Genomic DNA, 45,447 nt, shown 5'->3' with positions numbered 1-45,447 from the left:
ACAACCGCGGGCCCGTGGATCCCCGTCAACCCGGCACGACAGCCGGGCCACAACACTGACCCGATCACGCAATCAACGCTCAGCCGGACCATTCAACCGACCACGGGAAGATCACGAAAGATCCAGGTTAACGTCGCTGCTTTAGGCGATGTCCGATCTGGGGCTTCTCGTCGCAACAAATGAGGAAATGTCGGTGAACTTCGGTTCACCGTTCAGGCTTCTGGTCGGTCAGCCGACCAGAATGCAAAGCGTGTCGGTTCCCTCACCGCTTTCAGCGCCGGTCGCGACCGAACCGCCCATCGCGGAACATTCGCCCTCCGGGCCGTTCACCGTCTCGGGGTACGTCCCGGCCTGGTCCGCCCCACCGGCGGCCACCGGGGCGCCCGACAGCACGCTGCCCGCGACCCCGGACGGCCCCGCCGCCGCCTTCACCCCTGTCGTGGACCTGGACTCCGGCGGCGTGATCGCGGTCCACGTCACCGCCGACGGACGGCTGGGCGCGGGCGCGGCCGACGTGTCCGCCACCGTCAACGCCATCCGCGCGGCCACCGAGCAGGAGGCCCGGCTGCCGCTGGTGCTGTCCATCCCGCTGGGCGCCGTGGTCGCGGGCACGGCCGGTCTGGCCCCGGTGCACGAGGCCCTGCGGGTGGGCGGGCGGCGCCCCCGCGAGGTCATCCTGGTGCTGGAGGGCAACCTGGCCGCCGAGGAGCGCGGCGCGCTGCTGGCCGGTCTGGACGGCCTGCGCGCGGCCGGCTACCTGATCGCCTACGGCGGGCTCGGCGCCCGCCACCTGCCGCTCGACCTGCTCGCCGACGCCCCGCCGTACGTGATCGTGATCGCCGGCGAGCTGATGGACCGCATCCCGCGCGACCCCCGCCGCGCCGCCCTGGCCGAGGCCCTGGTCGGCATGGCCAAGGGCGTGGGCGCGCACGTGCTGGCCCCGGCCGTCCGCGACGAGGCCCAGCTGGCCGCCATCCGCGGCTGGGGCATCCGCCTGGCCCAGGGCCCGCTGCTGGCCCCGCCGGACTGGACGCCCGCGCACGGCCGCGTGCACGTCCCGGTCCCCATCCCCGAGGCCACCCCGATGGCCGCCCTGCTCGGTCCCCGGGTCTCGGAGTTCCTGCTCCCCGCCCTGACCCTCCCGATGACCGCCCAGGCCGAGGACGTGGTCGCCGCCTTCGGCACCGAGGCCTCGGTCTCCAGCGTCATCCTGGTCGACGACTACCAGCGCCCGCAGAGCATGATCGACCGCAGCCGTTTCCTGCTCTTCATGGCCGGCGCCTACGGCCACGCCCTGCACGCCAAGAAGCCCGCCCACCGCCTCGCCGACACCGCCCGTCTGGTCCCCAAGACCACCCCGGCCATCGCCGCCATGCAACTGGCCGGGCAGGACGCCGACCGCGTCTACGACGACCTGGTGGTCGTCGACGAGGTCGGCCGCTGCCTCGGCATCGTCCACGTCAGCGACCTCATCCGCCACGTCGCCAACACCCCGGCCACCAGGGCCTAGACCAGCCTGGTGACCCGGCCGGACTCCAGGGAGTAGTACGCGCCGACCACCTGCAACCCGCCCGAGCGGGCCCGGGGCGCCAGCAGCGGGTCGTGGCACAGGGCGTCGGCCACCGTCGTGGTGTGATCGTGGATCATGCTCTCGATCAGCAGGGGTCCGGTGAGGCCGCCGGTGCTTGATCGCTGGTAGGCGGGGCGGAGCGCGGTCTCGATGGGCCGCAGGCCGTGCGGGAGGGGTCTGTGGCTGGCGAGCGCCTCGGCCGCCGCCGTCACCGCGCCGCAGTACTGGTGGCCCAGGACCACGACCAGGGAGGCCCGCAGGTCCGCCGGGCCGTACTCGATGGCGGCGGTGACCAGGGGGTCCACGGTGTGGGCGGCGGTCCGGACGGCCAGGACGTCGCCGATCCCGGTGTCGAAGATCATCTCGGGTGGGACCCGGGAGTCGATGCACGAGACCACCACCGCGTACGGCGACTGGCCGGCCGACACCTCGACGCGGCGGGCCAGGTCCTGGTGGGGGTGGCGGGAGCGGCCGGAGGCCCAGCGGTCGTTCCCGGCCATGAGCAGCCGCCAGGCCTCGTCAGGGGTGGTCGGGAGGAGGTCGGGCCGGTGGCCCGCCTCGACCGCCGCCTCGCCCACCAGGGCGGCGCCGGCCAGGAAGCCGCCGGTCAGCATCGCGACGGCGGACAGGATGCGACGGCGGGTCAGCCCAGTATCGTCACGCACAGTGACGATACTGGGCTCTTCCCGTGATGTTGTCTACCCGGGTCGCCTACTTCAGAGGCGGCAGGCGTAGATGTCGGTGACCAGGATGGCCTTGGCGCCGAGCTCCCAGAGCTGGTCCATCACCGACTGGTGGCCGCGCCGGGGCACCATGGCGCGGACCGCGACCCAGCCCTCGCGGTGCAGCGGGGAGACGGTGGGACCCTCCATGCCGGGCGTGAGGGCGATCGCCTCCTCGATGCGCTCGGCGCGGATGTCGTAGTCCATCATCACGTAGTCGCGGGCCACCAGGACGCCCTGGAGGCGGCGGACGAACTGCTGGAAACCGCTGTTCTCGGCGGCGCCGGCCTGCTTGATGAGGATGGCCTCGGAGCGGGCGATGGGCTCGCCGAAGACCTCCAGGCCGACGTTGCGCAGGGTGGTGCCGGTCTCCACCACGTCGGCCACGGCGTCGGCCACGCCCAGCCGGATGGCGGTCTCCACCGCGCCGTCCAGCTTGATCACCCGCGCGTCCACGCCCTCCTCGGCCAGGTACTTGCCGAGGAGCCCGGCGTAGGAGGTGGCGATGCGCTTGCCGGTCAGGTCCTGCACGCTGCTGAAGGCGCCGGGGAGCGCGGCGAACCGGAACGTGGAGCGCCCGAAGCCGAGCGGCACCACCTCCTCGGCCGGGGCCCCGGAGTCGAAGAGCATGTCCCGGCCGGTGATACCGGCGTCCAGGGTGCCCTCCCCCACGTACACGGCGATGTCCCGGGGACGCAGGAAGAACAGCTCACAGGAGTTCTCGGGGTCGACGACCACCAACTCCTTGGTGTCCTTGCGCTGGCGGTACCCGGCTTCTTTCAGGATCGTCTGGGCGGCCTCGGTGAGGGCGCCCTTGTTCGGTACGGCTAGGCGAAACATTGATCACTCCACCACAGGTTCGGATCTGGTCAAGGGCTACAAGTCGGGGCTCGGTCGGCGAGCCCCTACAGATGCTTGTAGACCTGGTCCAGGTCGATCCCCCGCGCCAGCATCAGCACCTGGAGGTGGTAGAGCAGCTGCGAGATCTCCTCCGCGGCCCGGTCCGCCGACTCGTACTCGGCGGCCATCCAGACCTCGGCGGCCTCCTCCACGATCTTCTTCCCGATGGCGTGCACTCCCGCGTCCAACGCGGCCACCGTTCCCGACCCTTCCGGCCGGACCCGGGCACGCTCCGCCAACAGCGAATACAGCTCATCGAAGGTCGTCATTGATCACTCTCGCGCTCGAAGACACTGCTCCCAACACTAGCGGCCACCTCCCCCTTCTCCGGTGCAGGTCCACGTCCCGAGACGCGCGTCCTGGACCCCGGACCGGTGCCCGCAAGGCGAACGCCTCCCCATCGAACCGATGGGGAGGCGTGTCTACCGGTGTGTCACACCGCCGTGCAGGTCACGGGGGACGGGACGTTGTTGGTGCCGCTCCAGCTTCCGTTGAAGCCGAAGGTGGTGGTGGCGTTGGTGCCGAGGGTTCCGTTGTAGGACACGTTGCCGACGGTGACCGCGGAGCCGGAGGTCGACAGGGTGCCGCTCCAGAGCTGGGTGACGGCCTGGCCGTTGGCGAAGGTCCACTTGACGGTCCAGCCCGTGATGCCGACGGTGCCGGAGTTCTTGACGGTCACCGTGACGCCGAAGCCGCCGGGCCACTGGTTGGTGATGGCGTAGGTGGCCGTACAGGCCTTGCCGGTGGAGGGCGAAGGGCTGGGAGATGGCGACGGGGAAGGGGACGGGGACGGACTGGGTGAGGGGCTGGGCGACGGGGACGGTGACGGGCTGGGCGAGGGGGACGGCGAGGGGTTGGTGCCGTTCTTGGCGGCCATCGCCGTGGAGTGGGCGCGGAAGATGGCCAGGGCGGGGTCGCCGAACTTGACCGCGTGCTGGTCGCCGCCCGCGGAGCGGTGCGGGTACCACCAGAAGGCGGAGCCGTCGCCGTCCTGGGCCGCGAAGTAGTTGTAGATCTCGGTCCACCACTGGTTGCGTGTGCCGGAGATGTCGGTGTTCCACTCGCCCATGAAGAACGGCTTGCCCACCAGGTTGTGGGAGTCGGAGATCCAGCGCCCGATGAGCGTCTTGGTCTGCTCCAGGGTCAGGTTCGCCCACCCCGCCTGCGGGTAGGGGTGCGCCGAGGTGTAGTCGATGTACGGCGACTGGTGGATGTACACGAACGGGTTGCCCTCGTCGCCGCCGAAGCCGTACCGGGACTCGTGGCCCTCCAGGCCGGTGCCGAGCATGTGGTTGGGGTCGATGCTCTTGACGTGCGCGCCCATCTCGTCCACCCAGGCGCGCAGGGTGGCTCCGCTGGTGTTCTCGGCGGCGCTGACGTCCTGGTATCGCGGCTCGTTCATCAGCTCCCAGGCGAAGATGGCCGGTTCGTCCTTGTACTTGATCCCGCTGTAGTGGTTGGTGCGGTTCAGCACGTACGAGACGTAGTTCTTGTACTGGGTGAAGCACCCGGGGCACTGGGTCTTGTTGAAGAACTTGGCGCGCCCGGGATGGCCACCGCTCAGCCCCTCCCACTGGAGGCGGGTGTCGATGCCGCCGTACGCCTCCCAGTAGTTCTCGAACACCGGGATCAGCTTGATGCCGTGCGACTTGGCCGACTGGATGACGTAGTCGAAGAGGGCGAACTGCTGGTCGTTGTAGACGCCCTTGGTCTTCTCGAAGCCGTGCCAGTCCTCGTGGCTGAACATCCACAGGCGGAGCACGCTGACCTTGTCGGCCTGCAGGTCGGCGAAGTGCTGGTCGATCTTGGCCTTGTCCATGTACTGCGTCTCGGTGTCGCCGTAGCTGCCGCCGAAGGTGAACACGTCGTAGGTGTTGGCGCCGGCGAAGTAGAAGTTCTTGCCGTCCAGGCAGAAGTGGATGCCGCAACGGTAGGCGAACCCCGCGGGGACGGCCTGCGCCGGGGCGCCGCGGACAACGAGCACCCCGGCGGCGACCAGCACCAGGGCCAGGACGCGGCGGAGTAGGAGATGGGCGTGCATGCGCTCCTCCGTGGGAGATCTGATCGGGGACTCCGCCTGACCCGGGGTCGCCTCAAGTGAAGATATGGACCGGTTAAGCCGCAAGCCCCCGATCAAACCGGCCAACAGCCAACTGGGACAACGCACGAAAACCACACGCTCAGCAATGAAACGTTCATTGCCGTGGACCGGTGCACATAAATAGAAGCCGCTCTACAGCCCAGATAACGCGGATAACCCGCTCTTGCCGCTGATCCGGTTCAGTGCTAAATCTCGGTCAATCCCCGAAATTTCTGCGCAGTCCGGTCCGAAGTCCGCGCACACCTCCCGCATGATCTGCTCCATACGTTCCAGGTGGGCACCGGTGAATACCGGATGCCGAAACAAGACCAAATGGGCATGTACGACAAGGCAACGCCGTGGTGTTACAGCAGGCGCTCGCTGATCTGAACACCGCCTACCGCAACTTCTTCGCCTCCCTGTCCGGGAAGCGGAAAGGGCCGAAGATCGCCCCACCGACGTTCCGGTCCAAGAGGGACAACCGGCAGACGATCCGCTTCACCCGCAATGCCCGCTTCGCCATCACCGCGGGCGGGAAGCTGCGCCTGCCGAAGATCGGTGACGTCCCCGTGCGGTGGTCGCGGAACCTGCCCGCCGAACCGTCCAGCGTGACCGTGGTCAAGGACGCGGCAGGCAGATTCTCGCCAGCACGCCAGGATCGCTGACGCGCGCCGCGAGTTCCACCACCAGCTCTCCACAACGATCATCCGTGAGAACCAAACGGTGGCGGTGGAGGACCTGGCGGTCAAGGGACTGGCGCACACCCGGCTGGCCAAGAGCGTGCACGACGCGGGCTGGACGGCGTTTACCGCTCAACGTCGGCGGCTGGGTATGCGCCTGCGGCGCCGTCCACGACCGCGACGTCAACGCCGCGCTCAACATCTTGGCCGCCGGGAGGCGGCAGGTCACCGCTGGACGGAAACCCGCGCCTGAAACGGGCGGGAAGCAGAGACCTAAAACGCCTGTGGAGACCGGTAAGACCCCAACCCCCGCGCCCCGGCGCGGGAAGAAGGGCACGGTCGGTGAAGCAGGAAGCCACCGAAGCGCCGCCGCGTGAGCATGTGCGGCGCAGGCGGAGTCCCCGGGCTTAAGCCCGGGGAGCGCGTCAATTCACCCGTGGCATTGTGCTGAGCGGGGTGAAAGGCTGATCAGGAGCCGTGGCGGCTGCCCCGGTGCCCGCCGCCGGGGCGGTCGTTCTGCCGGTAGCCCCCGCCGGTGCGCGAGGAGCGGTAACCGCCACCGCGCTGGTCGGAGGAGCGCCCGCCACCGTTCCACGAGCCGCGCGACTCCGAACGGCCCTCACCGTTCCACGAGCCCCGGGACTCGGTACGGGGACGGTCGCCCTGGTAGGAGCCGCGGTTGTCCCGGTCACCCCGGTAGCCGCCCCGGTCCTCGAACCGCCGCCCGCCGTCGCGGTCCCCGAAAGAACGCTCCCGGTTGTACGGCCGGTCGCCGCCGTAGGGGCGGTCGCCCCGCGCGGGCCGGTCACCGTACGGACGGTCGGCGTACGGGCGGTCGCCGCGCGAGCGCTCGTTGTACGGCCGGTCGTGGGCGGGCCGGTCGTTGTTAGGCCTGTCGCTGTACGGCCGGTCGCTGTTAGGCCGGTCGTTGTCGTAGCGGCGGCGGTCGTCGCGGCCGTAGGAGCGCTCACGCGGCCGGTCGTCGCCGAACGTGCGCGGCCCCCGGTCGTCGCGGTAGCGCCCGCGGATCTCCCGGACGCTGCCGCCCTGCTCCCGCCGCCGGAAGTCCCCGTGCTCGAACGAGCGGCGCTCGTCCCTGGCGAACTCGGCGCCCTCCTCGCCGGAGGCGCGGAAGTCGTCACGCTGGTCGCGGTCGCCCCGGAAGCGGCGGGGACGGCGGTCGCCGTCGCGCGGGCCGCGGTCGTCGCGCTTGGGGCGCAGCGGCTTGCGGATGTCCGGCTCCCAGACCGGGATGGCCTCGCCGGAGGGCTGCCGCGCCCCGGCGATCTCGGCCAGCACCGGGTCCCCGGGGGTCACCTTGTGCCGGGACGGGTTGACGCCCGCCCGCCTGGCCATCGAGTCGGTGGAGCGCCGCTCGTTCGGCATCACCAGGGTCAGCACCGAGCCCCGCTCCCCGGCCCTGGCCGTACGGCCGCCGCGGTGCAGGTAGCTCTTGTGGTCGGCCGGGGGATCCACGTGCAGCACCAGGCTCACGTCGTCCACGTGGATGCCGCGGGCGGCGACGTCCGTGCAGACCAGGACCATCACGTTGCCCTCGCGGAACTCGCCGAGGATGCGGGTGCGCTGGTTCTGGCGCTTGCCGCCGTGCAGGCCGCCGGCCTTCACGCCGACCCTGGCCAGCTGCTTGACCACCCGGTCCACCCCGTGCTGGGTGCGGACGAAGATGATGGTGCGGCCCTCGCGGGCGGCGATCTCGGCGGTCACCGTGGGCTTGTCGTGGAAGCTCACCTGGACCAGGTGGTGCTCCATCAGCTCCACCGGCGAGGTGGCCGGGGCGAGCGAGTGGGTGATCGGGTCGGTCAGGAACCGCTTCACCAGCTGGTCCACGTCGCGGTCCAGGGTGGCCGAGAAGAGCAGCCGCTGGCCGTCGGCCGGGGTCTGCTCCAGGATGGCGCTGACCACCGGGAAGAAGCCCAGGTCACACATATGGTCGGCCTCGTCGAGCACGCTCACCTGGACGTCCTCCAGGGAGCACTCCTCCTGCTCCATGAGGTCGGTGAGCCGCCCGGGGGTGGCCACCACGACCTCCACGCCGCGCCGGAGCGCCTCGATCTGCTTGCCCATCGACATGCCGCCGACGACGGTCTTCATGCGGATGTTGAGGCCGCGCCCGAGCGGCTCCAGCGCGTCCGCGACCTGGAGGGCCAGCTCACGGGTGGGCACCAGGATGATCGCCCGGGGGCGGTGCGGCCTGGCCTTCTCCCCCGCGATCCGGGTCATCATCGGCAGGCCGAAGGCGAGGGTCTTGCCGGAGCCGGTCTGGCCCCGGCCGAGCACGTCCTTACCGGCCAGGATGTCGGGGATGGCGGCGCTCTGGATGGGGAACGGGGTGGTGATGCCGGCCCGCGCGAGCGCGGCGACCAGCGGCCGGGGCAGCCCGAGTTGGGCGAACTCCGAAACGGTCTCAGCGGCGCTGTCGGCGGCGGGCATGGCGGGGTCGAGCATGGTCACGAGGTCGTGCCTTTCGTGGAAATGACGTGCCGGAGCACAGGCGTGGGGGCGCGTCACTTCTGCGTAAGGACGAGCCGAGGCAGGTCCGGGCGGCGCTCTGCCGTGCCGGATCGGGCACCCCTTCCAGGTGCCGGTACGAGGCCGGTGCTGCGCACCGCCCCTGAGCCCGGGGATCACAGTCCCCCGGCGGCGTCACGGCCACCTCAACGTGGCGCTGACGCGTTCAGCAGTGTGCAGGTGCCGCGGTTCACAGTCGCGGCGTGTGGTCACCCGATGTCACTGAACCCGATGGTCACTGAACCGAGGGGGACCGGCTCCAGCGCCTTGCGGGCGAGCCGGAGCCACTTCTCGGGTATCTTACCCTGACTTTCCCCGTGATACGAAAACGGGAGGCGTCGCCAGAGGTTGGCTAGACGTTGAAGCCCAGCATGCGCAGCTGGTCCCGCCCCTCGTCGGTGATCTTGTCAGGGCCCCACGGCGGCAGCCAGACCCAGTTGATGACCACGTTGGAGACCATGTCCGCCAGGGCTGAGTTGGCCTGCTCCTCGATCACGTCGGTGAGCGGGCAGGCGGCGCTGGTCAGCGTCATGTCGATGGTGGCGATCGGCCGTTCCCCCTCCCCCGCCGGGTCGAGGTTGAGGCCGTAGATGAGGCCGAGGTCGACGACGTTGATCCCGAGCTCGGGGTCGACCACGTCCTTCAGCGCCTCCATCACGTCGTCGGTGGAGATGTCGCCATCGTAGGACCCGACCGTCGGGGTCTCGGTGGGCTTGCTCATCGGGTACTCCTCACCACAGCGTCCTTGTATGCCATCCAGGCCAGCAGCGCGCACTTCACCCGGGCCGGGAACTTGGCCACCCCGGCGAAGGCCACGGCGTCGCCCAGCACGTCCTCGTCCGGCTCGACCTGACCCCGGCCCTGGAGCAGCCGGGTGAACTCGTCCACCACCGCCAGCGACTCCTCGACGGTCGTCCCGGCGGCCAGCTCGTGCAGCACCGAGGCGGCGGCCTGGCTGATCGAGCAGCCCTGCCCGTCGTAGGAGACGTCGGCCACCTTGCCGTCGTCCACCTTGACCCGCATCGTGATCTCATCCCCGCAGGTCGGGTTCACGTGGTGGACCTCGGCGTCGTACGGCTCCCGCAGCCCCCGGCCCTGCGGGTGCTTGTAATGCTCCAGGATCAGCTCCTGGTACATCGATTCCGCGATCATCCGAACACTTTCTGCACGTGGTGAAGCCCGCGAACCAGGGCGTCGAGCTCGTCGGTGGTGTTGTAAAGGTACAGCGAGGCCCTGGTCGTGGCGGGGATGCCGAACCGCAGGTGCAGCGGCCGGGCGCAGTGGTGCCCGACCCGGACCGCCACGCCGAACACGTCGTCCAGGATCTGGCCCACGTCGTGCGGGTGGATCGGGTCGCCCGCCCGGTTGCGGAGGGTGAAGGAGATCGTGCCGCCGCGCGAGTCGAGGTCGCGCGGGCCGATCAGCCGCAGCTCGGGGATCTCGCTCAGCGCCGCCAGCGCGTACCCGGTGAGGTGGTGTTCCCAGTCCTGGATGGCCGGCATGCCGACCTCGGTCAGGTAGTCCACGGCCGCGGCGAGCCCGACCGCCTCCACAATGGGTGGGGTGCCGGCCTCGAACTTGTGCGGGATCGGGGCGAAGGTCGAGTGGTCCATCCAGACCGCCTCGATCATCTCGCCGCCGCCGAGGAACGGCGGCATCGCGTCCAGCAGCTCGGCGCGCCCCCAGAGCACCCCGATGCCGGACGGGCCGACCATCTTGTGCCCGGTGAAGGCGACGAAGTCCGCGCCCAGCTCGGCCACGTTCACCGGCTTGTGCGGCACCGACTGGGAGGCGTCCACCAGCACCAGCGCGCCCACCTGGCGGGCCCTGGCCACGATGGCGGCGATCGGGTTGACCGTGCCGAGCACGTTGGACTGGTGCGCCACGGCGACGATCTTCGTCCGCTCGTTGATCAGCTCGTCCAGGTCGTCCAGGTTCAGCCGGCCCTCGTCGGTGACCCCGAACCAGCGCAGGGTGGCGCCGGTCCGCTGGGTGGCGAACTGCCAGGGCACGATGTTGGAGTGGTGCTCCATCTCGGTGACGACGATCTCGTCGCCGGGCCCCACCCGGAACCGCGGGTCGGTGTTCAGCGGGTTGCCGAAGGCGTACGCGACGAGGTTGATCGCCTCGGAGGCGTTCTTGGTGAAGATGATCTCCTCGCGGGCCGGGGCGCCGACGAAGGCGGCCACCTTGTCCCTGGCCGCCTCGTACGCCTCGGTGGACTCCGCCCCCAGCGCGTGGTGCGCCCGCCCGACGTTGCTGTAGTGCAGCGACAGGTGGTCCCGCATCGCGTCGATGACCTGGACCGGCTTCTGCGAGGAGTTGCCGGAGTCCAGGTAGACCAGCGGACGGCCGCCGGGCAGCTCGCGGGAGAGAACCGGGAAGTCCTTCCTGATCCTCTCCACGTCGAACGATTCCTGGACCATTACAGCGCGGCCTTCGTGTAAGCCTCGTACCCCTCGGCCTCCAGGCGCTCGGCCAGCTCGGGGCCGCCCTCCTCGACGATCCGGCCGCCCGCGAAGACGTGCACGAAGTCGGGGGTCACGTACCGCAGGATGCGGGTGTAGTGGGTGATCAGCAGCACGCCGGTGTCGCCGGAGGCGCGGAAGCGGTTGATGCCCTCGGAGACCACCCGCAGCGCGTCCACGTCCAGGCCGGAGTCGGTCTCGTCGAGCACCGCGATCTTCGGCTTGAGCAGCTCCAGCTGGAGGATCTCGTGCCGCTTCTTCTCACCGCCGGAGAAGCCCTCGTTGGTGTTGCGGGTGGCGAAGGCGGGGTCGATGTGCAGCGCGTCCATGCCGTTCTTCAGGTCCTTGGCGAACTCCCGCAGCTTGGGCGCCTCGCCGCGGACGGCGGTGACCGCGCTGCGCAGGAAGTTGGAGACCGACACCCCGGGCACCTCGACCGGGTACTGCATGGCCAGGAAGAGCCCGGCCCGCGCCCGCTCGTCCACCGACATGTCCAGCAGGTCCTCACCGTCCAGCAGCACCCGGCCGGAGGTGATCGTGTACTTCGGGTGGCCCGCGATCGCGTACGCGAGGGTGGACTTGCCGGAGCCGTTGGGGCCCATGATGGCGTGCGTCTGGCCGGAGCTGACGGTCAGGTCGACCCCCTTGAGGATCTCCTTGTCGCCGACGGAGACGTGCAGGTCGTGAATCTCAAGCGTGGACACGGTCATGACTCCTTCGAGAGCGAGACGTACACGTCATCGCCGTCGATCTTGACTTGGTAGGTGGGGACGGGTTTGGTGGCGGGCGGGCCGGTGGGCTTGCCGGTGGCCACGTCGAAGCAGGAGCCGTGCAGCCAGCACTCCAGGGTGCCGTCGTACACCTCGCCCTCGCTGAGCCGGACCTCGGCGTGCGAGCACACGTCGTGCAGCGCGTACACCTGCTCCCCGGCGCGGACCACCGCGACCGGGACGCCGTCCACCTCGACCGGGATGACACCCTCGTCGGGGATGTCACTGAGCCGGCAGACCTTCTCGTACGTCATCGGGAGAGCTCCGCCTCCACCGCCGCGAGCACCTTCTCCTGGACCTCGGGGACCTCGATGCGCTGGATCAGCTCGTTGAAGAAGCCGTGCACCACCAGCCGCCTGGCCTCGATCTCCGGGATGCCCCTGGCCTGCAGGTAGAACAGGTGCTCGTCGTCCAGCCGGCCGGACGCGGAGGCGTGCCCCGCGCCGACGATCTCGCCGGTGAGGATCTCCAGGTTGGGCACCGAGTCGGCGCGGGCGCCGTCGGTGAGCAGCAGGTTCCGGTTGAGCTCGTAGGTGTCGGTGCCCACGGCCTCGGGCCGGATGATCACGTCGCCGATCCAGACCGCGTGCGCGTCGTCGCCCTGCAGGCCGCCCTTGTAGATCACGTCGCTGCGGCAGTTGGGCACGCTGTGGTCCACCAGGAGCCGGTGCTCCAGGTGCTGCCCGGCGTCGGCGAAGTAGAGGCCGACCAGCTCGGCGTCGCCGCCGGGGCCGGTGTAGCCGACCCGGGGCGAGATGCGCACCAGGTCGCCGCCGAGGGTGACCAGCACCGACTTGAAGGCGGCGTCCCGGCCGAGCAGCGCGGTGTGCTGGGCCACGTGCACCGCGTCCCGCTCACCCTCCTGCACGGACACGACGGTGACCTTCGCGCCGTCGCCGACCAGGAACTCCACGTTCCCCGCCCGGACCCCGGTGCCGGTGTTGGTGATCACGACGACCGCCTCGGCCAGCGGGCCGACCTCCACCACCAGGTGGGTGTAGAGCGTGCCGCCCTGGCCGTGCACGTCGACGCGGATCGGCTCGGCGAGCACCGCCTCGCGGGGCACCGTGATCACGGTCGCCTTCTCGAAGGAGGCGTACGCCTGGGCGGCCACCCGGTCGGCGGGCTTGCCGGCCTTGCCCACCCGGGGGTCGTCCCGCCCGACCAGCTCGGACCCGACGCCCTCGGGCAGGGACAGCTCCACCTTGTCCACGCCGTCGGCGGCGGCCGAGCCGTCGTGCAGGCCCTTCAGCCGGGAGAGCGGGGTGAACCGCCACACTTCCTCGCGACCGGTGGGGACCGGGAAGTCCGCCAGGTCGAACGAGGCGTTTTCGTGCAGCGTGACGAGAGGCTTGGTCTCCAGACCCATCGTTAGCCCACCGCTCCTTCCATCTGCAGCTCGATGAGCCGGTTGAGCTCCAGCGCGTACTCCATGGGAAGCTCGCGGGCGATCGGCTCGACGAAGCCGCGGACGATCATGGCCATCGCCTCGTCCTCGTTGAGGCCCCGGCTCATCAGGTAGAAGAGCTGGTCCTCGGAGACCTTGGAGACGGTGGCCTCGTGGCCCATGGAGACGTCGTCCTCGCGGACGTCCACGTACGGATAGGTGTCGGAGCGGCTGATCTGGTCGACCAGCAGGGCGTCGCACTTGACCGTGGAGGCCGACCCGGCCGCGCCCTCCTCGATCTGCACCAGACCCCGGTACGAGGTGCGCCCGCCGCCGCGCGCGACGGACTTGGACACGATGGTGGAGGAGGTGTTGGGAGCCAGGTGCACCATCTTGGCCCCGGCGTCCTGGTGCTGGCCCTCGCCGGCGAAGGCCACCGAGAGGGTCTCACCCTTGGCGTGCTCGCCCATCAGGTAGACGGCCGGGTACTTCATGGTGACCTTGGAGCCGATGTTGCCGTCGATCCACTCCATGGTCGCGCCCTCGTACGCCACGGCGCGCTTGGTGACCAGGTTGTAGACGTTGTTGGACCAGTTCTGGATGGTCGTGTACCGGCAGCGGGCGCCCTTCTTCACGATGATCTCCACGACCGCCGAGTGCAGCGAGTCGGAGGAGTAGATCGGGGCGGTGCAGCCCTCCACGTAGTGCACGTAGGAGTTCTCGTCCACGATGATCAGGGTGCGCTCGAACTGGCCCATGTTCTCGGTGTTGATCCGGAAGTAGGCCTGGAGCGGGATCTCCACGTTGACGTTCGGCGGCACGTAGATGAAGGAGCCGCCGGACCAGGTCGCGGTGTTGAGCGCGGCGAACTTGTTGTCGCCGACCGGGATGACCGTGCCGAAGTACTCCTTGAAGAGCTCCTCGTGCTCGCGCAGGCCGGTGTCGGTGTCGACGAAGATGACGCCCTTCTCCTCAAGGTCCTCACGGATCTTGTGGTAGACGACCTCCGACTCGTACTGCGCGGCGACGCCGGCGATGAGGCGCTGCTTCTCCGCCTCGGGGATGCCGAGCTTGTCGTAGGTGTTCTTGATGTCCGGCGGCAGCTCGTCCCAGGAAGCGGCCTGCTTCTCGGTGGAGCGCACGAAGTACTTGATGTTGTCGAAGTCGATGCCGGTCAGGTCGGAACCCCAGGTGGGCAGTGGCTTCCTGGAGAACAGCCGCAGGCCCTTGAGCCGGAGGTCGAGCATCCATTCCGGCTCGTTCTTGAGCGCGGAGATGTCGCGGACGACCTCCTCGGAGAGGCCACGGCGGGCCGAGGCTCCGGCGACGTCCGTGTCGGACCAGCCGAACTTGTAGTTCCCGAGGCCTTCCAGCTCCGGGCGGTCGGTGACAGTCACCTTCCGAACTCCTTGCTCTCTGTATCTGGGGTCCCTGTGTCTGGGCTGTTTTCGTTTCGTGGCAGGCGGGCCGGCGGATGCGGGCTCACGTGCGTGGTGCAGATGCCGTCGCCGTGCGCGATGGTGGCCAGGCGCTGCACCGGCACGCCGAGCAGCTGCCCGAACGCCTCGGTCTCGGCCTCGCACAGCTGCGGGAACTCGGCGGCCACGTGGGCCACCGGGCAGTGGTGCTGGCAGAGCTGCTCGCCACCCTGGCCGGTCCGGCTGGCCGAGGCGGCGTATCCTTCGGCGGACAGCGCCTCGGCCAGCACCCGGACCCGCTGTTCGACGGGCGCCTCACGGACCACCCGGGCCAGCCGGGTGACCAGTGCGGCGACCTGGGCGCGGGCGAACTCGCCGACGGCCACGTCGCCGAGGTGCTCGCGCAGGAAGCGGAGCGCGCTGCCTGCCAGGTCATCGTAGGCGTGCTCGAACGCGCTGCGCCCGGCATCGGTGATGCCGAACAGCTTCGCCGGACGGCCGCGACCGCGCTGCCCCCGCTGTCGCGCGGTCCGCGGCTCGATCATGCCCTCGGCCAGGAGCGCGTCCAGATGACGGCGGACGGCGGCGGGGGTGAGCCCGAGCCGCTCGCCGAGGGCGGCGGCGGTGACCGGGCCGTGCTCCAGGATGAGCCGCGCCACCCGGGCGCGGGTGCCGCGCTCGGCCGGCGCCAGGGCGGGCAGGCCGGCGAGCCGCGTCGCCGCGGTCTCGTCGGTGCTCACCCTCCCGGTCACGTTTTTCACAACATCAGTGTGCCGTAATTCCTTCCCGCTCCACAAACGGAAGCCCGATACGCGAAGAATGTAATTTGTCACGCAGGCAAGCCTTACCTAACCTGGGCAAACGCCGGACAGCGGGCAGCCAGGACGGTCGCCCCGTCCCGGCCGCACTCACCCGTTCACCGGGTGTCCGACTTCGCCTCCCAGAGCGCGAAAAGCGCGCCGTGCGGATCGGTGAGGACCGCGAACCGGCCCAAGTCGTCGATCGCGCGCGGGCCGTACCTGACCATCGCGCCGAGCCCCTCGGCCTGGGCGAGGGTCATGTCCAGGTTGGCGGTGCCGAAGTAGACCAGCCAGTGGGCCGGCATCTCGGGCGGGAACTGCTCGCTCATCGGCATCATGCCACCCACCTGCCGCCCGCCCGAGAGCCAGGTCGAGTACGACCCGCCCGCCAGCAGCTGGCTGTCGACGGCCCAGCCGAAGACCCGGCCGTAGAAGACCTTGGCGGCCTCCGGGTCCCGGGTGGCCAGCTCGCACCAGGTGAAGGTGCCCGGCTCGTTGGCCAGCTGGGCGCCGATGTGCCGTTCCGGCTGCCAGACACCGAAGTAGCCGCCGGTGGGATCCTGGAACGCCGCCATGATGCCCTCGCCCATGATCTCCATGGGCTCGGCGACCACCGTGCCGTCGGCCTCACGGACCGACTCGGTCACCTTCCCCGCGTCGTCGGTGGCGAAATAGGTGTTCCAGGTCGTCGGCCTGCCCGCGCCCTGGGTCGGCCCGATGCCCGCCACCGACTTGCCGTTCCGGTAGAACTGGCCGTACCCGCCGGTCTCCGGGCGGTCGTCGAACTCGGCCTGCCAGCCGAACAGGCGGCTGTAGAAGTCGACCGATGAAGCGACATCGGTGCTGGACAGATCCACCCAGCAGGGCGACCCCGCCGGGTGACTCGTGAACTCAGCCATCCCGAAAACCTCCTTTTCGGTGACACAGCACACATTCAGCGTTACACGCCCCAAGTACCGAAAAATCATGGCTTTGCGGGATTCCTTGCAAGGGTTTACCGGGGACGCCAGCGGCGGAGGCGGGCGTGTGACTCCCTAGACTCATAGGCATGATTTCCCCAGCCGTCGAGATCAGCGGCCTGGTCAAGCGGTACGGGCGGACCACGGCCGTGGACGGGCTGAGTCTGCGGTGCGCGCGTGGCGAGGTGACCGCCATCCTGGGCCCCAACGGCGCGGGGAAGACCTCCACCATCGAGGTCTGCGAGGGGTTCCGGCGCGCGGACGGGGGCCGGGTGCAGGTGCTCGGCCTGGATCCGGGTGATCCGGCGCTGCGGCCGCGGATCGGCGTGATGCCGCAGTCCGGCGGGGTGCCGCAGGCGATCAGGGCCGGCGAGTGGCTGCGGCTGGTGGGCCGGTTCCACGCCCATCCGCTGCCGGCGGCCGCGCTGCTGGCCCGGCTGGGGTTGGCCGAGCACGCGCGCACGCCGTACCGGCGGCTGTCCGGGGGGCAGCAGCAGCGGCTGTCGCTGGCGGCGGCGGTGATCGGGCGGCCGGAGCTGGTCTTCCTGGACGAGCCGACCGCCGGTCTGGACCCGCAGGCCAGGCACGCCTGCTGGGACCTGGTGGGCGAGCTGCGGGGGGCGGGGGTCTCGGTGGTGCTGACCACCCACTACATGGACGAGGCCGAGCGGCTGGCCGACCACGTGGTGATCATCGACCACGGCCGGGTGGTGGCCGAGGGCGCCCCGGCCACGCTCACCGGCGCGGAACGCCAGCTGCGCTTCCGGGCCCGGCCCCAGCTGAACCTGGACGAACTGCTGGCCGCCCTGCCGCCGGGCAGCGCCGCCAAGGAGTCACCGGCGGGCCACTACATCATCGAGGGCCTGGTGGATCCGTCCCTGCTGGCCACGGTGACCGCCTGGTGCGCGGCCGAGGGCGTGACCACCGAGGACCTGAGCATCGAGCGGCGCACCCTGGAAGACGTCTTCCTCGAACTGACCGGGCGGGAACTGCGATGACGGCACTGGACTTCCGGCCCGCCCCCGGGGCCGCGCCGCTGCCCCGGATGGTGGCCGCCCAGGCGGGCGCCGAGATCCGGGCCATCCTGCGCAACGGCGAACAGCTGCTGCTCACCATGATCATCCCAGTGCTGCTGCTGGTCGGGTTCGCCAAGGCGCCGCTGCTCAACGTGCCCGGCGCGCGGGTGGACTTCGTGGCCCCCGGGGTGCTGGCCCTGGCCGTGATGTCCACCGCGTTCACCGGCCAGGCCATCGCCACCGGCTTCGAACGCCGGTACGGCGTGCTGAAACGGCTCGGCGCCACCCCGCTCTCCCGTCCCGGGCTGCTGCTGGCCAAGACCGTGGCGGTGCTGGCGGTGGAGGCCCTCCAGGTGGCGGTGCTGAGCGTGGTGGCGCTGGTGCTGGGCTGGGTCCCGCACGGCAACCCGGTCTGGGCGTTGCTGCTGCTCCTGCTGGGCACGGCGGCCTTCAGCGGCCTGGGCCTGCTGATGGCGGGCACGCTACGGGCGGAGGCCACCCTGGCGGGGGCCAACCTGGTCTACCTGGTGCTGCTGGGGCTGGGCGGGGTGGTGTTCCCGCTGTCGGTCTACCCGGAGGCCTTCCGTCCCGTGCTGGAGGCGCTGCCGATCGGGGCGCTGACCACCGGGCTGCGTGCGGTGCTGGCGGAGGGGTCGGGCTTCCCCCTGGGACCGGCCTGCGTCCTGGCGATCTGGGCGGCGGTGGCACTGGGCCTGGCATCGCGGACATTCCGCTGGGAGTGACTGTGACATTGGCCGATCCTCCGGATCGGCGGGCTTGGCCCCCTTTCGCCCGTTTTGAGAGGTACCTCTACGCTTGACGCTTGCCGCCCCCGTGCAAGTAGTAGAGGAGTTCCCCCGTGGCCGCCCATGCCGTTTCCGGGTCCGCTCGGCCGTACCGGTTCCGGATCGGGGCGGCGATGCGGGCCGCCGCGGGTGCGGTGCCGCCGCCCGGGCTGGTGCTGCTGGCGATCCTGTCGGTGCAGGTGGGGGCCGGGCTGGCCAAGAACCTGTTCGCGGTGCTGCCGCCCAGCGCCGTGGTGCTGCTGCGCATCGCCACCGGCACGCTGGTGCTGGTGGCCATCGCGCGGCCCCGGCTGCGCGGGCTGAACCGGCGGGACGTGCTGGCCGGGACCGCCTTCGGGGTGAGCCTCGGCCTGATGAACCTGTCCTTCTACGAGGCGCTGGCCCGGCTGCCCATCGGCGTCGCGGTGGCCATCGAGTTCCTCGGCCCGCTGACCGTGGCCGTGGTGGCCTCGCGGCGGAGGCTGGACCTGCTCTGGGTGGCGCTGGCCGCCACCGGCATCGCGCTGCTGGCGCCCTGGGGTGAGGCGGCGGGGGCCAACTGGGCGGGCATCGGGTTCGCGCTGCTGGCCGGGGCGCTCTGGGCCGCCTACATCGTGCTGTCGGCGGCGGTGGGCGGGCGGTTCCCCGGCACCACCGGGCTGTCCTTCGCGATGGTGGTGGCCACCGTGATCACCGCCCCGGTGGGGGTCGCCACCGGCGGAACCGGGCTGCTCCAGCCCGAGATCCTGCTGCTCGGGCTGGGCGTCGGCCTGCTCTCGTCGGTGATCCCGTACACGCTGGAGCTGGAGGCGCTGCGGCGCATGCCGAAGCGGGTGTTCGGCATCCTGATGAGCCTGGAGCCGGCCGCCGCCGCCCTGGCCGGGCTCTTCATCCTCGGCGAGATCCTGGACCTGCGGGAGTGGATGGCGATCGGCTGCGTGGTCATCGCCTCCATCGGCGCGACCCGCACGTGATCACTCCGGGTGGTTGGCCCAGATGCCCCTGACGTGCTGGATGTGGTGGCGCAGCAGATGCTCGACCGCCGAGGAGTCCCCCTGGACCAGGGCGTCCAGCAGGTCGAGGTGTTCCCGGGCCGAGTGCGCCAGCAGGCCCTTGTCGGCCAGCCCGCGCAGCCCGTAGAGGCGGGCGCGGGCGCGCAGGTCGCGGACCACCTCCACCAGGCGGGCGTTGCCGGACAGGCCCAGCAGCTCCAGGTGGAAGCGCAGGTCGGCGTTGACGTAGGTGAGCAGGTCGCCGCGCTCGGCGGCGCTGACGATCTCCCGGGCCAGCGGGCGCAGCGACTCCAGCTCCGGGACCGGGACCTGCCCGGCCAGCCGGGACACGGTGGGCACCTCGATGAGCTGCCGGAGCTCCATGATCTCGTCCAGATCCCGCTCGGACATCTCGGTCACCCGGAAGCCCTTGTTCCGCACCGCCTCGACCAGGCCCTCCTTGGCCAGGTCGAGCATGGCCTCACGGACCGGGGTCGCCGACACGCCGAACTGGGCGGCCAGCACAGGGGCGGAATAGACCACCCCCGGCCGCATCTCACCCGCGACCAGGGCGCCCCGCAGTGCCTGGGCGACCTGCTCGCGCAGGCTCAGCCGCTCCCCCACAGCCGGCAGGCCGAGCCCTTCAGCTCCCCGTGCCATCCCACTCCTCACCCACGTGCTCCCAGTCAGCATGACATCTGAAAGGGCTTCCGGACCGATGACCAAAGGGGGATCGTACCGTTTCTACAACGGTTGCCTGGCACCAGGTCGTCACAGCAGAAACCCGGATTGGAACGGGTCACGGGGATCCACGAAATACTGCGCGGTACCGGTGATCCACGCCCGGCCCGTGATCGCGGGGAGCACCGCGGGCCGACCCGCCACCTCGGTCGCGCCGAGCAGGCGGCCGGTGAAGCGGGTGCCGATGAACGACTCGTTGACGAAGTCCGTGCCGAGGGGGAGTTCGCCGCGGGCGTGCAGCTGCGCCATCCGGGCGCTGGTGCCGGTGCCGCACGGGGAGCGGTCGAACCAGCCGGGGTGGATGGCCATGGCGTGCCGGGACAGCCGGGCGTCCGAACCGGGGGCCAGGAACTGCACGTGGTGGCAGCCCCGGATGCCCGGGTCGAGCGGGTGCACCGGGTCGGGGATGGCGTCCATGATGGCCAGCCCGGCGTCCAGGATCTGCTGCTTGTACGCCCGGTCGAAGGGCAGCCCGACCGCCTCCATGGGCAGGATGGCGTAGAAGTTGCCGCCGTACGCCAGGTCGTAGGTGACCTCCCCGAACCCGGCCACCTTGACCGTCTGGTCCAGGGCCACGCTGAAGGAGGGCACGTTCTGGATGGTGACCGAGACGGCGGCGCCGTCCTCGACGGCCACCTCGGCGGTGACCAGGCCGGCGGGGGTGTCCAGCCGGATGACGGTGACCGGCTCGGTCACCTCCACCATGCCGGTCTCCACCAGCACAGTGGCCACCCCGATGGTGCCGTGGCCGCACATCGGCAGGCAGCCGGAGACCTCGATGTAGAGCACCCCCCAGTCGGCGTCCGGCCGGGTGGGCGGTTGCAGGATGGCGCCGCTCATCGCGGCGTGGCCGCGCGGCTCGTACATGAGCAGGGTGCGGACATGGTCCAGGTTGGCCATGAAATGTTCACGGCGCTCGGCCATCGTGGCCCCCGGGATCACCCCCACCCCGCCGGTGATCACCCGGGTCGGCATGCCCTCGGTGTGCGAGTCCACGGCGTGGAACACCCGTCTGGTCCGCATGTCAGCGTAGTCCTCCCGCGAGCGCCTGCTCGGTCGCGGCGCGCACCGCGGCCTCCTGGGTCGGCAGCAGCGGCTGCCGTGGCGGGCGGCAGCCGCCGCCCTGGCGTCCGGCCAGGTCCATGGAGAGCTTGATGGCCTGGACGAACTCGGTCTTGGAGTCCCAGCGCAGCAGTGGGTGCAGGGCGCGGTAGAGGGGCAGCGCGGTGGCCGGGTCCCCGGCCGTCGCGGCCCGGTAGAGGGCCACCGAGGCGGCGGGCAGCGCGTTGGCGTACCCGGCCACCCAGCCGACCGCCCCGGCGGCGGCCAGCTCCAGCAGCACGTCGTCGGACCCGGCCAGCAGGTCCAGGCCGGCGGCCAGCTCGGCCAGCTCGTAGGCGCGCCGCACGTCCCCGGTGAACTCCTTCACGGCCACGATCAGGCCCTCGGCGTACAGCCTGGCCAGTAGTGGCGGGATGAGGTCGATCTTGGTGTCGATCGGGTTGTTGTAGGCCACGATGGGCAGGCCCGCCTGGGCGGCGATGCGGTAGTGCTCGAGCGCCGCCCGCTCGTCGCCGCGGTAGGCGTTGGGCGGCAGCAGCATGACCGACGCGCAGCCGGCGTTCCCGGCCTGCTCGGCCCAGCGGCGGGCCTCCAGGGCGCCGTAGGCGGCGATGCCGGGCATGACGCGGTCCCCGCCGATCGCGGCCACCGCCGTCTCCACCACCCGGGTGCGTTCCTCGATGGTGAGAGTCTGGTACTCCCCCAGGGAGCCGTTGGGCACCACGCCGTCGCAGCCGTTGGCCACCAGCCAGCGGCAGTGCTCGGCGTAGGCGTCGTGGTCGACGCTCAGGTCGGGGCGGAGCGGCAGGGCGGTGGCCACCATCACGCCACGCCAGGGCTTTTCACTCATCCTTTGTCCTCTGCGGTAGTAGCCGGGCCAGGTCGGCCATACGTAGGGGGTGCGCGAAGGGACGTCCGGGGTGGCGCGGGTCTTCCCCGCACAGGCGGGCGACCGGGTAGCCGCAGATCCTGCCCTGGCACCAGCCCATGCCGGGGCGGGCCAGCAGTTTGACCGTGCGGGCGTCGGCGGCGCCGAGGTCTCCGGCTTCCAGGATCGCCTGGTACGGGACCTCTTCGCAGCGGCAGATCAGCGTGCGCGGGGTCAGCCACTCCCGCCAGCCGTCGCGGACGGGGTAGACCTCATGCAGCCGGCGCGCAAACGCCTCCGCCCGCTGCCGTTTCACCCGGTCCCTTTTCGCCTGATCCTGATTTGGCCGGTCCTGATTTGGCCGGTCCTGATTTGGCCGGTCCCGACTTGGCCGGTCCTGACTTGGCCGGTCCTGACTTGGCCAGCCCAGATTTGGCCGGTCCTGACTTGGCCGGTCCCGATTTGCCCAGCCCAGATTTGGCCGGTCCTGACTTGGCCGGTCCCGATTTGCCCAGTCCTGTGCGGTCGGTTCGGGGGCCGGTTGGTCGGCCGCGTCCGCGATGATCGTGTGGGCCGCCTGGACGCCGTCCAGCTCGGCCAGGGCGGCGCCGCCGACGCCGATGGTCTCCCCGGCGGCGTACACGCCGGGGACGGAGGTGCGCAGCCCGGCGTCCACCGCCACGATTGGGCTGCCGTCGGCGTCATGGGTGGTGGCGCAGCCGAGCTGCACGGCCAGGTCGATCTGCGGCGTGAAACCGTAGCCGGTGGCGAGAGTGTCGCATTCGATGTCGCGGGTGGTGAGCGCTTTCCAGTCGGCGTCGAGCCGGGCGACGGTGACGTGGGTGAGCTCGTCCCCGCCGTGGGCCGCCACGACGGCCTGACCACCGTGGTACGGCACCCGGTGCCGGGCCAGGCGCAGCGCGTACCCGGCGGCTTCGCCGAGTTTGGCGGGGTTTCTCAACAGCGCCGGAAGCAGTCCGGTACGGCTGTTCGCCTCGAAGACACCCACGATCCGGGCCCCGGCGGCGGCCAGACCGGTGGCCACGGGCAGCAGGAAGGGTCCGGTCCCCGCCACGACGATCCGGCGCCCCGCCACCACACCGTTGCCCTTGAGCAGGGCCTGAGCACCGCCCGCGGTGAGCACGCCGGGAAGGTCCCAGCCGGGGAAGGGCAACACCCGGTCGTACGCGCCAGTCGCAATTAGCAGGGCCCGAGCCCGCAGGGGACCGCGCGCCTCCGCGTTAGCCGCCTCCGCGTTAGCCGCCTCCGCATGGGCCGCCTCCGCATGGGCCGCCTCCGCATGGGCCGCCTCCGCATGGGCCGACTCCGCATGGGCCGACTCCGCGCCGGTCACCCCTGCGTGGGCCGACTCCTCGTAAGTCACCCCCGCGTGGGTCGCTCCCGTATCGGTCGCATCCGCACGGGCGGCCTCTGCGCTGGCGGCTTCCGCATGGACCGCATCCGCGCGAGCGGCTTGCGTGTAGATGGTGAAGTGGGCCGTGGCGGATCCTTCGACGGCCCAAACCTGGTGACCGAGCAGAACGTCCACCCCGGCCAGCCCCTCCACCAAACGCCGAAATTTCCGGCTATTCCGGGGCTTGTGACCGGGTGGGGGTTGCCGGTGGAACTGGCCGCCCAGCCGGATCGCACCGTCGAGCAACGCCACGCGGAGGCCCGCTCGGGCCGCAGTACCCGCCGCCGCCATCCCAGCCGGGCCACCGCCGATCACCGCGAGGTCGTAGCTCGGAAGCGGGCTCGGAAGCGGGCTCGGAAGCGGGCTCGGAAGCGGGCTCGATGGGGAACTCATGCCGGATCTCATATCGGATCTCATCCGGGCGTCACCTCGTCGCCCGGACGGGCCTCGGTGAGGCAGGCGCGCAGGTTCTCCGTGCCGTTGACGATGACCAGGCAGTCGAAGCAGACCCCGATCCCGCAGAACAGTCCCCGCGGCCTGCCTTCGAACCTGGTGGTGCGCCAGGAGCGCACGCCGGCGGCGTACAGGGCGGCGGCGATGGTCTGGCCGGGTGCGGCGGGGATCGTCCGGCCGCCGAAGCTGATCTCGAAGCGCGTCTCGGCGCCGGTGTCGAAGGTCATCGCGCGAACCTCTCCGGCCGGAACGGGAACGGATCGACCTCGGGCCGCTCCCCCGCGAGCAGCCGCGTGATCAGCAGCCCCGTCGCGGGAGCCAGCCCGATGCCCGCCCCTTCGTGACCACAGGCGTGGTAGAGCCCGGGAGCCCGCAGATCGTGCCCGATCACCGGCAAATGATCCGGACAGTACGGCCGAAACCCACCATAGGCCCTGATGACCTGTTTCCCCGCCAGCACCGGGAAGAGCGCCACAGCCTGCGCGGCCAGCCGCGCCAGCACGGGATAGGACATGGTCCGGTCGAAGCCCGCACGCTCCCGGCTGGCCCCGATCAGCACGGTCCCGGCGGGCGTGTCCTCCACCACCGCCGAGGTCTCCAGGCCCGCATCGGAGCTGGCCACGTTCTCCACGTACGCGGCCGTGTAGACCTTGTGCCGGATCAACGGCTCCGGCAGCGGCTCGGTGACCAGGATGAAGCCCCGGCGCGGCAGCACCGGCAACTCGACCCCGGCCAGCGCGGCCACCTCCCCCGCCCAGGTCCCGGCCGCGTTGACCACGGCATCAGCGGACAGATCCCCCTGCTCGGTGCGAACCCCGCTTACCCGGCTCCCCTTCTTGGTGAAACCGGTCACCCGCACCCCCGTACGGACCTGGGCGCCGCAGGCCCGGAGCAGCCGAGCGGCGGCGCGCATGGGCTGGACCTGGGCGTCCTGCGGGTAGTGCACGCCCCCGGCCAGGCCGCGGGCGATGTGCGGCTCGTACTCCTCCGGAACCACCACGGCCGACCGGACACCCTCGGCCCGCTGCCGGTCGGCGAGCGTGGTCAGCGCCGTCAGCGTCTCGGGGGTCTCGGCGACGACAAGGCCACCCTTCCGCTCGTACTCGAACCCGCCCACCTCATCCGCCAGAGATGACCACAAACCCGCGGAGAGCAGGGCGAGATCCAGTTCGGGGCCGGGTTCCTTGTCGGATACAAGGATGTTGCCTTCACCGGCGCCGGTGGTGCCACCCGCGATCGGCCCGCGGTCGAGCACGGTGACCGCATATCCGGCACGGGACAAGTAATAGGCACAGGCCGCACCGACCACTCCAGCCCCGATGACCACGATGTCCGGCAAGTCTCACCTCCCCTGAAAGTAAAATGTCACATGCCACGAGGTGCGGCAAGAGGTCAAGGACGGGACCGCCCACCCGTCCGCCTACGATGTGAGCCGTGAACCGCCTCCAGACCCGGCTCTACGCCTTCCACCATTCGTACTGGTCCGCCACCTCCCGCACCATGCGGGCATGGGCCCTTGCCGGAGTGCTGGTCAACGCGGGGATCACGGTCACCGGCGCGGCGGTCCGGGTGACCCGCTCCGGCCTCGGCTGCCCCACCTGGCCGAAGTGCACGCCCGACAGCTTCATCCCCGTCGCCCACCCCGAGATCTCGCCGATCAACACGGCCATCGAGTTCGGCAACCGCATGCTCACCTTCCTGGTGCTCGCGGTCGGCGTGGCCTGCTTCCTGGCCGCCTTCCGGCTCACCCCGCGCCGCCTCTCGCTGCTCCGGCTGGCCGCGCTGCAACCCGCCGGCGTGCTCTTCCAGGCGCTCTGGGGCGGCCTGGTGGTGCGCAGCGCGCTCAACCCGGTCACGGTGAGCGTGCACTTCCTGGTCTCCATCGGCATGATCGCGGCGGCCTTCGCGCTCTACGCCCGCTCAGGCGAGGGCGACGCGCCCGCCCGGCGGCTCGTCCACCGGGACATCCGCACCCTCGGCTTCGTGCTGGTCGGCGCGGTGCTGGTGCTGCTGGTGGCCGGCGTGGTGGTGACCGGCACCGGCCCGCACTCCGGCGACGAGGCGGCCACCCGCTTCGACTTCGACCTGGAGGCGGTGACCCGGCTGCACGTGGACGCGGTCTGGATCGTGGTCGGCCTGACCTTCGCGCTGATGTTCGCCCTGCACGTCACCAACGCCCCCGGGCTGGCCCGGCGGGCCGCGCTGATCCTGTTCGGGGTGGAACTGGCCCAGGGCGTGGTGGGCTACGTCCAGTACTTCCTGGCCGTCCCGGCCGCCTTGGTCGCGCTGCACGTGCTCGGCTCGACCCTGGTCTGGATCTCCACGCTCCGGGTGGTGTTCCTGATGCGCGACCGCGGCCCGCTGAACGAACCGGACTCGCCGATCCAGCAGACACCCTCCGTCCAGACCGCCTGAATCCTCAGCGCGGCAGTCACGTGGAGTCGACGTCGCTGCCCTAGACGAAGGCGGTGACGCCCTCGTATTCGCCCAGGGGCGCCCGGCCTGTCGTCTCGTATTCGAGGAGCAGCAGGCCGTTCGGCGTCGCCTCGTGGTGGGTCAGACGGAGACCGGAGGTGGCGCCTGGGCCGGCCAGAAGGCGCCGGCCGGTCCGGAGCACTGTGGGCGCGACCACGAGGCGGAGCGTGTCGATCAGGCCCGCTGACAGTAGCGCGTCGCCCAGGCGGGCGCTGCCGTGGATCTGGAGTTCCCGTCCCGGTCGTGCCCTGAGCTCGGCGACCGTCTGGACCGGATCGCCCTTGAGCACGGTCGTGGGGTGCCAGGTCCCCTGGGTGAGGGTGTTCGACACGACGTACTTCGGCAGCGTGTTCATCCGCTCGGCGAACGGATCGGCCGGGTCGGTGATCTTCGGCCAGTCGCGCGCGAACGCCTCGTAGGTGCGTCGGCCGAGCAGCAGGCCGTCGGCGAGGTCGAGCCAGTCGGAGGCGCGCTGGACGAACGTCCCGTCGATGTGGGGCACGAGCCAGCCGCCGTGGGTGAAGCCGTCGCTGGTGTCCTCGTCCGGCGAGCCGGGTCCCTGGCTGACCCCGTCGAGGGTGACGAACTCGGTGAGAGTGATCTTCATCGCGGGACCATGCTCTCGGCGAAAGCAGCCAACTGGCCGGCGACCGAACCCCAGCCCTCGGCAAAGCCGAGTTTCTCGTGCTGGGCACGGGCCTCCGGGTCGCCGTGCCGGATGACGATCCGGTAGTCCGTGCCGTCCGGATGATCGTTCAGCGTGATCGTGGCGGTCATCGCGACCGGGGCGGGATTCGTGGGACGCCATGTGCTGTCGATCGCGTTGGTGAACACGATCCGCTCGAGTTCATCGACGGCGAGGAAGCACGCGTCCATGTGCGGGACGAACTCGGCCCCGTCGTCACTCAGTCGCGTCACGAACGCCCCTCCGGGCCGCAGTTCCAGGCGCTCCACCCGGCAGCGGGACGGAGCCGGGACCCACCACTGCTCAAGCCGGGACGGGTCGGTCCAGGCGCTCCACACGGTCACGCGCGGGGCGCGGATGATCCGCTCCAGGCCGAGGTCGAGGTCGGGATTCACTGGCGGTTCTCCTTCGGGTCGGTGACGAACTGTTCGAGGCGGTCGGTGCGCTCCTCCCAGATCCGGCGCTGCTCCGCGAGCCAATCGTCGACGAGGGCGAGCCGCTCGCGGTTGAGCACGCAGGTACGCACCCGGCCGGACTTGACCGTGCGGATGAGCCCGTTCGATTCGAGCGTCCGCACGTGCTTCATGAACGACGGGAGGGTCATCGGGAACTCGCGGGCGAGGTCGCCGACGCTCGTGGGCCCGTGGCCGAGGCGCCGGACGACGGCGCGCCGGGTCGGGTCGGCGAGGGCGACGAACACGCCGTCCAGTTGCACCTCATACTGTGCCATGAGGCTAAGTATTTCGGGACGCAATGGTTAGCGCAAGGGCTAAGTGTCGAGTCGGTTGACTGGCTCTCGCCGCCACCAGCACGGGACGAGCAGGACGACATCGAGCCGATCCAGCCTCCCCGGGACGGTCAGGGTGAGGCGATCCGGCCCAGGCCGGGGGGATCTGGGCGGCTGCTGCGCGGTCCAGGAGAAAGAGGGTGCGCTGGCGGCCTCTGGCGCCCGCCCCTGGGGCCTGCAAGCGGCCCCCGGTGAGGGCCAGGTGGACGGCGCGGGCAGGTTTCGGTGGAACTGGTGTCCGGATACCTGACGATCACGCAGCCGAAGGAAGTGGCCATGTATGCCCGCGAGTTCGCCGCACTCGCCTCGGCGGCTGTTTACGGCCGGGCTGCGAGGGCGTTGATAGGCGCTGCGCTGGAGGCCCTGGGAGGAGGCGGACCAATCGACGACCAGGATCAACCCGCGCACCATCGGGGAAGCGGATCTGGGTGCGCGTCTGCTGTGCGCTGTGGTGGCTCCCCGCGTCGGCTGGTACGACATGATCGACGAGGCCGGCTATTCGGTCTTGCTGTACGAGCTGGACGACCACGCCGCCGAGGGTTCCTGGGCGGCGTGTGACCACAAACCGGGAGCGGTCGAGTCCCAGGTGACGCAGTACGGTGAACGGCGCCTCTGGAGCGAGGTGTCCGACGCGTATCTTCAATGGGTCGCGCTGGGCAGCCCCAAGTACGAGCGATTCGGCCTGAGCATCGACCCAACGGGGACGCGACTCTGGCTGGATCACGCTAACGGGCCAACCTGGAAAGTGCGGTGTTGACGGCCCAAGCTCGTGACATGAATTGAGCACCGATCCGGGGCCCGACGGGTGGCAGCTCCGCGGGCTTCGACCGGGGATCGATCAGCGCGGCGGGGGCGGGAACGGGCGGCCCGGGACGATGTTCGGTGGTGCGCCGGGCGCGTACCCCGGTGGCGGGACACCTCGGGAGGCGGCCTCCTGGTGGCGCTCAGGGATCGGGAAGTGCACCCGTGCGTAGGCCATCAGTTCGGCCAGCGCCCGCTGCTTGGTCCGGAAGGCCGCCTCGTCCACCCCGCCCCGCACGGCCCGCTCGTGCAGCAGCCCCAGCTCGGTGGCGGCCAGCTGGTAGTCGCTCATCGCCTGCGCCCCCGACTTGCCGCCGTGCGCCTTGGCCCAGCTCCGCGCCTGCCGCCGCTTCTGCAACGAGGACAGCATGAAGATGTCGGAGGCGTTGATCAGCCCGTTCGCCTCGTACGGCGGCAGGTAGTACTGGATCAGCCCGACGATCCGCTTCCGGTCCTGGACGATCACCCACAGCTCGATGAACAGCAGCCCCATCAGGATCAGGTACGCCACCGCCAGCCCCCCGAACCCCCCGAAGGACGCGAACCCGTTCCAGAGCCCGTGCAGCAGCATCGCGCCGATCCAGCCCGCCACGATCATCCACGCCCCCGTCGCGCCCCGCCGATTCGCCGCGTACGCCACCGCGATGCCGATCAACGAGGTGAACAGCGGATGGGCGAACGGCGAGAGCACTCCCCGGAGCACCACCGTGGCGGCCAGCCCTTCCGGGCCGTTCTCGGCCAGTGCCGCCACGTAGTAGCTGACGTTCTCCGACATCGCGAAGCCCAGCCCCACCATGCTGGCGTAGATGATGCCGTCGGTGGGCCCGTCCAGCTCCTGCCGCCGGAACCGGAGCAGCCCGACCAGCACCAGGCCCTTCATGGTCTCCTCGACCAGCGGCGCCCCGAAGGTGGCCACGTAGTCCTTGGCGGTGTCTCCGTCGCCGATCTGATTGGTCAGGTACACCAGGTTGAGGCTGTTCAGAATGCCCGCGATCAGCACCGCGATCCCAGCCCCCCAGGCGAAGGCGAAGATCAGATTGCTCCGCGGCTCGGGTTCCATGCGGTCCAGCGCGAGCACGCCCGCCAGCAGCAGCGGCACCGGGGCGATGGCCAGCACCAGAGCGATGAAGAACTGGACCGGGTCTCCGTTGAGGATGTCGAAGGAGAAGGAGACCAGGGCGCAGATGCCCGCCAAGACCAGACCGAGGATGAGGCCGACCGACGGGCGTTCCCTCAGCACCGCGCGCGGATCAAGGCTCGCCATTACGCGAGCGTAACCGACGGCACACGCCTTGTCCGCCGTAGGTACGCCAGAAGATTCACACCAGCAGCGAGTCCACCGCGACCGCCAGGAAAAGCAGCGCCAGGTAGACGTTGGACCAGTGGAAGAACCGCATCGGCCGCAGGTCCACCCCGGTCTTGCCGGCGGTCAGGCGGCGGCGCAGCGCGTACACCTCCCAGAGGCAGATGCCGCCGAGCGCGGCGGCGACGGCCGGGTAGAGCGGCGTGGTGTCGGCGATCGGCCACAGCAGCAGCGAGCAGAGCACGGTGGCCCAGGTGTAGGCGATGATCTGGCGGACCACCTCCCGGTCGGTGGCCACCACCGGCAGCATCGGCACCTCGGCGGCGGCGTAGTCGTCCCGGTACCGCATGGCCAGCGTCCAGGTGTGCGGCGGGGTCCAGAAGAAGACCACCCCGAACAGCGCCACCGGGGCCCAGGAGAGTTCGCCGGTGATCCCGGCCCAGCCGATCAGCACCGGCATGCACCCGGCGATGCCGCCCCAGACGATGTTCTGCGGGGTGCGCCGCTTCAGCACCAGCGAGTAGACCAGCACGTAGAAGAGGATGGCGCTCAAGGCGAGCACGGCCGCCAGCCAGTTGACCGTCAACCCGAGGCCGAGGGTGGAAAGCACCCCCAAAATCACGCCAAAGACCAGCGCTCCGCGCGGCGATACCGTGTGGCGGGCCAGGGGCCGCCGCCGGGTGCGCCGCATCACCTCGTCGATGTCCCGGTCGATGTAACAGTTGAGCGCGTTGGCGCTGCCCGCCGAGAGGGTGCCGAAGACCATGGTGGCCACGGCGGTCCACAAGTCGGGCAGGCCGCGGGCGGCCAGGAACATCACCGGCAGCGTGGTGATCAGCAGCAGCTCGATGATCCGCGGCTTGGTCAGCGCCACATAGGCCCGGACGACCTCGCCGACGGTGCGGCGAGCCACGACGGGGGCCATCGTTGGGTTGTTCGTCAGCACCGTCAAGGCGCTTCCAGCACGTGCGGGGTCAACGCGTAACCTCTGGATAGAGCGGGATCTCCGGACAGCCTCCGGCACCATTGCGGACTCACTGTAGCCCCGGGCGTGGTCGGTCCCTGAATCGGGTCAGCATCGGGGCTGCTCAGGGTGGGGGGCAATGGATTGCGGGCAGCCTACCGGACGGTACGGCAGCCGACCCGTTAGGGTCCCGTGTGGGCGGGAATTGCCAGAACCGGCATGAAAACCAGAGGGGATCAAAGCAGTTGAGCAGCGCAAGCCTTGAGTGGACCGACCTCGACCGGCAGGCCGTGGACGTGGTGCGGGCCCTGGCGATGGACGCGGTGGAGAAGGCGGGTTCCGGCCATCCCGGTACCGCGATGAGCCTTGCTCCCGCCGCCTACCTTCTCTTCCAGAAAACTATGCGGCACGACCCGTCCGACCCGACCTGGGTGGGCCGGGATAGATTCGTCCTTTCCTGCGGGCATTCAAGCCTGACGCTCTACATTCAGCTTTATCTGTCCGGGTACGGACTGAGCCTGCACGACCTCGAAATGCTCCGGCAGTGGGACAGCATCACCCCGGGCCACCCCGAGCACGGCCACACCGCCGGCGTGGAGACCACCACGGGACCGCTCGGCCAGGGCATCGGCAACGCGGTCGGCATGGCGATGGCGGCCCGCAGGGAGCGCGGCCTGTTCGACCCGGACGCCGAGCCCGGCACCTCCCCCTTCGACCACCACATCTGGTGCATCGCCTCCGAAGGCGACATCGAGGAGGGCATCAGCCACGAGGTCAGCGCGCTCGCCGGCCACCAGCGCCTGGGCAACCTCACCGTCGTCTTCGACGCCAACCACATCTCCATCGAGGACGACACCCAGATCGCCCTCTCCGAGGACGTGATCAAGCGTTACGAGGCGTACGGCTGGCATACCCAGACCGTTGACTGGGTGCGGAACGGCGACTATGTGGAGGACGTCGAGGCGCTCGACCGGGCGCTGGAGGCGGCCCGCGCCGAGACCGACCGCCCCTCGTTCATCCGGCTGCGCACCATCATCGGCTGGCCGGCCCCGCACAAGCAGAACACCGGCAAGATCCACGGCTCCGCGCTCGGCCCCGACGAGGTGGCCGCCACCAAGGTGGTGCTGGGCATGGACCCGGCCGTGTCCTTCTTCGTCCCCGATGACGTGCTGGCCCACTCCCGCGAGGTGGTCGAGCGGGGCAGGGCCGCGCACGCCGAGTGGGACAAGGGCTTCACCGACTGGCGCGCGGCCAACCCCGAGCGGGCCGCGCTCCTGGACCGGCTGCTCACCCGCTCGCTGCCCAACGGCTGGGCCAAGGCGCTGCCCAGCTTCGAGCCCGGCGCCTCGATGGCCACCCGGAAGGCCAGCGGCGAGGTGCTCTCCGCGCTCGCCCCGGTGCTGCCCGAGCTCTGGGGCGGCTCCGCCGACCTGGCCGAGTCCAACAACACCACGATGAAGGGGGAGCCCTCCTTCATCCCCGAGGAGTTCCAGACCCGCGAGTTCCCCGGCAACCCGTACGGCCGGACGCTGCACTTCGGCATCCGCGAGCACGGCATGGGCGCCATCCTCAACGGCATCGCGCTGCACGGCGGCACCCGGCCGTACGGTGGCACCTTCCTGGTCTTCAGCGACTACATGCGCCCGGCGGTCCGGCTGGCCGCGCTGATGAAGCTGCCGGTCATCTACGTCTGGACGCACGACTCGATCGGCCTGGGCGAGGACGGCCCGACCCACCAGCCGGTGGAGCACCTGTGGGCGCTGCGGGCCATTCCCGGCCTGGACGTGGTCCGTCCGGCCGACGCCAACGAGACCGCCGCCTGCTGGCGCGTCGTGCTCGAGCACACCGACCGCCCGGCCGCGCTGGCGCTGACCCGCCAGAACCTGCCCGTGTACGAGGGCACCGCCGACGTCGCCAAGGTGGCCAAGGGGGGGTACGTGCTGGCCGAGGCGTCCACCGGGCAGCCGGTGGTGATCCTGATCGGCACCGGCAGCGAGGTGGAGCTGGCGCTGGGCGCCCGGGACCTGCTGGAGGCCCAGGGCTTCCCGACCCGGGTGGTCTCGATGCCCTGCGTGGAGTGGTTCCAGGCCCAGGACGCGGCCTACAAGCAGCAGGTGCTGCCCCCGGCGGTGCGGGCCAGGGTCGCGGTCGAGGCGGGAATCGCTCTGGGCTGGCGGGAGTTCGTGGGTGACGATGGAGTGGTCGTGAGCCTTGAGCACTTCGGTGCCTCGGCTCCGTACCGGACCCTCTACGAGCAGTTCGGCCTCACCGCCGAGCGCGTGGCCGCCGCGGCGAAGGGCAGTCTCGCGAAGACCGGCGCGGACAAGGGCGAGACCACAGGGAACTAGGGGACTGATCTGAGATGAGTGAGATTCTCAACAGACTGACCGGCTTCGGGGTGTCCATCTGGCTGGACGACATCAGCCGGGACCGCCTCCGCACGGGGAACCTGGCCGCGCTGATCCGCGACCGGCGGGTCTCCGGCGTCACCTCCAACCCGACCATCTTCGCGTCCGCCCTCAGCAAGGGCGACGCCTACACCACCCAGCTGCACGACCTGGCCGTCCGGAAGGTCTCGGTGGACGAGGCCGTACGGGCCATCACCACCTTCGACATCCGGTGGGCGGCCGACGTGCTGCGCCCGGTCTACGACGCCACCGGCGGCGTGGACGGCCGGGTCTCCATCGAGGTGGACCCGCGGCTGGCCCGGGAGACCGAGGCCACCATCGCCGAGGCGCGCGCGCTCTGGTGGCTGGTGGACCGGCCCAACCTGTTCATCAAGATTCCGGCGACGGTGGAGGGCCTGCCCGCCATCACCGCCGCCATCGCCGAGGGCATCAGCGTGAACGTGACGCTGATCTTCTCCCTGGAGCGGTACCGGGCGGTCATGGACGCCTGGCTGGCCGGCCTGGAGCAGGCCCAGGCCAAGGGCCTCAACCTGGCCGGGATCGAGTCGGTGGCCTCGTTCTTCGTGAGCCGGGTGGACTCCGAGGTGGACGCGCGGCTCGACAAGCTCGGGACGCCGGAGGCGTTGGCGCAGAAGGGCAAGGCCGCGGTGGCCAACGCCCGCCTGGCGTACGCGGCCTTCGAGGAGGTCATGAACACCCCGCGCTGGCAGGCGCTGCGCGCGGCCGGGGCCCGGCCGCAGCGGCCGCTGTGGGCCTCCACCGGCACCAAGAACCCGGCCTACCCGGACACCCTGTACGTGGACGAGCTGGTCACCGCCGGCACGGTGAACACGATGCCGGAGAAGACGCTGAACGCGGCGGCCGACCACGGCCGTATCTCCGGTGACACCGTGCGCCCCTTCTACGAGCAGGCCTGGAACGTCATGGCCGCGCTCAAGGAGATCGGCATCGACTACGACGACGTGGTGAAGGTGCTGGAGGACGAGGGCGTCGACAAGTTCGCGGTGTCCTGGAACGAACTGCTCGAGACGGTCCAGACGGAGCTGGGGAAGGCCTGATCATGAGCATTGAGGTGCACCTGGGCGAAGCCGCCGCGGCGACGGCGGCCGTCCGGGAGAAGCTGGTCGCCGAGGGGGTGCCCGCGGCCCTCGCCGCGGGTGACCCCACCCTCTGGGGGCCGGACGCCCAGCCCGAGGCGGAGATCCGGCTGGGCTGGCTGACGCTGCCGCTGACCAGCCGGGAGCTGCTCCCAGAGATCACCAAGCTGGTGGAACGGGTGCGGGCCGAGGGCCTGGAGCACGTGGTGCTGGCCGGGATGGGCGGCTCCTCGCTGGCCCCCGAGGTCATCTGCGCCACCGAGGACGTCCCGCTGACCGTGCTGGACACCACCGACCCCGACCAGGTCAGGCGGGCGCTGGGCGACCGCCTGGACCGCACGGTGGTGGTGGTGGCCAGCAAGAGCGGCGGCACCATCGAGACCGACAGCCACCGGCGGATCTACGAGGAGGCGTTCCGGGCGGCGGGCATCGACCCGGCCGACCGGATCGTGGTGGTCACCGACCCCGGCTCACCGCTGGAGAAGACCGCGACCGAGGCCGGGTACCAGGTGTTCCTGGCCGACCCGAACGTGGGCGGGCGCTACAGCGCGCTGAGCGCCTTCGGCCTGGTGCCGAGCGCGCTGGCCGGGGCGGACGTGGTACGGCTGCTGGACGACGCCGCCGCGTTGCAGCCGCTGCTGGCGCAGGACGAGGGCAACCCGGGTCTCGACCTGGGGGCGCTGCTCGGCGCGATGGCGCTGGCCGGGCGGGACAAGCTGATCCTGCGCGACAGCCTCTCCGACATCAACGGGCTGCCGGACTGGATCGAGCAGCTGATCGCCGAGTCCACCGGCAAGCAGGGCAAGGGCATCCTGCCGGTGGTGGGGGCCGAGGCGGCCGAGGCCGGCGACCAGTTCGCGGTGAACATCGGCGGCGAGGGCGACATCCGGGTGGAGGGCCCGCTGGGCGCCCAGTTCCTGGTCTGGGAGTACGCCACGGCCGTCGCCGGGCGGGTGCTCGGCATCGACCCGTTCGACCAGCCGAACGTGGCCGAGTCCAAGGAGAACACCGCCAAGATCCTCCAGGAGTCCCCGGACCTCGGCCCGCCGCTGCTGGTGGACGGCCCGGTGGAGGTGTACGGCACGGTGCCCGGACACCCGAAGAACCTGGCCGACGTGCTGACCGCGCTGCTGCACGCCGTCCCCGAGCGCGGCTACCTGGCGATCATGGCGTACCTGGACCGGGAGGCGGCCTTCGACGCCGCCAGCCTCGGCTCCGGGGACTTCGAGCAGACGGCCGAGGCGTGGGCCGCCGCCGACGTGGCGACCCTGCGCTCGCTGCTGGACTACCGCACGCCGCACGCGGTCACCTTCGGCTGGGGGCCCCGGTTCCTGCACTCGACCGGGCAGTACCACAAGGGCGGGCCGCAGGTCGGGGTCTTCCTCCAGATCACCGGGGCGGTCGCGGAGGACGTGCCGGTGCCGGGCAAGCCGTACACGCTGGGCCGGCTCCAGCTGGCGCAGGCACTGGGCGACATCGGGGCGCTATGGTCCCGTAACCGGCCCGCCGTACGGTTGCACCTGACCGATCGCGTGGCCGGAGTCGCGCATCTGCTCTCGGTGGCGGAGGAGCTCTGAACCCGGAATGAGTGAGCGGAAGCGACCGCAGGCCAAGGTGATCCCGGTCGAGACCGTCGAGTTGCCCGCCGCGGCGGAGGAACCGGAGGCGGAGACGCTGCTGGACGCCTTGGCCGAGGCGATGGCGGGCAACCCGCTGCGCGACCCGCGCGACAAGCGGCTGCCCCGGGTGGCCGGGCCGTGTGTGCTGGTGCTCTTCGGGGTGACCGGCGACCTGGCCCGCCGCAAGCTGCTCCCGGCCATCTACGACCTGGGCAACCGGGGGCTGCTGCCGCCCGGCTTCTCGCTGGTCGGCTTCGCCCGCCGGGACTGGGCGCACGAGGACTTCGCCCAGGTGACGTACGAGGCGGTGAAGGAGAACGCGCGCACCCCGTTCCGCGAGGAGGTCTGGAAGCAGATCAGGGAGGGCATCCAGTTCTGCCCTGGCGAGTTCACCGACGACGTCGCCTTCGACCGGCTGGCGTCGATGCTCAGGGAGATCGACCGGACCCGGGGCACCGGCGGCAACTACGCGTTCTACCTGTCGGTGCCGCCGAAGTTCTTCCCGACCGTGGTGGAGCAACTGAAGCGCACCGGCCTGGCCCAGGGCCCGCAGGGTTCCTGGCGCCGGGTGGTGATCGAGAAGCCGTTCGGCCACGACCTGCGGAGCGCCCGCGAACTCAACGAGATCACCAGCGCGGTCTTCCCGGAGAGCTCGGTCTTCCGCATCGACCACTACCTGGGCAAGGAGACGGTCCAGAACATCCTGGCGCTGCGCTTCGCCAACACCCTGTACGAGCCGATCTGGAACCGCGGCTACGTCGACCACGTCCAGATCACGATGGCCGAGGACATCGGCATCGGCAGCCGGGCCGGGTACTACGACGGCATCGGCGCGGCCAGGGACGTGATCCAGAACCACCTGCTCCAGCTGCTGGCGCTGGTGGCCATGGAGGACCCGACCTCCTTCGACGCCGAGTCGCTGCGCCGGGAGAAGGAGAAGGTGCTCAAGGCCGTCCGGCTGCCGGACGATCTGGAGACGGGCACCTCCCGGGGCCAGTACACGGGGGGCTGGCAGGGCGGCGAGAAGGTGATCGGCTACCTGGAGGAGGACGGCATCCCCGCCGACTCCAAGACCGACACCTACGCGGCGATCAAGCTGGAGGTGGCCAACCGGCGCTGGGCCGGAGTGCCCTTCTACCTGCGCGCGGGCAAGCGCCTGGGCCGCCGGGTGACCGAGGTGGCGGTGATCTTCCAGCGGGCGCCGCACCTGCCGTTCAGCAAGGACGACACCGAGATCCTGGGGCAGAACGCGCTGGTCATCCGGGTGCAGCCGGACGAGGGCATCACGGTGCGGTTCGGCTCCAAGGTGCCGGGCACCGCGATGGAGGTCCGGGACGTGTCCATGGACTTCGCCTACGGCGAGTCGTTCATGGAAAGCTCTCCTGAGGCGTACGAGCGGCTGCTGCTGGACGTGCTCATCGGCGATCCGCCGCTCTTCCCGCACCAGCGGGAGGTGGAGCTGTCCTGGCAGATCCTGGACCCGATCGAGGATTACTGGGCCACCCACGGCCGGCCTGAGGGCTACCCGTCCGGAACCTGGGGTCCCCCGTCGGCCGATGCCATGCTGGCCCGGGACGGGCGCGTCTGGAGGCGGCTGTGACCAGCTTCAACCTGACCGAGACCACGGCGTCGAAGATCTCCTCGACGCTGACCAGGCTCCGGCACCAGATGGGCGCCCCCGCGGTGGGCATGGTGCTCACCCTGGTGGTGGTCTGCGACGAGGCCGGGCAGTACGACGCGGTCCGGGCGGCCACCGACGCGGCCAGGGAGCACCCCTCGCGCATCCTGGTGGTGATCGCCCGGGACCCGGCCGAGCCGAACCGGCTCGACGCCGAGTTGCGGGTGGGCGAGTCCTCGCCGGGCGAGGTGGTGCTGCTCCGCCTGTACGGGGAGCTGACCCAGCACGCCGAGTCGGTGATCAGCCCGCTGCTGCTGACCGACACGCCGGTGGTGGTGTGGTGGCCGAACTTCTGCCCGGAGGTCCCGGCCAAGGACAAGGTCGGGCAGCTGGCGGGCCGGCGGATCACCGACGCCGCCGCCTCGCCGGATCCGGTTCGGGCGATCGCCGGGCGCTGCGCGGGTTATGTGCCGGGTGACACCGATCTGGCCTGGACCCGGCTCACCACCTGGCGCTCGCTGCTGGCGGCGGCGTTCGACCAGCCCATCGGCCGGGTTACGGCGGGCGTCGTGGAGGCCTCGCCCGGGCATCCAAGCGCGGTGCTGCTGTCGGCCTGGCTGTCGCAGCGGTTCGGGGCGCCCATCGGGGTGGGCGAGTCGTCGGGGCCGGGGATCACCGCGGTGCGGCTGAGCCTGGAGCCGGGCGGGGAGCTGACGCTCACCCGGTCGGACGCGCGGCTGGCCACGCTCTCCCGGCCGGGGCAGCCGGACCGGCGGGTGGCGCTGGCGCGCCGTCCCACCGCCGACCTGATCGCCGAGGAGCTGCGCCGGCTGGATCCCGACGAGACCTACGCCGACGCCCTGCACCACCTGTCGAAGCAGCCACCGGCGTAACCGGCTGGCGTAACGTTTGGACCGGGTCCCCCTACCCACCGGAAGGGGCCCGGTCCTTCCGTTTTATCCCAACACGTATGGCTTTCGCAGGAAATTTCAGGAATTTGGAGGATTTGGTGATGAGTGTCCCTAGTGTTCTGGTGCACAAGGACGCCACGGTGCTGGCTGAGGCGGTGGCGGCACGGCTGATCACCCGCCTGGTGGACGTGCAGGCGGCCCGGCCCGCGCACGTCGTGCTCACCGGGGGCACTCTGGGCATCGCCACCTTGGCCGCGATCGCCGCCACCCCCGCCCGGGACGCCATCGAATGGCCCGCACTGGACCTGTGGTGGGGCGACGAGCGCTTCCTGCCCTCCGGCGACCCTGACCGAAACGCCACCCAGGCCCGAGAGGCCCTGCTCGACCACGTGGACGTGGACCCGGCCCGGATACACGAGATGCCCCCCGCCGACGCCGGCCTCACGGCCGAGGAAGCAGCCGACGCCTACGCCGCCGAACTGTCCAAGGCCGCCCGCCCCGAGGACCACGGCCCTGTCCCGTTCTTCGACATCCTCCTCCTCGGCCTGGGCCCCGACTGCCACGTCGCCTCCCTGTTCCCCGGCCAGCCCGCCCTCTATGAGGAGGAGCGCCCCGTAGTCGCGGTACACGGCTCCCCCAAACCACCCCCCATCCGCGTCTCCCTCACCTTCCCCGCCATCCAGGCCGCCCGCGAGGTCTGGGTGGTGGCCGCAGGCGCCGAAAAGGCCCGCGCCGTCCACCTGGCCCTCACCGGCGGCCGCCTGCAGGCCCCGGGCGCGGGCGCCAGAGGCCGCCAGCGCACCCTCTTTCTCCTGGACCGCGCAGCAGCCGCCCAGATCCCCCCCGGCCTGGGCCGGATCGCCTCACCCTGACCCGCCCACCCAGGCGCAGCAACCAACGAAGGGAGGTCACCCACCGATGAGGTTCCCCGTATCGGTGAAGGGTGTGATCGTCCGTGCTGGTCAGGTACTGCTACTACGAAACGAACGCGACGAATGGGAACTACCCGGAGGCAAACTGGAACTCGGCGAAGACCCACCGGCCTGCCTCTCACGCGAAATCAGCGAAGAAACCGGCTGGGAGGCTCAGATCGGCCCCATCTTGGACTCCTGGCAGTACCACATCCACGAAGACGCCGACGTATTGATCGTGACCTACGGCGCCACAGTCGACACCGACCAGCCACCCGTACTCAGCCACGAACACAAACAGATAGCCCTGTTCAGCGAACACGAGGTGGAAAACCTACGAATGCCACAGGGCTACAAGCGATCGATCGCCGACTGGTTCTCCAGGCTGCGCGGCCCCGACTCTCCGTGACTGCCGCGCTGAGGATTCAGACGGTCTTCCAGCACAGCCACCAGCAAGGGGCGAAATCGGGCTCAGTTGCCCTGGGCCGTGGGCATGATGGTGACCTGTTGGAGGTTGACCCTGGGTGGTAGTGAGGCGATGAAGCCCACTACCTGGGCCACGTCCTCTGGGGTTAGCCATTCCACTGACTTTCTGGTTTCGGCCAGCCAGCGTAGGGTGCCCTCGTCGGTGACGTGGTCCTGGAGTTCGGTGCCGACGATGCCGGGTTCGATGGCGGTCACCCGTACGTTCTTGGGGCCCAACTCCACGCGGAGGTTGCGGGAGAGGTGGGCGACGTAGGCCTTGGTGGCGGAGTAGACGGCGAAGTTGGGGTGGATGTTCTCGGCGGTGATGGAGGCGGTGTTGATCAGGTCGGCGACTCCGCGTTCGGTGCCGCAGCGCACCAGCTGGGGGACGAACGCGGCGATGATGTTCATCAGGCCGCCGATGTTCAGGTCGATCTGCTGGCGCCACTCGTCGATGTGGAGTTCCTCGATCGGTGCGGGGAGCATCACGCCCGCGTTGTTGAAGACCAGGTCGGCGTCGCCGAGTTCGCCGGACACCCGCTGGGCCGCCTCGCGGACGGCCATGGTGTCGGTCACGTCGACGGCCATCGCCACCGCGCTGCCGTCGCCCTTGGTGATCCGCTCGACCAGTGCGTCCAGCCGGTCGGCCCGGCGGGCCATCATCACCACGGTCGCGCCCAGTTCCGCGAGCCGTTCGGCGGTCGCCTCCCCGATCCCGCTGGACGCCCCGGTGACCACCGCCACCCGGCCGGTCAGCGGCCGCGACATCCGGTCCGAACCCGTCTGGGAACCCATGGACATCCTCATCCCACCTTCCGGATCGTGAAGCCTGCGGAAGGGGCGAACAGAGCATTCGCCCTGTTTCCACGACATCACCCGTAATGCCAACCGGAAGTCGGCAAAGGCGCATTTTCCCGGCAAGTCGGGGTGGGAGGCCCAGCCCAACCGGGGGCCCAGCCCAACCGGGGACCCAGCCCAACCGGGGGCTCAGGGCATCCAAGGCTCAGGGCATCAAAAGGCTTAGGCCATCCAAGGCTCAGGGCGTCCGAGGGCTCAGGGCATCCACCGGTAGCGGTGTTCGGGGCGGCCCGCGGTGCCGTACCGGGGGCGGAGTTCGGCTTGGCCGACGGCGCAGAGGTATTCCAGGTAGCGGCGGGCGCTCACCCGGGACAGCCCGGTGAGGGCGGCCGCCTCGGCGGCCGACAGGTCGGTTCCGGTACGGCGGAGCGCCTCGGCCACCAGCGCGCAGGTGGCCGGGGAGAGCCCCTTGGGCAGCTGGGACAGGCCGGGGGCGGCCCCGAAGAGGCGGTCCACGTCCTCCTGGGCGGCCTGCGCGCCGAGCTCGGTGAGCTGCCGAAAGGTGTCGGCGTACCGGGTCAGGCGATCGGCCAGGGCGGCGGCGGTGAACGGCTTGATCAGGTAGTTGACGGCGCCGCCGCGCAGGGCCGCGCGGACCGTGGCAACGTCCCGGGCGGCGGTGATGACGAGCACGTCCACCGGCTGGGCGCCGCCCCGGATGGTCCGCAGCACCTCCAGGCCGGACATGTCGGGCAGGTAGATGTCGAGCAGCACCAGGTCGGGTGCCCGCTCGGCCACCGCCGTGATGGCCGCCCGGCCGGTGTGCACGGTGCCCACCACGGCGAACCCGGGGGTCTTGGCCACGTAGCCGCCGTGGATACGGGCCACCATGAAGTCGTCGTCCACGACCAGGACGGTCTTGGTCATCGCCCGGCCTCCTGTAAGGCGTCCTGGCGCATGGGAAGGAAGGCCGTGAACACCGCGCCGCCGGCGTTGTGCAGGCGCACCCAGCCGCCCCGGCGCAGGCAGGTCTGCCGGGTCAGGGCAAGGCCCAGTCCGCGCGCGCCCGATTGGGCGATCTTCGTGGTGAAGCCCTCCCGGAACACCTCCTCGACCAGTTCCGGGGTGACGCCGGGGCCGGAGTCGCGGACCCGCACGTGCAGCCCCTCCTGGTCGGTGCGGACCAGCACCTCGACCACTCCCCCGGTGCCCTCCAGCGCGTCGACGGCGTTGGCCACCAGGTTGCCGACCACCAGCACGGCGTCCCGCGGATCGTCCAGTTCGGCCACCCCCGACTCCTCGGCCACCACCAGCGAGGCCCCGCGCTCGGCCGCCTCCGCCGCCTTGGCCAGCAGAAGCGCCGCCAGCGTGGGGTCGGCGACCCGGCTCCTGATCTCCTGCGAGTACCGGCTGTGGGCCTCGGTGGTGCGGGTGATGTAGCGGGTGGCGGCCGCGTACTCGCCCAGCTCCAGCAGGCCGACCACGGTATGCATGCGGTTGGCGAACTCGTGGGCCTGCGCGCGGAGCGCCTCGGTGGCGGAGCTGGCGTCGTCCAGCTCGCGGGCCAGCCGGACCAGCTCGGTGCGGTCGCGCAGGGTGACCACCCAGCCCCGGTGCCGGCCGCGTACCTCGACCGGGGTGCGGTTGAGCACCAGCACCCGGCCGCCGTGCAGCACGATGCGGTCCTCCCCCGGGTCGTCGCCGCCGAGCACGTCGCGTACCCGGCCGGAGAGCCCCATCTCGGCCAGGTCCCGGCCGACCGCGTCGGCGGACAGGCCGAGCAGGTCGGTGGCGGCGTCGTTGGCCAGGGTCACCCTGCCGGACAGGTCGAGCGCGAGCACGCCCTCCTTCACCCCGTGCAGCACGCCCTCCCGCTGCTCCAGCAGGGCGGCGATCTCCCGGGGCTCCAGGCCGAAGGTCTGCCGCCGTACCCGGCGGGCGATCAGCGCCGCCCCCAGCAGGCCCGCCACCAGCACCGCCAGCACCGTCCAGATCAGTGGGGGCAGGGCGGCCCCGAGCTGGTCGGAGACCGTCTGCTCCAGCACCCCCACCGAGGTCAGGCCGATCACCCGCCCGGCGTCGTCGAAGATCGGGGCCTTGCCGCGCACCGAGCGGCCGAGCGTGCCGGTCTGCGAGCCGGTCCAGGTCTGGCCGGTCTCCAGCACCTCCGAGCCGTCGGTGGACAGCCGCTTGCCGATCAGTTGGGGGTTGGGGTGGGCGTACCGGATCTGGTCCCGGTTGGCGATGACCACGTAGTCCGCGTCGGTGGCCTCCTGCACCTCGGCGGCGATCGGCTGGAGCAGCACCTCCGGGTGGGGCGCCCGGAACGCCGCGCGGACCTGGGGCAGGCCCGCCACGGACTGGGCGATGGCCAGGGCGCGCTGGCGGTACTGGTCGTCGAGCTGGCGGCGGGTGTGCTGGGCCCAGACGGTGGCCGTGCCGCCGACCGCGAGCAGGACGATCACCATCTGGAGCGTGAACAGCTGGGTGCCGAGGGATGCGTCGCCAACCCGCCGCGTCAGCCGTCGCATTCGCTCCTCACCTGCCCCTTCCCAGACATCTGCCGGAAATATAGGGCGGCGTGTATAACGTCCGGGTCGCGGACTCTGTGACCAATACGGCCAATATGACGGCAAGCACACCAATCCTCGACGGACCCGGCGATGCCGCTCCACCATCCTCACCACGTTCATCTCAACGGTGTTGGAGTGATGATGCGACCTCTCTACAGGCTCGCCGTGCTGGCGGCCGTGATCGTGTCGGTGGCCGCGTGTGGCGGCGGAAGCTCGGGCGGCGGGACCGGTGCGCTGCGCATCATGGCCCCGGCCGCGCCCGGCGGCGGCTGGGACCAGACCTCCCGGACGGCCGAGCAGGCCATCAAGTCGGTCGAACCGGACCGGAAGGTGGAGGTCTTCAACGTGCCCGGCGCGGGCGGCACCATCGGGCTGGCCCAGCTGGCCGGGGACAAGGGCAACGGCGAACTGCTGATGACCATGGGCCTGGTCATGGTGGGCGCGGTCGAGCAGAACAAGTCCCAGGTCACCCTGGCCGAGGTGACGCCGATCGCCCGGCTGACCGAGGAGTACGAGATCGTCGTGGTGCCGGCCGAGTCGCCGTACCAGACCCTGGCCGACCTGGTGGCGGCCTGGAAGGCCGACCCGGCCAAGATCTCGGTCGCCGGCGGCTCGGCCGGCGGCACCGACCACATCGTGGCCGGGCTGATGGCCAAGGCCGCGGGCATCGACCCCAAGCAGGTCAACTACATCGCCCACTCCGGCGGCGGCGAGGCACTCAACGCGCTGCTCGGCAACAAGGTCTCCATCGGCATCTCCGGCATCGGCGAGTTCGCCGAGCACGTCAAGTCCGGCAAGCTCCGCTCGCTCGGCATCAGCGCACCCGCCCGCATCCCGTCCATCGACTCGCCCACCCTCAAGGAGGGCGGCCTGGACGTCGAGCTGGCCAACTGGCGCGGCTTCGTCGCCCCGCCCGGCCTGGACGACGCCGCCAAGAAGTCCCTCACCGACCTGGTCACCAAGATGCACGACGGGCAGGCGTGGAAGGACGCGGTCGCCAAGAACGGCTGGACGGACGCCTTCCAGACCGGCGCTCCCTTCGCTGAGTTCCTCGCCGCCGAGCAGACCCGGGTGAAGGGCATCATCGCCGAAATGGGACTCGTCTCCTGATGCCTTCCCTATCCGCAGACAACCGGGACGACGCCCTCCAGAACGGCGCCGTCCCGGCCCCGGCCCCGGCCAAACCCCGCCGCAGGCGGCCCGAACTCGTGCTGGCCCTCATCGTGCTCGGGCTGGGCGTCTTCGTGATCGCCGGCACCGCGAACGTGACGGCCGCCGCCTCCACCCTGGGGCTGGGCCCCCGGTTCTTCCCGCTGCTGGTGGGCGCCGCGATGATCCTGATCGGGATCTGCTACGTGATCGACGTGCTGCGCGGCGGCCACGGCGACCCCGAGGAGAGCGAGGACGTGGACGCCCAGGCCCCCGCCGACTGGCGCGGTGTCTTCACGGTCAGCGTGATCTTCCTGGCCTTCGCCGCGCTGCTCGACCTGCTCGGCTGGGTGATCGCCGGGGCGCTGCTCTTCTTCGGCCTGGCGCTCGCCCTCGGCGCCACCAGCCGCCTGCGGGCCGCCGCCGTGGCCGTCATCCTGTCCGTGGCCACCTACCTGGCCTTCGTCAAAGGGCTCGGCGTCACCCTCCCCGCCGGCCTGCTCTCCGGGGTGATCTGAATGGACGCGCTCGGCCTGCTGCTCGACGGGTTCGCCACCGCGCTCACCCCCGTCAACCTCCTGTACGCGCTGATGGGCGTCACCCTCGGCACCCTGGTGGGCGTGCTCCCCGGCATCGGCCCCGCGATGACCGTGGCCCTGCTCCTGCCGATCACCTTCAGCGTGGAGCCGGCCAGCGCCTTCATCATGTTCGCCGGGATCTACTACGGCGGCATGTACGGCGGCTCCACCACCTCCATCCTGCTCAACACCCCGGGCGAGAGCGCCTCCATGATCACCGCCCTGGAGGGCAACAAGATGGCCCGCCGGGGCCGTGCCGCCCAGGCGCTGGCCACCGCGGCGATCGGCTCCTTCGTGGCCGGGACCATCGCGACCGCCCTGCTGGTGGTGGCCGCCCCGCTGGTGGTGGAGTTCGCCATCTCCTTCGGCCCCGAGGACTACTTCGCCCTGGCCGTGCTGGCCTTCACCGCGGTCTCCTCGGTGCTGTCCCGTTCGGTCGTACGCGGCCTGGCCTCGCTGGGTCTGGGCCTGGTCATCGGCCTGGTCGGCATCGACCAGCAGACCGGCCAGGCCAGGCTCACCCTGGGCATCCCCCAGCTGCTCGACGGCATCGACGTGGTGCTCGTCGCGGTCGGCCTGTTCGCCCTCGGTGAGGCCCTCTACGTGGTCTCCCGGCTCCGCCACACGCCTCCCGAGGTGCTCGGCGTGGGCAGGGCCTGGATGGGCCGCGCCGACTGGTCCCGCTCCTGGG

46 protein-coding genes (1 of these 46 cut by a window edge) are annotated in these 45,447 nt (G+C 70.7%); 18 read left to right on the top strand and 28 right to left on the bottom strand.

Annotation, left to right across the window (positions count from 1 at the left end):
- The first annotated feature begins 250 nt into the window (after positions 1 to 250).
- On the top strand, positions 251 to 1,510 hold the full coding sequence (locus tag KIP79_RS25325) for an EAL domain-containing protein (RefSeq protein WP_308169883.1): 1,260 nt from the start codon (positions 251 to 253) through the stop codon (positions 1,508 to 1,510).
- Here KIP79_RS25325 and KIP79_RS47345 read toward each other — a convergent pair.
- The 4 genes from KIP79_RS47345 to KIP79_RS47340 all read right to left on the bottom strand — a co-directional run bounded on the left by KIP79_RS47345 (position 1,507) and on the right by KIP79_RS47340 (position 5,233).
- Positions 1,507 to 2,235, bottom strand: coding sequence for a carbonic anhydrase (locus tag KIP79_RS47345; protein ID WP_214107395.1), 729 nt, complete (start codon positions 2,233 to 2,235; stop codon positions 1,507 to 1,509). The two genes, KIP79_RS25325 and KIP79_RS47345, sit on opposite strands and share 4 nt — an antisense overlap.
- A gap of 51 nt (positions 2,236 to 2,286) precedes the next feature.
- Positions 2,287 to 3,132 carry an ATP phosphoribosyltransferase gene (gene hisG, locus KIP79_RS25315; RefSeq protein ID WP_214107394.1) on the bottom strand — a complete coding sequence of 282 codons (846 nt, stop codon included), beginning with the start codon at positions 3,130 to 3,132 and terminating at the stop codon, positions 2,287 to 2,289.
- 65 nt (positions 3,133 to 3,197) lie between these two features.
- Complete coding sequence (locus KIP79_RS25310; RefSeq protein WP_214107393.1) at positions 3,198 to 3,461, bottom strand: phosphoribosyl-ATP diphosphatase; 264 nt, start codon at positions 3,459 to 3,461, stop codon at positions 3,198 to 3,200.
- Positions 3,462 to 3,625: 164 nt separating this feature from the next.
- On the bottom strand, positions 3,626 to 5,233 hold the full coding sequence (locus KIP79_RS47340; RefSeq protein WP_250213787.1) for a cellulose binding domain-containing protein: 1,608 nt from the start codon (positions 5,231 to 5,233) through the stop codon (positions 3,626 to 3,628).
- A gap of 398 nt (positions 5,234 to 5,631) precedes the next feature.
- Here KIP79_RS47340 and KIP79_RS50460 point away from each other — a divergent pair, with 398 nt between their 5' ends.
- Both KIP79_RS50460 and KIP79_RS50455 read left to right on the top strand, forming a co-directional pair.
- A complete protein-coding gene (locus KIP79_RS50460; RefSeq protein ID WP_504742169.1) occupies positions 5,632 to 5,937 on the top strand; it encodes a hypothetical protein in 306 nt (101 codons plus the stop codon).
- A gap of 44 nt (positions 5,938 to 5,981) precedes the next feature.
- Positions 5,982 to 6,329, top strand: coding sequence for a zinc ribbon domain-containing protein (locus tag KIP79_RS50455; protein ID WP_504742168.1), 348 nt, complete (start codon positions 5,982 to 5,984; stop codon positions 6,327 to 6,329).
- A gap of 91 nt (positions 6,330 to 6,420) precedes the next feature.
- Here KIP79_RS50455 and KIP79_RS25295 read toward each other — a convergent pair whose 3' ends face one another.
- The 10 genes from KIP79_RS25295 to KIP79_RS25250 all read right to left on the bottom strand — a co-directional run bounded on the left by KIP79_RS25295 (position 6,421) and on the right by KIP79_RS25250 (position 16,223).
- Positions 6,421 to 8,418: a DEAD/DEAH box helicase gene (locus KIP79_RS25295; RefSeq protein ID WP_214107411.1), complete on the bottom strand. Its 1,998-nt coding sequence runs from the start codon at positions 8,416 to 8,418 to the stop codon at positions 6,421 to 6,423.
- A 415-nt stretch (positions 8,419 to 8,833) separates the two neighbouring features.
- Complete coding sequence (locus KIP79_RS25290) at positions 8,834 to 9,202, bottom strand: metal-sulfur cluster assembly factor (RefSeq protein ID WP_214107392.1); 369 nt, start codon at positions 9,200 to 9,202, stop codon at positions 8,834 to 8,836.
- A complete protein-coding gene (gene sufU, locus KIP79_RS25285) occupies positions 9,199 to 9,633 on the bottom strand; it encodes a Fe-S cluster assembly sulfur transfer protein SufU (RefSeq protein ID WP_214107391.1) in 435 nt (144 codons plus the stop codon). The genes KIP79_RS25290 and sufU overlap by 4 nt, the downstream gene beginning before the upstream one ends.
- A complete protein-coding gene (locus tag KIP79_RS25280; RefSeq protein ID WP_214107390.1) occupies positions 9,630 to 10,907 on the bottom strand; it encodes a cysteine desulfurase in 1,278 nt (425 codons plus the stop codon). The genes sufU and KIP79_RS25280 overlap by 4 nt, the downstream gene beginning before the upstream one ends.
- A complete protein-coding gene (gene sufC / locus KIP79_RS25275; protein WP_214107389.1) occupies positions 10,907 to 11,659 on the bottom strand; it encodes a Fe-S cluster assembly ATPase SufC in 753 nt (250 codons plus the stop codon). Before sufC ends, KIP79_RS25280 begins: the two co-directional genes overlap by 1 nt.
- A complete protein-coding gene (locus KIP79_RS25270; RefSeq protein ID WP_214107388.1) occupies positions 11,656 to 11,973 on the bottom strand; it encodes a Rieske (2Fe-2S) protein in 318 nt (105 codons plus the stop codon). The genes sufC and KIP79_RS25270 overlap by 4 nt, the downstream gene beginning before the upstream one ends.
- Positions 11,970 to 13,088, bottom strand: a complete 1,119-nt coding sequence (gene sufD, locus KIP79_RS25265) for a Fe-S cluster assembly protein SufD (protein ID WP_214107387.1) — start codon at positions 13,086 to 13,088, stop codon at positions 11,970 to 11,972. The genes KIP79_RS25270 and sufD overlap by 4 nt, the downstream gene beginning before the upstream one ends.
- Before the next feature lie 2 nt (positions 13,089 to 13,090).
- Complete coding sequence (sufB, locus tag KIP79_RS25260; protein WP_250213805.1) at positions 13,091 to 14,479, bottom strand: Fe-S cluster assembly protein SufB; 1,389 nt, start codon at positions 14,477 to 14,479, stop codon at positions 13,091 to 13,093.
- A 20-nt stretch (positions 14,480 to 14,499) separates the two neighbouring features.
- Positions 14,500 to 15,225, bottom strand: coding sequence for a helix-turn-helix transcriptional regulator (locus tag KIP79_RS25255; RefSeq protein ID WP_250213804.1), 726 nt, complete (start codon positions 15,223 to 15,225; stop codon positions 14,500 to 14,502).
- A 215-nt stretch (positions 15,226 to 15,440) separates the two neighbouring features.
- Positions 15,441 to 16,223 carry a VOC family protein gene (locus KIP79_RS25250; protein ID WP_214107384.1) on the bottom strand — a complete coding sequence of 261 codons (783 nt, stop codon included), beginning with the start codon at positions 16,221 to 16,223 and terminating at the stop codon, positions 15,441 to 15,443.
- Positions 16,224 to 16,372: 149 nt separating this feature from the next.
- On the opposite strand from KIP79_RS25250, the gene KIP79_RS25245 reads away from it, so the two are divergent.
- The 3 genes from KIP79_RS25245 to KIP79_RS25235 all read left to right on the top strand — a co-directional run bounded on the left by KIP79_RS25245 (position 16,373) and on the right by KIP79_RS25235 (position 19,058).
- Complete coding sequence (locus KIP79_RS25245) at positions 16,373 to 17,281, top strand: ABC transporter ATP-binding protein (RefSeq protein WP_214107383.1); 909 nt, start codon at positions 16,373 to 16,375, stop codon at positions 17,279 to 17,281.
- Positions 17,278 to 18,042, top strand: coding sequence for an ABC transporter permease (locus tag KIP79_RS25240; protein WP_214107382.1), 765 nt, complete (start codon positions 17,278 to 17,280; stop codon positions 18,040 to 18,042). Before KIP79_RS25245 ends, KIP79_RS25240 begins: the two co-directional genes overlap by 4 nt.
- 116 nt (positions 18,043 to 18,158) lie before the next feature.
- On the top strand, positions 18,159 to 19,058 hold the full coding sequence (locus KIP79_RS25235; RefSeq protein ID WP_308169881.1) for an EamA family transporter: 900 nt from the start codon (positions 18,159 to 18,161) through the stop codon (positions 19,056 to 19,058).
- On the opposite strand, the gene KIP79_RS25230 is transcribed toward KIP79_RS25235, so the two are convergent.
- From KIP79_RS25230 to KIP79_RS25205, 6 genes are all read right to left on the bottom strand, one after another.
- Positions 19,059 to 19,736, bottom strand: coding sequence for a GntR family transcriptional regulator (locus tag KIP79_RS25230; RefSeq protein WP_214107381.1), 678 nt, complete (start codon positions 19,734 to 19,736; stop codon positions 19,059 to 19,061).
- Between the two features lie 111 nt (positions 19,737 to 19,847).
- Positions 19,848 to 20,840: a proline racemase family protein gene (locus KIP79_RS25225; protein WP_214107380.1), complete on the bottom strand. Its 993-nt coding sequence runs from the start codon at positions 20,838 to 20,840 to the stop codon at positions 19,848 to 19,850.
- Between the two features lies 1 nt (position 20,841).
- Positions 20,842 to 21,729 (bottom strand): dihydrodipicolinate synthase family protein, encoded by an 888-nt coding sequence (locus tag KIP79_RS25220; RefSeq protein WP_214107379.1) that lies wholly within the window; start codon positions 21,727 to 21,729, stop codon positions 20,842 to 20,844.
- Positions 21,722 to 23,554, bottom strand: a complete 1,833-nt coding sequence (locus KIP79_RS25215) for an FAD-dependent oxidoreductase (RefSeq protein ID WP_214107378.1) — start codon at positions 23,552 to 23,554, stop codon at positions 21,722 to 21,724. The genes KIP79_RS25220 and KIP79_RS25215 overlap by 8 nt, the downstream gene beginning before the upstream one ends.
- 20 nt (positions 23,555 to 23,574) lie before the next feature.
- A complete protein-coding gene (locus KIP79_RS25210) occupies positions 23,575 to 23,841 on the bottom strand; it encodes a (2Fe-2S)-binding protein (RefSeq protein ID WP_214107377.1) in 267 nt (88 codons plus the stop codon).
- Positions 23,838 to 24,953: an NAD(P)/FAD-dependent oxidoreductase gene (locus KIP79_RS25205; protein ID WP_214107376.1), complete on the bottom strand. Its 1,116-nt coding sequence runs from the start codon at positions 24,951 to 24,953 to the stop codon at positions 23,838 to 23,840. Before KIP79_RS25205 ends, KIP79_RS25210 begins: the two co-directional genes overlap by 4 nt.
- 95 nt (positions 24,954 to 25,048) lie before the next feature.
- Here KIP79_RS25205 and KIP79_RS25200 point away from each other — a divergent pair, with 95 nt between their 5' ends.
- The gene (locus KIP79_RS25200; protein ID WP_308169880.1) at positions 25,049 to 26,029 is read left to right on the top strand and encodes a COX15/CtaA family protein; all 981 of its coding nucleotides are present in this window, start codon (positions 25,049 to 25,051) and stop codon (positions 26,027 to 26,029) included.
- A 40-nt stretch (positions 26,030 to 26,069) separates the two neighbouring features.
- On the opposite strand, the gene KIP79_RS25195 is transcribed toward KIP79_RS25200, so the two are convergent.
- From KIP79_RS25195 to KIP79_RS25185, 3 genes are read right to left on the bottom strand one after another with little or no spacing between them, the layout of a single operon-like run.
- The gene (locus tag KIP79_RS25195; protein WP_214107375.1) at positions 26,070 to 26,696 is read right to left on the bottom strand and encodes a dihydrofolate reductase family protein; all 627 of its coding nucleotides are present in this window, start codon (positions 26,694 to 26,696) and stop codon (positions 26,070 to 26,072) included.
- On the bottom strand, positions 26,693 to 27,169 hold the full coding sequence (locus KIP79_RS25190; RefSeq protein ID WP_214107374.1) for an SRPBCC domain-containing protein: 477 nt from the start codon (positions 27,167 to 27,169) through the stop codon (positions 26,693 to 26,695). The genes KIP79_RS25195 and KIP79_RS25190 overlap by 4 nt, the downstream gene beginning before the upstream one ends.
- On the bottom strand, positions 27,166 to 27,504 hold the full coding sequence (locus KIP79_RS25185) for an ArsR/SmtB family transcription factor (protein WP_250213786.1): 339 nt from the start codon (positions 27,502 to 27,504) through the stop codon (positions 27,166 to 27,168). The genes KIP79_RS25190 and KIP79_RS25185 overlap by 4 nt, the downstream gene beginning before the upstream one ends.
- Before the next feature lie 505 nt (positions 27,505 to 28,009).
- Here KIP79_RS25185 and KIP79_RS25180 point away from each other — a divergent pair.
- Complete coding sequence (locus KIP79_RS25180) at positions 28,010 to 28,318, top strand: hypothetical protein (RefSeq protein WP_214107373.1); 309 nt, start codon at positions 28,010 to 28,012, stop codon at positions 28,316 to 28,318.
- An 81-nt stretch (positions 28,319 to 28,399) separates the two neighbouring features.
- Here KIP79_RS25180 and KIP79_RS25175 read toward each other — a convergent pair whose 3' ends face one another.
- A complete protein-coding gene (locus KIP79_RS25175) occupies positions 28,400 to 29,626 on the bottom strand; it encodes a PrsW family intramembrane metalloprotease (protein ID WP_214107372.1) in 1,227 nt (408 codons plus the stop codon).
- Positions 29,627 to 29,681: 55 nt separating this feature from the next.
- Positions 29,682 to 30,590 (bottom strand): heme o synthase, encoded by a 909-nt coding sequence (locus KIP79_RS25170; protein ID WP_214107407.1) that lies wholly within the window; start codon positions 30,588 to 30,590, stop codon positions 29,682 to 29,684.
- Positions 30,591 to 30,874: 284 nt separating this feature from the next.
- Between KIP79_RS25170 and tkt the strand changes: the two genes are divergently transcribed.
- The 7 genes from tkt (at position 30,875) to KIP79_RS25135 (ending at position 39,602) form a co-directional block, all read left to right on the top strand.
- Positions 30,875 to 32,977 (top strand): transketolase, encoded by a 2,103-nt coding sequence (tkt, locus tag KIP79_RS25165; RefSeq protein ID WP_214107371.1) that lies wholly within the window; start codon positions 30,875 to 30,877, stop codon positions 32,975 to 32,977.
- 14 nt (positions 32,978 to 32,991) lie between these two features.
- Positions 32,992 to 34,095: a transaldolase gene (gene tal, locus KIP79_RS25160; RefSeq protein ID WP_214107370.1), complete on the top strand. Its 1,104-nt coding sequence runs from the start codon at positions 32,992 to 32,994 to the stop codon at positions 34,093 to 34,095.
- 2 nt (positions 34,096 to 34,097) lie between these two features.
- Entirely contained in the window at positions 34,098 to 35,711 is a 1,614-nt protein-coding gene (locus KIP79_RS25155; protein ID WP_214107369.1) for a phosphoglucose isomerase-related protein, read from the top strand.
- 121 nt (positions 35,712 to 35,832) lie between these two features.
- Positions 35,833 to 37,353, top strand: coding sequence for a glucose-6-phosphate dehydrogenase (zwf, locus tag KIP79_RS25150; protein WP_214107406.1), 1,521 nt, complete (start codon positions 35,833 to 35,835; stop codon positions 37,351 to 37,353).
- Positions 37,350 to 38,264: a glucose-6-phosphate dehydrogenase assembly protein OpcA gene (locus KIP79_RS25145; protein ID WP_308169879.1), complete on the top strand. Its 915-nt coding sequence runs from the start codon at positions 37,350 to 37,352 to the stop codon at positions 38,262 to 38,264. Before zwf ends, KIP79_RS25145 begins: the two co-directional genes overlap by 4 nt.
- Before the next feature lie 119 nt (positions 38,265 to 38,383).
- Positions 38,384 to 39,154, top strand: a complete 771-nt coding sequence (gene pgl, locus KIP79_RS25140; protein ID WP_214107368.1) for a 6-phosphogluconolactonase — start codon at positions 38,384 to 38,386, stop codon at positions 39,152 to 39,154.
- A gap of 46 nt (positions 39,155 to 39,200) precedes the next feature.
- Positions 39,201 to 39,602: an NUDIX hydrolase gene (locus KIP79_RS25135; protein WP_214107367.1), complete on the top strand. Its 402-nt coding sequence runs from the start codon at positions 39,201 to 39,203 to the stop codon at positions 39,600 to 39,602.
- Positions 39,603 to 39,664: 62 nt separating this feature from the next.
- Here the strand turns inward: KIP79_RS25135 and KIP79_RS25130 are convergent, their stop codons facing one another.
- From KIP79_RS25130 to KIP79_RS49010, 3 genes are all read right to left on the bottom strand, one after another.
- Positions 39,665 to 40,453, bottom strand: a complete 789-nt coding sequence (locus KIP79_RS25130; protein ID WP_250213785.1) for an SDR family oxidoreductase — start codon at positions 40,451 to 40,453, stop codon at positions 39,665 to 39,667.
- Positions 40,454 to 40,711: 258 nt separating this feature from the next.
- On the bottom strand, positions 40,712 to 41,383 hold the full coding sequence (locus KIP79_RS25125) for a response regulator (RefSeq protein ID WP_214107365.1): 672 nt from the start codon (positions 41,381 to 41,383) through the stop codon (positions 40,712 to 40,714).
- Entirely contained in the window at positions 41,380 to 42,987 is a 1,608-nt protein-coding gene (locus KIP79_RS49010) for an ATP-binding protein (protein WP_214107364.1), read from the bottom strand. Before KIP79_RS49010 ends, KIP79_RS25125 begins: the two co-directional genes overlap by 4 nt.
- A gap of 180 nt (positions 42,988 to 43,167) precedes the next feature.
- Here KIP79_RS49010 and KIP79_RS25115 point away from each other — a divergent pair, with 180 nt between their 5' ends.
- The 3 genes in view from KIP79_RS25115 to KIP79_RS25105 are tightly spaced (each overlapping or abutting the next) and all read left to right on the top strand, a layout consistent with a single transcriptional unit that may run on beyond the window.
- Positions 43,168 to 44,139 carry a tripartite tricarboxylate transporter substrate binding protein gene (locus KIP79_RS25115; protein ID WP_250213784.1) on the top strand — a complete coding sequence of 324 codons (972 nt, stop codon included), beginning with the start codon at positions 43,168 to 43,170 and terminating at the stop codon, positions 44,137 to 44,139.
- Positions 44,139 to 44,696, top strand: a complete 558-nt coding sequence (locus KIP79_RS25110) for a tripartite tricarboxylate transporter TctB family protein (protein ID WP_214107363.1) — start codon at positions 44,139 to 44,141, stop codon at positions 44,694 to 44,696. Before KIP79_RS25115 ends, KIP79_RS25110 begins: the two co-directional genes overlap by 1 nt.
- Positions 44,697 to 45,447: the 5' portion of a tripartite tricarboxylate transporter permease gene (locus tag KIP79_RS25105; RefSeq protein ID WP_214107362.1), read on the top strand. It continues 734 nt past the right edge of the window; only the first 751 of its 1,485 coding nucleotides appear in the window; the start codon lies at positions 44,697 to 44,699; its stop codon lies beyond the right edge, outside the window. It abuts the gene before it with no gap.

Origin of the sequence: Acrocarpospora catenulata (assembly GCF_018476525.1) — a bacterium.
GTDB lineage: Bacteria > Actinomycetota > Actinomycetes > Streptosporangiales > Streptosporangiaceae > Acrocarpospora > Acrocarpospora catenulata.
Note: the sequence above shows the minus strand (reverse complement) of the source record. Positions and strands in the feature narration are given on the sequence as shown.

What these genes read in the sequence shown, in the direction of transcription:
- hisG (WP_214107394.1), bottom strand. Translation starts at nt 3,132, where the DNA reads ATGTTTCGCCTAGCCGTACCGAACAAGGGCGCCCTCACCGAGGCCGCC.
- KIP79_RS25310 (WP_214107393.1), bottom strand. Translation starts at nt 3,461, where the DNA reads ATGACGACCTTCGATGAGCTGTATTCGCTGTTGGCGGAGCGTGCCCGG.
- KIP79_RS47340 (WP_250213787.1), bottom strand. Translation starts at nt 5,233, where the DNA reads ATGCACGCCCATCTCCTACTCCGCCGCGTCCTGGCCCTGGTGCTGGTC.
- KIP79_RS25295 (WP_214107411.1), bottom strand. Translation starts at nt 8,418, where the DNA reads ATGCTCGACCCCGCCATGCCCGCCGCCGACAGCGCCGCTGAGACCGTT.
- KIP79_RS25290 (WP_214107392.1), bottom strand. Translation starts at nt 9,202, where the DNA reads ATGAGCAAGCCCACCGAGACCCCGACGGTCGGGTCCTACGATGGCGAC.
- sufU (WP_214107391.1), bottom strand. Translation starts at nt 9,633, where the DNA reads ATGATCGCGGAATCGATGTACCAGGAGCTGATCCTGGAGCATTACAAG.
- KIP79_RS25280 (WP_214107390.1), bottom strand. Translation starts at nt 10,907, where the DNA reads ATGGTCCAGGAATCGTTCGACGTGGAGAGGATCAGGAAGGACTTCCCG.
- sufC (WP_214107389.1), bottom strand. Translation starts at nt 11,659, where the DNA reads ATGACCGTGTCCACGCTTGAGATTCACGACCTGCACGTCTCCGTCGGC.
- KIP79_RS25270 (WP_214107388.1), bottom strand. Translation starts at nt 11,973, where the DNA reads ATGACGTACGAGAAGGTCTGCCGGCTCAGTGACATCCCCGACGAGGGT.
- sufD (WP_214107387.1), bottom strand. Translation starts at nt 13,088, where the DNA reads ATGGGTCTGGAGACCAAGCCTCTCGTCACGCTGCACGAAAACGCCTCG.
- KIP79_RS25250 (WP_214107384.1), bottom strand. Translation starts at nt 16,223, where the DNA reads ATGGCTGAGTTCACGAGTCACCCGGCGGGGTCGCCCTGCTGGGTGGAT.
- KIP79_RS25245 (WP_214107383.1), top strand. Translation starts at nt 16,373, where the DNA reads ATGATTTCCCCAGCCGTCGAGATCAGCGGCCTGGTCAAGCGGTACGGG.
- KIP79_RS25240 (WP_214107382.1), top strand. Translation starts at nt 17,278, where the DNA reads ATGACGGCACTGGACTTCCGGCCCGCCCCCGGGGCCGCGCCGCTGCCC.
- KIP79_RS25230 (WP_214107381.1), bottom strand. Translation starts at nt 19,736, where the DNA reads ATGGCACGGGGAGCTGAAGGGCTCGGCCTGCCGGCTGTGGGGGAGCGG.
- KIP79_RS25225 (WP_214107380.1), bottom strand. Translation starts at nt 20,840, where the DNA reads ATGCGGACCAGACGGGTGTTCCACGCCGTGGACTCGCACACCGAGGGC.
- KIP79_RS25220 (WP_214107379.1), bottom strand. Translation starts at nt 21,729, where the DNA reads ATGAGTGAAAAGCCCTGGCGTGGCGTGATGGTGGCCACCGCCCTGCCG.
- KIP79_RS25215 (WP_214107378.1), bottom strand. Translation starts at nt 23,554, where the DNA reads ATGAGTTCCCCATCGAGCCCGCTTCCGAGCCCGCTTCCGAGCCCGCTT.
- KIP79_RS25210 (WP_214107377.1), bottom strand. Translation starts at nt 23,841, where the DNA reads ATGACCTTCGACACCGGCGCCGAGACGCGCTTCGAGATCAGCTTCGGC.
- KIP79_RS25195 (WP_214107375.1), bottom strand. Translation starts at nt 26,696, where the DNA reads ATGAAGATCACTCTCACCGAGTTCGTCACCCTCGACGGGGTCAGCCAG.
- KIP79_RS25185 (WP_250213786.1), bottom strand. Translation starts at nt 27,504, where the DNA reads ATGGCACAGTATGAGGTGCAACTGGACGGCGTGTTCGTCGCCCTCGCC.
- KIP79_RS25175 (WP_214107372.1), bottom strand. Translation starts at nt 29,626, where the DNA reads ATGGCGAGCCTTGATCCGCGCGCGGTGCTGAGGGAACGCCCGTCGGTC.
- KIP79_RS25170 (WP_214107407.1), bottom strand. Translation starts at nt 30,590, where the DNA reads ATGGCCCCCGTCGTGGCTCGCCGCACCGTCGGCGAGGTCGTCCGGGCC.
- tal (WP_214107370.1), top strand. Translation starts at nt 32,992, where the DNA reads ATGAGTGAGATTCTCAACAGACTGACCGGCTTCGGGGTGTCCATCTGG.
- KIP79_RS25155 (WP_214107369.1), top strand. Translation starts at nt 34,098, where the DNA reads ATGAGCATTGAGGTGCACCTGGGCGAAGCCGCCGCGGCGACGGCGGCC.
- zwf (WP_214107406.1), top strand. Translation starts at nt 35,833, where the DNA reads ATGGCGGGCAACCCGCTGCGCGACCCGCGCGACAAGCGGCTGCCCCGG.
- pgl (WP_214107368.1), top strand. Translation starts at nt 38,384, where the DNA reads ATGAGTGTCCCTAGTGTTCTGGTGCACAAGGACGCCACGGTGCTGGCT.
- KIP79_RS25135 (WP_214107367.1), top strand. Translation starts at nt 39,201, where the DNA reads ATGAGGTTCCCCGTATCGGTGAAGGGTGTGATCGTCCGTGCTGGTCAG.
- KIP79_RS25130 (WP_250213785.1), bottom strand. Translation starts at nt 40,453, where the DNA reads ATGGGTTCCCAGACGGGTTCGGACCGGATGTCGCGGCCGCTGACCGGC.
- KIP79_RS25125 (WP_214107365.1), bottom strand. Translation starts at nt 41,383, where the DNA reads ATGACCAAGACCGTCCTGGTCGTGGACGACGACTTCATGGTGGCCCGT.
- KIP79_RS49010 (WP_214107364.1), bottom strand. Translation starts at nt 42,987, where the DNA reads ATGCGACGGCTGACGCGGCGGGTTGGCGACGCATCCCTCGGCACCCAG.
- KIP79_RS25115 (WP_250213784.1), top strand. Translation starts at nt 43,168, where the DNA reads ATGATGCGACCTCTCTACAGGCTCGCCGTGCTGGCGGCCGTGATCGTG.
- KIP79_RS25110 (WP_214107363.1), top strand. Translation starts at nt 44,139, where the DNA reads ATGCCTTCCCTATCCGCAGACAACCGGGACGACGCCCTCCAGAACGGC.